Consider the following 44,028-nt stretch of genomic DNA (forward strand, 5'->3'; position numbering starts at 1 on the left):
ATGACGGGTTGGTTTCAGTTCACCAGGTTGTAGAACTTCGCGGCATTCTCACAGGTGATCTTGTGGATCTGGTCCGCGGTCAGGCCGCGGAACTGTTCTTCGATGTATTTGTCTGACTCGGGCCAGATGCCGTCGGTGTGCGGGTAATCGGACCCCCACATCAGCGTATCTTCCGTCATCAGGTTGTTGGTGTTCAGCAGCTTCGGGCCAATCGGATCGAACTGGAACGTGGCCATGCACTGGCGTTGCCAATACTCGGATGGTTTCAGTTTCATCAGGTCGCGGAAGCGGTCCTCGAACTCGAAGTCCATGCGGTCTAGGGCGTACGGAATCCAGCCGATGCCGCTTTCGCCGAACGAGACCTTCAGGCGGGGGTAACGTTCGAACACGCCCGCGCCCATCATGGCTGCCAGGATATGGATCAATCCCATCTGGAACGATGATACGCCGGTGAACATGGCGGCTCGGCGCACCTGGCCGGAGGTCATTTCCCTCGCGCGAGGGGGTGTGGTGGGGAAGGTGTGGAAGTGGAGGGGCAGATTGACGTCGCTGACGGCTTGCCAGAGCGGTTCCCAGCACGGGTGCCACATCGGCTCCATGTCCCAGGAGCAGGACAGTTCCAGGCCGCGCAGGCCCATTTTGGCGGTGCGATAGATTTCCGCCACGGCCCATTCGACATTGCCGTAGGGCAGGCAGGCCAACCCGATGTGACGGTCAGGATAGTAGCTGCAGAAATTCTTCAGCCAATCGTTGTAGATCCTGAACATCTCCATGGCCGCCTCGCTGTCCTGCATCTTCGATGCGGACCCGAGGATGCCGAAGATCACCTCGGCGTCGACGCCGTCGCGGTCCATCTCCTTGGCGCGGAGATGCGGATCGCTGGGGCGCTGGATGCCTTTCTGGCCGTCCTCGAACATGCCGGTCTTGGCCATGATGTCGACACGTCTGTTCTGGCCGGGGACCAGTTTGGCGCCGCCCGGACCAACGCCGTTCAGCAGGCCGAAGTTGGCGCCGCTTTTGGTGACCCACATTTTACCATCGGGACCGTCGGTCACGTATGGCATGCGATCGCGTAGCTCGTTGGACGCCTCGGATGTGAAGAGTTCGGGGGGCATCCAGGGCATATCGAGATGGCAATCGGCGGATATTCGTTTGTACTGCATGAGCTTCCTCGTGATGTTGTTTTTCTCGAAGTCGGCAGGCAGCGCTATCCTATATCCGGGTTGGCTGAGTCTCCAAATCCCGGGGTCGCTTTCGGGTCTGTCATTGCGGTTTTGGTATGATTTCTGCGCGATGACCGTGGGGTTGTTGGCGGTTCTTTTTTTAAGGCGGATTAGCGGGATAAGGGGGGGATGAAGGGGATTGTTGTTGCGATGTGGGGAAGTTGGACTTTGGGTCTGGCTCAGTTGTTTGGTGGGTGTAGGGGATTGTTGGCGCCCTTTATTCATTTCGATGTTGCGGGACTGCTTGTTTACTCGGGGCGGTGACCGTTTTGTGTTCGACCATGTGTTACGTTACGGTGGTGGAGTTGGATAGCCGGGTGCCGCAGAAGAACGGCGCATCTCCTTCATTCATCTGCATCTCGCTTAATCAGCCTTAAATGACATGCCTCGCGCCAGTGACGACACAATTGGCGGGGGCACGAATGTCCTACCCCGCGCGTGCTGATGGAGACGGCTGATCGGGCTTGGGTTGATGGACGTTGGCATAGGCAACTGGTTTACAGAATTTCCGAAGAAGGCGTGGATGCCGATCTGCATCGGCATGACGGGAGGGCGGTAGCTTGGCCCGGGGGGTGTCCGTTACGGCCTTGGAACATAGAGGATGGCCTGGCGGGGCTCCGGCTGCAACAACCACGAATCCCCCTGTATCCATCTGCATCCCGCTTAATCCGCCTTACAGGACCTGCCTCGGCGTCAGTGACGACACATGACGGGGGCACGACCGTCGCTATCCCGCGCATGCTGATGGACGGTGGCATAGGCAACTGGTTTACGGAACTCCCGAAGAACGCGTGGATGCCGATCTGCATCGGCATGACGAGAGGGCGGCGGCGTGACGGAAGGGCGGTGGCGTGACCGGGGCTGCTTTAGCATGATGTTGGGGCGATGCCTGCATCGGCAGTGCCGGGATTGGGCGGCAGTGCCGATGTCGAAGCATTTTTTCGAGAGCTTTAGCTGTTGACCAGAACGTTCTCCGGCCGGGGCGGAATTTCGCCGCGTTCCACGCGCAGGACCTGGCGGGTCAGCATTTCGTGGGTTGGCGCCTTGACGCCAACGCGAGCACCTTCGCTGGCGATGAAGCCGTTCATGAACTCGATTTCCGTGCGGCGGCCTTTTTCCATGTCCTGCGCCATGGACGGGCGCTGGTAGTCGCTGCGTTCGGCCTGGCCGGCACCGCCTTGGGTCATCAGACGCTCGATTTCGGCGTATGATTCGGCGTCGTTTTCCATGGCTTTCGCCAGTATCTCGAACGGCAGCGCACCGACTTTTCCAAGTTTATAGCCCAGCTTTTGGCCAACGCGAACGGATTCGCCACCCAACTGGATGCAAACGCGACGAACCGCGGCGTGGTTGTCGCGGGCATTGCCGCCCATGCCGGTCGCGGCAGACACACCATTGCGCATGCCGTTGACGCAGAGTTTCGTCCAACGCTCGCCCCACAGATTGTCCGTTGCCTTGGAGGCGTCGATGCTGGACATGATCTCGGCGATTTCCTGCGAGCGTTTGGTGATCTTGCCGCTGGGTTCGCCGACATAGAACGATGTGATGTCGGCCCGTTTCGCGTAGCCGCGGCGGATGTGGCCCGGCTGGTAGAGGTCGACGCCGACCCCGCCGGTGACGATGCAGCCAAGAGTACGACCCCAGCCGACGACGCCGGCGACGCGTTCCTCATTGATGCAATTCTGCATCGAAACCACGCAGCCGGAGGCCGACAGGTATTGCCGGATCATCGTCGCGGCCCACACGGTGTCGTATGACTTAACCGAAATAAATGCGATATCGATCGGCTTTTGCTTGGCCAGGTTCTGCACCTCGGTCAGGTGCATGGCGTTGACCTTCACGGTCATCCGTTCCTGCGGCGTCATGCCGAAGATTTCCATGCCGTGTGCCTTCAACTGCTCGACATGTTCCGGCCACGGATCGATCAGCGTGACATCGTGACCCGCCGCGGCCATGTGAGCACCCGCATAGCCGCCGACCGCTCCGGCGCCGATTACCGCGATACGCTTAGACATCGTTTCGTAATCCTCTTTGACTTCAAATCCGCCTTATCGCGGAATGCTCGCGTCCGGCAATCAGACGCGCATCTCTTTGCCGGTTTCCCGCATCAGAATCTTCGCATGGGCGCCGGTCACTGCCGCATGAAACGCGACCGCCCGGTCCGACATGTCGGCATCGGGGCGTTCCTCAGGCTCGAAATGGCCGTAGGTGTCAATGCCGCGCACGAGGGTGGCGTGGTCGTGGGTGCCGGCGATTTGCCGCACCGTCGTCGGAATGTAGCGAATCGCGAAACCGATGCGGCGGTAAGGTGACGGATTGGGATCGGAGCCGTGGATGAGCCGCACGTGGTGCAGCGACATTTCGCCAGCCGAGAGCGGTAGCATCTGCGCCTGGTGCTCATCGACCTCGACCATGACCTCCTGCCCACGGCTGAGCAGGTTTTCCGGACTGAACGTATCGCGATGCGGCACCTGGTCCAGCTTGTGGGAGGCGGGGATGACGCGCATGGCGCCGTTTTCCGGCGTGCTGTCGGACAGTGCGACCCAGGCAGTGACCACATCGGCGGGATCGAGGCCCCAGTAGGTCGAATCCTGGTGCCAGGACACAAAGGCCGGGTTGCGTGGTTCCTTGATGAAGAAGGAACTGCCCCAGCACAGGATGTTGGGGCCGATCACGTCCTCGACCGCGTCCAGGATGCGCGGATGACGGATAAGGTCGTTCAGCCAGGTGAACAACAGGTGCGATTTGTGGCGCAGCTTGCCGGCCATGGCACCGGCGCCGGCCTCGAACGTCTCCAGCTCGCCACGCAGGGCATCGGCCTCCTGGCGTGGCATCACGCGGATCGGGGCGTAATAGCCGTCGTCCTGATATTGGCGGATCGCCGCCTGGGTCAGCACTTTCATGGTTTCCTCCGCTTGGCCGTCGGCGGAGAGCATGGGAAACGGTGGCGATGAAAGTCAACCCATCCGACCCCGAACCGGCCGCGCCTGACGTGGTCATCGTTATCTTCGGCGCGGCGGTGCGGCCGGATGGAGGACCGAGCCAGACGTTACGTGACCGAGTGGATGCCGGTGTTCGGTTTGGCGCTGGGTTTGTTCGGCCGCTGTTCATTCCCACGGGTGCAAAGGGCCGTTACGGCGACGCCGAGGCGACGGTGATGGCTCGGCGGTTGATGGCGGCGGGGTTTCCGGGCGAGGCGATCCATGAGGAAAAGACCGGCACCGATACGCTGTCGTCGGTTCGCGCGGTCGCGCACATGGTTTGTGGCCGGTCGCCGGTTTACGCCTGCACGAACGGGTATCACCTGCCGCGTTGCCTGGTGCTGCTGTGGATTGCGGGTATTCGCGCACGCGCGTGCCCGCCGCCGCCTGTTCCCGAGGGGGCGGACCGCTGGCGGCGGTGGTACTGGCGGCTGCGGGAGGTGCCCGCCCTGCCCTACGACGTCCTGCTGATGATGTGGCTGCGGGTTGTCGGGCGGGTTTGAACGGGGCGTTGGGGGGCCCCGTCTTCGCTCCAACGGATGAAGCGCAGATGGCCGGGACTTTGCCCGGCCATGACGGATAATGCGTCTACACTCGCCATTTATCGATGCCTGCGGATCGCCCGTGACGATGACGCGGCGCCGCGACTACCGCTCGTTTTCGTCGGCGTCGGATTCGACCTCGATATCGCCGCCGATGACGTCGGCGTCGTCCTCCAGGTCGTCGGCCGCCTCCAGGACGTCTTCTTCCTCGACGTCCTCCACGCCTTCGACTTCCACATCCACGTCCTCGGGCGCGGGGGTGGGCTTCTTCGGGCGCTTGTCTTCGACGACGTTGCCGCCGGTGCGCCGCGGACGCGGCTGCTCGATCGGCTGTTCGGTGCCGCATTTGGGGCAGACGGCGGAGGACTTGGTCAGGTCGTAGAATCGCGTGCCACACGCGACGCAGACCCGCTTGGTGCCGAGTTCAGGCTTAGCCATGCGTCTATTAGGCCCTTCGTGACAGTCGCCGATTATGGACTTCGAACAAGAGCGGGCGCCCATGCCATTACGGCGCCGCCCTGTCAAATGGCTTATCGTGTTTCGCGGCGGTATCCGCTTCGCCCGAAAGCCGATATCAAGCGCCGAACACGCCAGCTCCGGACCCTGCCCCATGGATGAAGCCGCCCCTCGCCCGCTGATCTCCGGCAAATCGCCGTCTGCCTTGAACGGGCGGATCGCCGTGCCGGGCGACAAATCGATCAGCCATCGCGCGCTGATGTTCGGCGCGCTGGCGATCGGCGAAACGCGGATTACCGGGCTGCTGACCGGGGAGGACGTGTTGCGCACCGCCGCGGCGATGCGGGCGCTGGGCGCCGAGGTGATCCGCGACGCCGATGGTACGTGGCGGGTCGCGGGACGCGGGATCGGCGGGCTGACGGAGCCGGCCGACGTCCTCGACATGGGCAATTCCGGCACCGCTGCCAGGCTGTTGTGCGGTATCCTGGCCAGCCATCCGTTTTTTTCCGTGATGACTGGGGATGCCAGCCTGCGGGGGCGGCCGATGCGCCGGGTAATCGATCCGTTGACCGCGACGGGGGCTCGTTTTTCGGCGCGCGAGGGCGGCCGTCTGCCGCTGGCGATCGAGGGCGCGCGTGAGGCCTTGCCGTTGGACTACCGTGTGCCGGTGCCCTCGGCGCAGGTGAAGTCGGCGGTGCTGCTGGCCGGGTTGAACGCGCCGGGCATTACGCGGGTCGAGGAACCGGAGGCCACGCGTGACCACAGCGAAAACATGCTGCGCCATTTCGGTGCGACCGTCCGTGTCGAGGTTGCCGGGTCCGGGCGGATCATCGAATTGCAGGGGCAACCTGAACTGCGGGCTGCCGATGTGGTCGTGCCGGGTGATCCGTCCTCGGCGGCCTTCCCGCTGGTCGCGGCGTTGTTGGTGACTGGCAGCAAGGTCACCATTCCGGCGGTCGGGTTAAATCCGCTGCGCACCGGACTTTTGCTGTGCCTGGAGGAAATGGGCGCCGATATCGTGGTGCGGAATCGGCGGCTCGAGGGTGGTGAACCGGTGGGCGACCTGGAGATAACCGGCGGTCCGTTGCGCGCAGTGGATGTGCCGCCTGAACGGGCACCCAGCATGATCGATGAATACCCGGTGCTTGCGGTGGCGGCTGCCTGTGCCTCGGGGACGACGCGGTTGCGCGGGTTGAAGGAACTGCGCGTCAAGGAAAGCGACCGGTTGGCCGCGACGGCGGCGCTGCTGACGGTCAACGGCGCCAAGGTGGAGATCGAGGGCGACGACATGATCATTCACGGCACCGGCACGCCGCCTGCCGGTGGCGGCATGGTCAAGACCCACATGGATCATCGTATCGCCATGTCCGCCATCGTCCTTGGGACGGCCACGACGTCACCGGTCACAGTCGACGATGCCGGATTTATCGATACCAGTTTCCCGGGCTTCGTCGACCTGATGAACGGGCTGGGTGCCGCCATTCGTCCGGTATCGTGATGATGAAGCCCATCATCGCTATCGACGGGCCGGCGGCGGCGGGCAAGGGCACCCTCGCCCGCCGTCTGGCCAGCACACTGGGGCTGCCTTACCTGGACACCGGATTGCTGTATCGCGCGGTGGGGCGGCGCGTGCTGGATACCGGTGGCGATCCCGCCGATCCCGCGACGGCCGAAGACGCCGCCAGGTCATTGCGCCCCGAAGACCTGGATCGTTCCGACCTGCGTGGCCCGCAGGCCGACGCCGCCGCGGCATCGGTCGCCTCCATTCCGAACGTGCGTGCTGCGTTGCTCGCCTTCCAGCGCGATTTCGCCGCCGGGAATGGGGCCGTGCTGGATGGTCGCGATATCGGCACCGTGATCTTTCCCGATGCCTCGGCAAAACTTTTCGTGACCGCGAGCTTGACGGAACGCGCCCGGCGGCGGTGGCTGGAACTGCGTGCCAAGGACGTCGATACCGATATAGCGACAGTCGAGGAGGACATGCGGCAGCGCGATGCGAAGGATGCGGATCGTTCGGCTGCTCCACTGCGGGAAGCGCACGATGCATACCGGCTCGATACAAGTGAAATGGACGCCGAGACCGCGTTCCAGTCGGCACTTGTCTTCGTCCGGAGCCGGATCGGCGGGGTCTGACAGACCAGATTACATCCGCGGCCGATCCAACCAGCGACGTTGGCGCCCCGGTCGTGAGCCCGTCATATGGCTATAGCGCATGGTCGTGTAACGCATTACAAACACGAACTTGGTCCCGAGGGAATGATGGCAGACTCCACAACCCGGCTTCCCGCGCCGCCGTCACCGACAAGTGCACTCGACCACGTCGTCGTCCGGTTGCGGCTGATCGGCCAGATGGAAGCCTGGACCGTGCGCAGCGAAAGCGTGTTGCCGGCCGGGCGCAAAACCCGAGCGCTGCTGGCATGCATCGCGATGGCGGCGCCGCGGCCGGTGCTGCGTGGCAGGTTGGCGGAACAGCTTTGGAGTCGGCGGCCGGAAGAGCAGGCCCGCGCATCGTTGCGGCAGGAGATCCACCGGCTGCTGGACGCGCTGTCGCCGGCGGAAACGGAAATCCTGGTCATTACCCGCGATCACCTGACGTTGCGGCCCGGCGCGGTGTGGATCGACGTCGAGGAGGTGATGCGGGCGACGACAGCAAATCCGACGTCGCTGGCGCTGCTCGATGGGGACCTGCTGGAAGACCTGGACGGGGTCGATCCGAATTTCGATGCCTGGCTGAACACGGAGCGCGAGCGGCTGCGCGACCGGGCACGCGGCATTGCCGAGGCGTTGCTGAAGGAAAACCTGGAACCCGACGCGGCGATCGCGGCGGCGCAGCGGCTGTTGACGATCGATCGGTCGCATGAAGGCGCCTGGCGCTCGCTGATGAAGGCGCATGCCGCTCGGGGTGAACGCGGGCTGGCGGTTCAGGCGTATGACCGATGCCGAGCGGTGCTGGCGGATATGCTGGATGCGGCGCCGTCGGTCGAAACGCAGAAACTGCTGAACGAAATTCGCGGGCCGTCGCACAGCCGTCTGCCGCTCCGGCCGCCACAGGCGGCGGAATCCGCGGCGCCGACGCCGACACCACCTGCTCCGCCACCTGTCGCCGCCGAACCGGAGCCATCCCCGCCCGCAGCCGACGTGCTGCCTGCCCCGCGCAAGCGTGAGGCTTCAACGTCGCGCGGTGGTGCCCATGTCGGCGTCATGCCGTTCCGCCTGATCGGCATACCGGACGAGGACGCCCATTTGGCGCCCGGGCTCGCCGACGAAATCACCAACGCGCTTTCGCGGTTCCGCTGGATGTTCGTTGTTTCGTCCAACTCTTTGGGACGGTTCGCGGCCGAACAGCGGGATGAGGCGGCGATAAGGCGGGAATTCGGACTGGACTTCCTGCTGGATGGATCGGTGCAGCGGGCGGGCAACAAGATCCGCATCAGCCTGCGGCTGTTGGACCTGCGGGCGAACAATCAGATCGTCTGGGCTCGCCGCTTCGACCGCGATGCCAACGACCTGCTGTCGCTGCAGGATGAGGTCGCCGCCGAGGTGGTCGCGCAGATCGATCCGGAAATCCTGCTGATCGAGGCGAAGCGGAGCACAAGCCGCGGACCGGTCGATGCCACGGCGTACGACCTGATGCTGCGCTCGATCCCGCTGATCGGACGGATGGAGCATGAGCCGTTCATGCAGGCGGGGCAGCATTTGGCCGATGCCATCGCGCTGGAGCCGGATTACGCGGCTGCCTACGCCTGGTATGCGTACTGGCACATCTTCCTGGTCGGGCAGGACTGGGCCGACCATCCCAAGGCGATGATGGAAAAGGCCGGCGATCTGGCCGAACGGGCGATCGTGCTGGATCCCTTCGACGCGCGCGGGCTGTCGATCAGCGGGCATGTGCGGGCGTTCCTGCACCGGCGACTGCGCGAGGCGATGGTGCTGCATGAGCGGGCGCTGTCACTGAACCCGAATTTGGCGATGGCGTGGGCGTTGTCGGCGGTCACGCATGCCTATGCCGGGGACCCGGAGGAGGCGGAACGGCGCAACGACCGCTATAAGAAGCTGTCGCCGCTGGACCCACACGCGTTCTTTTTCGATGCGTTCTTCGTGCTGATTCACTTGATGAAGCGCGATTACGAGACCGCGGTGGAGGTTGGGCGGGCGGTCAGCCAGCTCAATCCGTCGTTCAGCGCCACCTACAAGCCCTATCTGGCGGCACTGGGTCACCTGCGGCGGGACCAGGAAGCCACGATCATCCGCCGCCGCCTGTTGGCGCTGGAGCCGGATTTCACCATCGAGCGTTTCCTGGAAACCAACCCGATGGAGCAGGAGAGCGACAAGGTGCACTATGCCGAGGGCCTGCGCCTGGCCGGCATCCGCGAGCGCGATCCTCCGGCGGCCAACGCGCCGATCATTCTTCGGCCGGGGTTGAGTTAGTGTCCTGCCCCAGACGTTCGTCGTCTCTTACGGCGGACTTCTGGGATCGGCAGGCCACAGAAAACAGAGCGCTGGTTGCGTTCGTACAAAATACCCGCGAGGCATTAACCAAAAATTAGGGATCCGGACCGTATCTCTTGTCTGGCCGGAAACCTGGCGCTCTGACTGCAACCCTAAAACAGGGTTTCTTCATCGTGCGACCACTCGCGTGTCTTTTGCTCTGTTTGGCGGCCGTGGCATGCGCACCCGGACACGGTTTGCCAGCGCTTCCGTCAGTCGAACCCGGCGCCTACCGGCTTGGGGTCGGCGACGTGGTTCGGCTGATCACGGTCGGCGACGATACGCTGACCGGCGAATTCCAGGTCGGCGCCAGCGGCAAGATCGCACTGCCTCTGTTGGGCGAAATGCCGGCGTCCGGGCAGACACCGGATGGATTGGCGGCCGAAGTCCGCCAGGCCCTGGTGAAGGGCAATCTTTACAATGCGCCGTCGGTGTCGGTGGAAGTGACCACCTATCGGCCGATATTCGTGCTGGGTGAGGTCAGCAAGCCGGGCCAATATCCGTATCAGCCGGGGATGACGATGGTGACCGCGGCGGCGGTGGCGGGCGGCTTCACATATCGGGCGATCGACGACTATGCTTCGGTGGTGCGGACCCGGGACGGCGTGGCCATCGAGGGGAAAGCGACTCGGCAGGCCTTTATCCAGCCAGGTGACGTCATCACGATCTACGAGCGCAGGTTTTGAATCTTTATCGCGTTGCGGCTTTCCTGGTTATGACGACGGCGGCGGCGATGGCGGGGCAGCCGGGTCCCGCATCTGGCCCGCTGCACATCGTTGGCGGCCCGAATACGGGCGGATGTATTGCCGGTGCCATCAGTCTGCCGCCTGAAGGACCGGGGTTTCAGACGATCCATCTGGATCGGAGCGCCTTCTGGGGCGCGCCTTCGACCATCGCTCACCTGGAACAGTTCGGCACGGAAGCCGCCGCCGCCGGCATGCCGACGCTGCTGGTGGAGGATATCTCTCGGGCGCGCGGGGGGCCGCTACCGGGCGGGCATGTCAGCCATCAGATCGGGCTGGACGCGGATGTCGGGCTGGATATGCGGCCTCGGCCGCCGCTGTCGGACTCGGCGCGCGAAACTATCGAGCTGCACAGCATGGTGCGGCCGGATGGACGCGGTGTCGATCCGTCGGTGTGGTCGCCGCGGGAGATCGCTCTGCTGCGGATGGCCGCCGCGCTGCCGGAGGTGGACCGCATCCTGGTCAATCCGGCGATCAAGCAGCAGTTGTGCGGGGAGGTGACCGGCGACCGGTCGTGGCTGCATCTGATCCGGCCTTGGTATGGCCATGCGGCGCACATGCATATCCGGTTCCGTTGCCCGGCTGGGCAGGCGGATTGCGTGCAGGCAGCGCCTCCGCCGACGGGGGATGGCTGCGACGCGACGCTGCAATGGTGGTTCGATCAGTTGGACGCGCCGGCGAAACCGTCGGCGCCGTACAAGGCTCCGCCGGCACCGGCGGCGTGCAGGGCGATTTTGAGTGAGCGGTGACGTTCAGGCTGCACGGCTTTTATCGCGCTACGGGTTGGCGCGGTTCTGATTCTGTTTCGCGGGTCATGATCGCGGTGGCGGAGATTGGTCGCGGAAAGGCGAAACGCCAAGACGCCAAGAAACGCTGAGGGAGACTGTTCCGGCGACACTGCTACCTCTTGACTTACCATGCCCGGTCGACACCTTGGCGCTGGCGAGTCCACGGGCACGAACAGGAGCCCAGGGTGCGTTTCGCGGCCACTGGGCTACTCCATCACCCAGCCACGGTCGCGCAGCAGAACGGGTGTCCGGGTTTGGATGTCGCGTTCGGCTTCGGGCAGTGCGAGCCACCATTGCAGGCGTTCCAGCACGCGTCTTGTGGGTAGGGCTAGGCCCAATGCCAGGGCCTCGGTCAGGCCGTAGAAGCGCAGGCCTTCCAGTTCGCCGTCGCCGCCGAGTTCGCCGCTGACGTGGCGTGCTTCCACCAGCAGGAAGCGGGCGTTGAAGCGGATGGGCGATCCGGGTGGGGTGACCGCTCGCGCCAGGTAATGCAGCACATCCAGACGCGGGGGATGGCCGAGGGAGAGACCGGTTTCTTCCTGTAGTTCTCGGGCGGCGGCGATGGCCAGGGCATGAGCGAGTTTAGGGTTGGTTTTCTTGCGTAAGGAGCGTTCCGTTGCCTCGGAGAGGGATGTGGCGGAGGGCGCTGTGAGGTCGGGGCGGTCGACGCGGCCGCCGGGGAAAACCAGACGGTTGGGCATGAAACGATGTTTTGCGCCGCGCATGCCCATGAGTATGTGCGGTTCATCGTTCTGACATCGTAAGACGAGCAGGCTGGCGGCGTGTTTGGCTCGGACAGTCCGGCTTTCGATGATCAGGGCGTCGTCAGGCAAGATCGAAACCCTTCGTCTTCAGGTAGGTGGAGAAACCGAAACGTTCCGGGACGGAGAGTTGGCGGGCGACGTTCTCGCTCCAGCCGACGCCGTCGCGGGGTGGGTAGACGTCGTTGTTCTTCAGGCCTGCGGCGGCGACGGGGTCTCGGGCGTTGCGGCGCTGGTCGTAGGCGGCGACTTCGGTTTCAAGGGCGCTGTCGTCGTAACGTTCGCGGTGCACGACGACGGATGGGGGCAGGCGCATCGACACGGGGCGGCGGAACTGCGGCCAGCCTACGCTGAGGCCGGCGACCGGGTAGACTCCGGATGGGAGGCCGAGCAGTGGGGAGACTCGTTCGATGTGGCTGCGGACGTAGCTGATGGGGCATGTGCCCAATCCGATGGCCTCGGCGCCGGCCATGAAGGCACCCATCGCCAGGGTGCAGTCGACGGCGGTGTTCAGGAAGGTGTCCATGTTGTTGTTGGCGTGCGGCATGTCGTGCAGGGCGCACAGGCGTTGGCCTCGACGCATGTCGCCGCACCAGACCAGGAAGACCGGTGCGGTGGCGATCCAGTCCATCGTGCCGATCCAGTCGGCGATCTGTTTGATCCTCGGGCGGTCGCGCATCACCACCACGGAATATTGTTGCAGGTCCGATTTGGCGGGGGCGGATTGGGCGGCGGCCAGCAGGGCGTCGAGCAGCGAATCGGGGACGTCCTGGTCGGTGTAGCGGCGGGCGACTCGCCGGTCGATCAGGGGGGCGACGGCGTCCGGGACCTCGGTTCCTGGTAGGTCTATACCGAACCTTGCCCCGAGCAGAGCTTGGCTGTCGGCCATGATGTTTCCCTCCGCATTGCTGGTCGTCGTCCGCCACCCTTGCCGGAACCCCGCGGACGCGCAAGGTTGGGATTGATATGTTCTTTCGCGTGATTCACGCCTTCTGGCCTTCGGCCTCAGGCGATCACGCTCCAACGCTAACCTCCGGAGGGGAATTTCATGCCCGCGACTTATGACAACCATCGTGCCCAGCTTAAGGCCATCCTGATCGGGTGGGGGATGCCGGAGGATAATGCGGAGACGACCTCGGAAATCCTATCGTGGGCGGACCTGCACGGGGTGGACAGTCATGGGATTTCGATGATCCCCGGGTATGACGGGCTGCGCCGTTCGGGGCGGGCGAAGATGGATGTGCGGCCGAAGATCATCAAGGAAACGCCGGTGTCCGCTGTTGTCGATGGCGGGGGTGGGCTGGGGCATGTGCCGGCGCATTTCGCCATGGCGGCAGCGATCGCGAAGGCGAAGAGCGTGGGTGTCGGGATCGCCGTGGTGAAGCACTCGGCGCATTTTGGTGCGGCGGGGTTCTATTCGCTGATGGCGGCGAAGGAGGGGCTGGTGGGGATGTCCTGCACGTCCGCGTCCGGCATCCAGGTGGCGCCGACGTTCGGCAAGCAGGCGCGTTTGGGGACCGATCCGTGGTCGTTCGCGGCGCCGAGCGGAGATGGGGTGCCGTTTTTGCTGGATATGGCGACGACGACGGTGGCGGCGGGGCGGATCCGCAACAAGGCGAATGAGGGGCTGCCGACGCCGGATGGGTGGGTTTTGGACTCTGAGGGCAACGCGTCGAACGATCCGCTGGTGGCGAAGGAGAAAGGTGGATTCCTGACGTCTCTGGGCGGGTCGCCGGAGAATTCCAGCTACAAAGGGTATGGGCTGGCGGTGATGGTGAATATTTTGGCGTCATGCCTGTCGGGGGCGACGCTGATCACCGATCCGATGCATACGAAGAAGCCGGTGGGGATGGATATCGGGCACTTCTTCATGGCGATCGATCCGGGGTTGTTCCGGGAGTCGGATGATTTCCAGACGGATGTGGCCAGCTTCATGGGGGCGTTGCGAGCGACGACTCCGGTCGATCCGGCTCGGCCGGTGATGGTGGCGGGCGATCCGCAGTGGAAGTATGCCGAGACGCGGATGGCGAACGGGATTCCGGTGGGGCCGGGGTTGATGGGGCAGGTGCGGCAGATTGCTCAGGCGGCAGCAGCGCCTTGGTTGCTGGACTGACGGGTTGGGGTTTGGCCCTCGGTTTGGTTGTGATTGCCGAGGGCTGAATTGGCGTTCCGGTCGTATTTTGAGGACTTTTCGGTCGGTTGAGCGAAAACGCGTGTTGGGGCAGGCATCCGAGCATTGTTGGAGGGTATTTCGGTTATACGTTTTGGAAATCGCAACCCATTGAAATTATTGGGTCTAACGTAGTTCTCGAAAGTCTTGAGTATCGCGAAGCAGCCCGGGCAGCGTTGCGGTATCGTCTCCTTCTCCATGGTCGGCTTTTGGCCTATCGTGCTACTATCACACGAAACGGGCGTGCAGGGTTGGTCATACGAATCGCTGTCGAACGATGATGAAGTTTATGCGACGCTATGGATGGTATATTTTTCTCATCCCGGCCGTAATCTTTATACTAGATGACTACGAAACCAACTGGCACGACCATGGGCACGAAAAGATAATATACGTAATTTTAGAGAATGTAGCTGAGGATACTGCGGCTTTTTTGTTATACTTGACTGCCCAATGGTGGCAAGATCGCGCAATTTCCCATATTCACGCTGAATGTCCGAAGTGCCATTTTAAATTTCTTATGCATCCCAAGCAGAAGATACCTTTTTGCCCTCGTTGTGGTGCGTCGGAGCCGCCGTAGGGAGGACGTGGTTCCACCACGTTTGCCGCGACTTGGTTACGGTCGTGCCTTCGGCGAAACCTGATATTCTTGAGTCAAGCACAGGATGGTTCGATTGCAGACAATCTGCGCGATTTCCACGATTCGACGATTGTAGGGGCAATCATGAAACATGAAACTGAGAATGCCGGTTATGAGGACCGTATCCGAGCGAGTTTCGCCAAGCAGGGGCTCATGGCCACACTGGGGGCTGCACTCATCAAGGTCGCTCCCGGCCTTGTTGAGATTGCGATCCACCCTGCCCCAGCGATCTCACAGCAGCACGGCTTTGTTCACGGGGGCGCCGTCAGCGCCATAGCTGATTCGGCCGCCGGGTATGCCGCTCTCAGCCTGATGCCCCCGGATAGAGGTGTGTTGACGACAGAGTTCAAAATCAACCTTGTCGCGCCCGCCGCTGGAGATCGTATCATCGCCCGCGGCAGAGTGATCAAGGCAGGCCGTACGTTGACGCTCGCTCAGACAGAGGTATTCGCTGAGAGCGGAGGACAGGAGAAGTTGATCGCTCTGCTAACCGCAACGATGATGGCGGTCGAAGGCCGGGACGGCGTCAGCGATTGATCGGCTGGTCTTCATGCTTCCGCGCCCTGCAGGATGCGGTGCACGTTTCCTGGTAGATGCATTTGCGCGCCAGCGAATTGGCCATGCAGAATGCTGCTCGGTATTGGCTCCCTGCAAAGCATTACGACCGGGAATGGGAGAATGAGTGATATGAAGCGCACGTGGACGATCATCGGCGTGGCTGACGTGGCTCAGAGTTTTAAGTGGTACCAGTCGTTGCTTGGTCTGCCGGAAACGGCTCCCGCCCACGACTACTTTGGGCAAATCCTCGATGTGGATGGAACGGTTCTGCTCTGTCTCCATGCGTGGGGTGCTCACGGGCATCCTTCGTTGACAAATCCGCACGCGGCCAAGCCTGGCAACGGGCTTTTGTTGTTCTTCCGGGTCGATAATTTTGACATTGCCTTGTCGATGGGGCGGAAACTGGTCGACCGACTGGAAGAGGAGCCGCATGTGAATCCCAGCACCGGAACGCTGGAGTTTTCACTGCGTGATCCTGACGGATATTACGTCAGCATCAGCGCGCTTGATGCGACGTTTGGTTGAATGCATAGTTTGATACCTCCACCAGCAGCGGGAATTCGGATGTCACGCATTGCCCCATGGGCCTTTGTGCTCGCCGTTCCGGACTTCAACCGAAGCGCAACCTACTTCCGCGATGTTCTGGGGTTTCGTGTTTTGTGGGAAGAAGCGACGGATTGGCGGCTGGTCGAGCGGGACGGTGTGCGGATCATGCTGGGAAACTGTCCGAATGCCCTGCCGCCTTCCGGACTGGGGTCTCACAATTGGTTCGGCTATCTGAGTGTCGATGATGTCGATGCACTGCATGGCGAGCTGACAGCCCGAGGGGCTGCGTGCTCACCGCCGACCGACACGGCATATGGGATGAGGGAAATCGTCGTCACGACGCCTGACGGGCATCGGATCGTGTTCGGGCAGGATACGCCTCGGTAGCTGGTTGGTTCAGATTTGGTCTGGGACGATACTTGCCAGGTCTGTCCCTTCGTGGAACCCACGAGGCGATTGCCGGTCCGGTGGCGTGGATCATGGCCGCCTAATCGGCCGAACGTTGCCACCGCTCCCGCTTCCTGTCAGACCGCTCCGCCCGAGGCCGGGTCGTGTCGGCCGGAGCTGGCAGAAGGAGGCATCCGATGTCGAAACAGGTCGTGTCCCGCCGGGTCACCGTGCCCGACATCCTCGCGCTGAAGGGGCGGCAGAAGATCGTCAGCCTGACGGCCTATACCGCGCCGGTGGCGGCGTTGCTCGATCCGCATGTGGATTTTCTGCTGGTCGGTGATTCCGTCGGGATGGTGGTGCATGGGCTGCCGACGCCCACCGCGGTGACGCTGGAGATGATGATCCTGCATGGGCAGGCGGTGGTGCGGGGGTCGTCGCATGCTCTCGTTGTGGTCGATCTGCCGTTTGGGTCGTTTGAGGGGTCGCCCGAACAGGCATACGCGGCGGCGGTGCGGGTGATGAAGGAGACCGGCTGCCAGGCGGTGAAGATCGAGGCGGGGGAGGCGCTCGCCGGCACCGTCGCTTTCCTGGTGCAGCGTGGTGTGCCGGTGATGGGGCATGTCGGGCTGCGGCCTCAGGCGGTTCACGTCGATGGGGGGTTCAAGGCTAAGGGGCGCAATGACGACGAACGCGCTCGGGTTATCGCCGAGGCGCGTGCGGTGGATGAGGCCGGGTGTTTTGCGATTGTGCTGGAGGGTGTGTCGGAGGCGTTGGCCGCCGAGATTACCGGGTCGGTTCGGGCGCCGACGATCGGGATTGGGGCTTCGCCGAAGTGCGACGGGCAGATTCTGGTGACCGACGACATGTTGGGGGTGTTCGAGTGGACGCCGAAGTTTGTGCGGCGGTATGCGGACCTCCGCGGGTCGATTACCGATGCGGTGTCTCGGTATGCGGCGGATGTTCGGGCGGTGGCGTTTCCGGGTGATGCGGAGGTCTACCGGTTCAAGGCGAAGGAGTGACGTTTGCTTCGTTCAGACCGGGATCGGATGGGTAGGTCATGAGTAAACCGCTGACGGTTTTGTATTTTGCGTGGCTGCGGGAGCGGGTTGGTTCCGGGCAGGAGGAACTGTGCGTTCCCGATGGCGTCGATACTGTCGGGGAGTTGGTGGATTATCTGGTGACGTTGGGGCCGCGGTATGCGAACGCGTTCGCGAACCGGCGGACCGTGCGGTGTGCGGTTAACCAGGAGTTCGCCGGTCCTGATGCGGTGATCCGAGCGGGGGATGAGGTGGCGTTCTTTCCGCCGGTTACGGGGGGGTGAGGCGGGATCTGATCTGCGTTATGTGTTTGTTTTTATGTGGATAAGCAGGCGTGGATGCCGACCTTCGTCGGCATGACGGAGAGAGCGTTAGACGGGCGGTGGCGTTGCTGGGTGGGCCAGAGCGTTCCTGTGGCCCCTGCCCTTCCGGTTTTAGGACGTCCAGTGGGCGGGTTGCCAGGTCCAGCCAGCGTCGGTGCGGGACCACCAGCCTTGTGTCCATAGGTTGCCGTGGCCGGCGGCGGGGACGTACTCGCCCCTCGCCCAGACATAGCCGCCGCCACTCCAGTCCCAGTGGCCGGGCTGCCATAACAGTTGCTCGCCGGTGACGGGCGGTTTGGGGATGACTTCCGCGACCGGCGCCGGCACCGGCGGAAAGGGGTTGCCGTCGTAGGGCGGCTGCGTGGTGGTGCAGCCGGCGATCAGGGTGATGGCCAGCAGGGTGGCGGGGGCGGTGAATGTCCTCATGGGTTCGCGGTCTCCGGCGAGGGGGGAAGACAGTCTGGGACGAGGATGGAGACCACGGCCTGGGCGGCGATGCCCTCGCCGCGGCCGGTGAAGCCCAGGCGTTCCGTGGTCGTAGCCTTGACCGAGATACGGGCGGGGTCGACGCCGAGGAGGCTGGCCAGGCGTTGGATCATCGCCGGGGCGTGCGGGGTGATCTTGGGGCGCTCGCAGATCAGGGTGACGTCGGCGTTGACCAGGCGGCCGCCTCTGATGGCGATGCGTTCGGCGGCGTGGGTCAGGAAGCGGGCGCTGTCGGCGTCTTTCCAGGTGGCCTCGCTGGGGGGGAAGTGGCGGCCGATGTCGCCCTCGGCCAGGGCGCCGTAGATAGCGTCGCACAGGGCGTGGATGCCGACATCGGCGTCGGAGTGGCCGGCGAGGCCTTTGTCGTGCGGCACCTGAATGCCGCACAGGAACAGCGGCCGGCCGGCCTCCAGGACGTGGACGTCGAAGCCGGTGCCGACGCGCGGCGTTAACAGGGCACCCATGATGCGCTCCAGCCGGATCAGATCGTCCGGATAGGTCAGTTTGATGTTGTCGTCCGATCCGGGGACGACTTCCACGGTTTCTCCGGCGGCTTCCAGTAACGAAGCGTCGTCGGTGGCGCCTGTCAGGCCGGCGCGATGCGCGGCCAGCAATATCGCGAACCGGAACGCCTGCGGGGTTTGGGCTCGGAACAGGCCGCTGCGGGGCACGGTTTCGGTGATCACGCCGCGCACGACCCGCTTGAGGGTGTCGGCGACGGGGGCGGCTGGGATGGCGCCGGGGGATTCTTTTAGCGCGGCCAGGAGGGCGGGGATGGTGCCGTCCGGGATGAATGGGCGGGCGGCGTCGTGGACCAGGACGACGTCGGGGGCGTGCGGGGCGAGCGCTTCCAGGCCGGCTCGGACGCTGTCCTGGCGGGTTGCGCCGCCGGGTGCCGCGGGCAGGCAGCCGGTGATGCCGTGCAGGATCGGGTCGATGGAGGTCGGGTCGCCGACGGGTTGCAGCAGGGTCACGTGGGCGGCCAGGGCGTCCGCGGCGTGGCGGATGACCGGTTTGTTGGCGATGGTGAGGAACTGTTTGGGGGTCTCGGCACCGAAGCGGGTGCCGGAGCCGGCGGCGACGAGGATGGCGGCGATACGCATGGCGGGGAGCAATGCCGCTGGCCGGGGCGGTCGTCAATGCGTGGTCCGTTGTTGGGGCTGATGGTCGGGATGGCGATGTTTATTATCCGGGTTATATTTGCGGTGTGAGTTTTGACCGGTTGGTGCTGGTGCCGGCGTGGGTGGGTGGCTTTGAGTTGCGGCTTTTGTGCGGAGAAAGGCGTGGATTCCGACCTACGTCGGCATGACGGTGGGGCGAGGGCCGGCGGGGTGATGTAGCGACGACCTGGGAGATTGACGGACTTTTATTATACGGGTATAAATAGATTTGTCCTTGGGATTACCTGCCGTGAACGAGACATTCATAAAACCTTGCACCGCTTTCGTGGGGAGCCGCCTGCTTTCGGCTGGTCCGTTGGTTGAGGTTGCGCTTGCGGTCAGGAATGCCAGCGGCGGTTCTGGGACCGAGGCCATTCTTACCTTCGACGATGCGACGGGGCGGGTTGTCGATCTGGATCTGCGTGGCACGAAGGCCGACCTGATTGCTCGGTTGGCGGACTCCCCTGCCCCGGTCGCTGTGCAACCCAAGGTGCCTGAGATGGCGGGATCCGGGTCGGCTGCCGTGCCGCCGGCGCGGGGCCGGCCGAAACTCGGGGTGGTGGCGCGGGAGGTTACGCTGTTGCCGCGCCATTGGGAGTGGCTCAGCGCGCAGCCCGGGGGGGCGTCGGTGGCGTTGCGCCGATTGGTGGAGGAGGCTCGGCGTGTTGGCGGCTCGCGACAGGATAGGCGCGCCGCGCAGGAGGCCGCCTACCACGTCATGTCGGCGCTGGCGGGCGATCTGCCGGGTTATGAAGAGGCGATACGCGCGCTGTTCGCCGACCACCGGGTTCGGTTTGAGGACCACACCGCCGGGTGGCCCGGCGATGTGCGGGATTATGCGGTTCGGCTTGGTTTCGTGCAGGCTCCGTGACGGGTCGCGGCAGCGTTCAACGGTCCTGGGTTGCTGGGATTTTGGCGTTCGGACGCTCCGCGGTTCGCAGGCGGCGCATTTCGACGAACTGCCAGATGAGGAGGATCGGCACGCCGATCACGATATCTCGAGCACGGCGCACCAGGGAGACGGCTAGCGACAATTCGGGGGGGACGCCGAAGATCGCGCCTAGGCCGGCATACCCTGCCTCCTGCACGCCGGCGTTGACTGGGACCAGGAAGGCGAGCGCGGCGGCGGCGCTCAGCAGGGCCTCGATTGCCAGTGCGTCGTCGAAGTCGATCGGCACGCCGAGCGCCCGGTAGGTGATCCAGCCGGCCACCCCGGTGCTGAGCCAGCCGATCAGGTGCACGAAACAGCCCAGCGCCAGCTTGCCGGTGTGGCCGTAGATCAGGACGAGTTGGGCCTGCAGCAGGTCGAAGCGTTCCTCGGCGTTGGAGAACCGGTTGCGGGCGATGCGGCGGCCGATGCGGGCGAACACCGGCGCGGCGCCCTTCTGCACCCAGACAAAGCCGAAGCAGGCGAGGACGGCCGCGCCGATGCCGATCTCGGCGGGCATGGCGAGGCGCGAACCGGGCTGCCGCACCAGCAGGATACCCAGGCCGATGCAGGCGAAGGCGATCTGCGCCAGGAACTCGGCGGTGACGTCCACTACGGTGGAAGCCGTGGCTGTGTGCCACTCGACGCCGTGCAGGGTGACCGCTCGGGCGCCGAAGACGAAGCCGCCGACCTGGGAGAACGGCAGGCAGTTGGCCGAGGCGTCGCGGACCATGCGGCCCCAGATCAGCACCCAGGGCCGGCGTGTGGCGCGCGAAGGTGTGATCAGATCCCAGGCCAACCCAAGGATCACGAACAGCACGAATTGCCATCCGACGATCAGGCCGAACTTCGGCCAGCCGATCCGGCCGACCGCGGAGATGATGTTGCCGAAGCCATAGTACGACACCAGCAGCAGCGCGGTGAGCGCCCCCAGCAGGGCCAGAACGAGGGATAAGCGTCTCATGGTGGGCGGCTTCTGCCTTCACGAAGGCGCCGGAGCAAGGCCGGTGCTGTTCGTGTCCTGTCCAACCACTTAAATTCATGGGATCAAAGGGGCCGTCGGTCCCTTTGCGGGTCCGGGCAGAGCCCGGCCTGCTTTGGGCATGAGAAAGGCTTTGCATGACGACCCTGGTCACGGGTGCTACCGGTTTCGTAGGCTCCGCCGTCGCGCGGGTGCTGGCGGCCCGCGGCCACTCGCTGCGGCTGCTGACGCGTCCCACCAGCGACCGGCGCAACCTGGCCGGTGTCGATGCCGAGATCGTGACCGGCGACCTGACCGATCCTGAGTCGTTGATCCGGGCCGCTGCCGGGTGCCGATACGTCCTGCATGTGGCGGCGGATTACCGGTTCTGGGTGCCCGATCCCGACGCCATGTTGCGCGCCAACGTGGATGGTGCGCTGGCGATGGTGCGGGCCGCGGCGAAGGCCGGGGCCGAACGGATCGTTCATTGCAGTTCCGTCGCCACGCTGGGCCAGATTGGCGACGGCACGCCGGCCGATGAGAAAACTCCGACGCATGAGGCGGATTTTGTCGGGATCTATAAGCGTTCGAAGTACCTGGCAGAGCGGGCCGTGCTGGAACTAGCCGAACGGGAGGGGCTGCCGGTGGTGGTGGTCAACCCTGCCGCGCCGGTAGGACCGCGCGATATCAAGCCGACTCCGACCGGGAAGATGATCCGGGATGCGGCGGCCGGACGGGTGCCTGCGTATATCGATACCGGGCTGAACATCGTCCATGTCGACGACGTCGCGGAGGGCCATGTGCTGGCGCTGGAAAAGGGCCGGATCGGGCAGCGCTATGTGCTCGGCGGCGAGAACATGCTGCTGAAGGACATCTTGGGGCTGGTCGCCGATGTAGTGCATCGCCGGCCGCCATCCATCCAGTTGCCGGAGGCGCTGGTCTGGCCGGCGGCGCTGGTAATGGAGAAGCTGGCGAAGTTCACGGGTATCGAACCGATGATGACTCGTGACCACCTGAAGATGGCGCGCAAGAAGATGTTCTATTCCTCGGCCAAGGCGGCGACGGAGCTGGGTTATCAGCCTCGTCCGGTGCGCCTGGCGGTGGAAGACGCGGTCGCGTGGTTCCGGGCGAATGGTATGCTGGCCGGATGACGACGCTCGCGATTCTGGCCTTGCTGATCTGGATCTACCTGGTGTTCGCACATGGCATGTTCTGGCAGGCGGGGCCGGTGCTGCCGGTGGCATATCCGGCCACCGCGCCATCCGTGGCGATCGTCGTGCCGGCACGTGATGAGGCGCCGGTGATCGAGGCGACGATGCGGTCGTTGCTGGCGCAGGATTATGCCGGCTCGTTCCGGGTGATCCTGACGGATGACAACAGCACCGACGGAACGGGTGACATCGTTCGGGGGATCGGCGATCCTCGGGTGACCGTGATCGCCGGGGCGCCTCGACCGGCGGGGTGGAGCGGCAAGCTGTGGGCGGTCTCGCAGGGGGTGGTGGAAGCCGATGATGCGGAGCTGATTCTGCTGACCGATGCCGATATCGTCCACGAGCCGGCGCATCTGTCCTGCCTCGTTGCTCTGATAGAGCAGCATGGTCTTGATCTGGTGTCGGAAATGGTGAAACTGGCGTGCGAAAGCCGAGCGGAACGGGGGTTGGTGCCGGCTTTTGTTTATTTCTTTCAGTTGCTTTATCCGTTCGCCTGGGTGAACGACGGCCTGAAAGGGACCGCCGCCGCGGCCGGCGGGACGATTTTGATCCGGCAGCGGGCGTTGCGGCGGATCGGTGGGGTGGAAAGCGTGAGGGGGGCGTTGATCGACGATGTTGCCTTGGCGACCGCGGTGAAGAAGGGCGGGCGGATCTGGCTGGGCCATGCGGACCTCGCCCGGTCGGTGCGGCCGTATCCGGCGGTCATTGATATCTGGCGCATGATCACGCGGACCGCTTTCGTGCAACTGCGTTATTCGCTGCTGCTGCTGATCGCGACGACGCTGGGAATGGCGCTGGTGTGGCTGGTGCCGCCGGTGGCCGCGCTGTTTGGCCATGGGCGGGCGTTCTGGTGTGGCGTGGCGGCGTGGATGCTGCTGTCGGCGTCGTATCTTCCGACCTTGACGCGGTTCGGCCGATCGCCGCTGTGGGCGCCGTTTCTGCCGCTAGTCGCCTGCTTCTACATGGCAGCGACTATCGGTTCCGCGGTGAACCATTTCCGTGGCGCCGGCGTGGCGTGGAAGGGTCGTGCGTATCCGGGGACAACGGGATGAGCGGCGCGGGCGGTCTCGACGTCGAGAACTGGTCGGGCAAGGACCGGGGGGATGAGAATTTCCCTGTCGGGTCGGTGCTGATCGCTCGGCGGTATCGCGATCCGATCCATCGGTTCTATCGGTTCGCGCGCAACGCCGACGATATCGCCGATTCGCCGGTGCTGTCGCCGCAGGACAAGCTGGTCCGACTTGATGTCATGGAGGACGTGCTGCTGGGGCGGCGGGAGATTGGATCGCCCAGCGCGCTGGCGTTGCGGGCCAGCCTGGCGGAGACCGGGCTTTCGACTCAGCATGCGACCGACCTGTTGATCGCGTTCCGCCAGGATGCGACGAAGTCGCGTTATGCGACGATCGATGAGCTGTATAACTACTGCCACTACTCGGCGGTGCCGGTGGGGCGCTATGTGCTGGACCTGCATGGCGAGAATCATGAGTGCTACTCGCCATCGGATGCGCTGTGCATGTCGTTGCAGATATTGAACCATATGCAGGATTGCGGGAAGGACCTGGCGGAGCTGGACCGCTGCTATCTGCCGCAGGCGCTGCTGGATCATTTCGGTGCGACCGTGGCCGATCTGAAGTTGCCGGCCGAGACGCCGGCGCTGCGCCGGGTGTTCATCACGTTGCTGGACCGGGTGGATCGGATGAACCATGCGGCGTCGGAATTGCCGGAGATCGTGCGCAATCGGCGCCTGCGGATCGAGACCGGTATTATCCATGGGTTGGCGAAACGACTGGCTCGCCGGCTGGTGCATAACGATCCACTGGCGGGCCGGGTGAAGCTGCGCAAAACCGATGCCGTGTTCAGCAGCCTGGCCGCCGTGTTCTATCTGGTATGACGGACCGTACCACGCCGCTGGGTGCGGCCAAGGAAGATCTGGACGCGGTGGAGGCGATCGTGCGTGCCGCCGGCACGTCGTTTTATCACGGCATGCGTGTACTGCCGCCGGATCGGCGCCATGCGATGTACGCGATCTATGCGTTCTGCCGGATCGTTGACGATATCGCCGACGAGGCAGGATCGATGGAGGACAAGCGGCGTGAGCTGGCGGTGTGGCGGGACAATATCGCCGGGTTGTATGAGGGCCGAAGCGACGGGCCGGTGACGCGTGTGCTGGCGTTGGCGGTGCCTCGGTTCCAGTTGCGGGCTGAGGATTTCATCGCGGTGATCGACGGGATGCAGACCGACGCGGAAACGGTTGTGGTGGCGCCGGATATGGCTGAGCTGGATCTTTATTGCGATCGCGTTGCGTCGGCTGTCGGACGTTTGTCTGTCCGGACGTTTGGCGATGCATCACCGGCGGCGGACCAGGTGGCGTATGCGCTGGGCCGAGCGTTACAGTTGACAAATATTTTGCGGGATATCGAGGAAGATGCGGAACGGGGGCGGATCTATCTGCCTCGGGAATATCTGCGGGATGCCGGGGTGCCGGCCGATCCGGTGGCGATCCTGACCGCCCCGGGCCTACCGGAGGTTTGCGACCGGCTGGCGACGCTGGCGCACGGGTATTTCCGTGAGGCGCGGCAGGCGATGACGCTGTGCGACCGGCGGGCGATGAAGCCGGCTCGTTTGATGGCGGCGACGTATGACGCGATTCTGACGGTGGTGGAGAAGCGGGGGTGGACGCGGCTGGACCTGCGGGTGGGGCTGTCGAAGCGGCAGAAACTGTGGCTCGCGTGCCGCTATGGGTTGTTTTAATGCCACATACTCACTTTTGCGTGGTTGATTCCTATTGCGTTCGCGCGGATGGGCGTTGCATAATGATCTCAGTCGATTAGGGCGAGAAGTTCGCCTCGACTGTTAGCCCGACTGCGCGCCCCTTCAACCTCTCCGGAGCAACTGCTCGTGAATACCTCGTTCAAACGTCTGATCGCCGCGACGGCTTTCATCCTGCCTGTGGTCGCCCTTGCCGGGTCGCCGGCGATGGCCGCGACCAAGACCAAGACGGTGGTGCACCACACGACGGCGGTCCACAAGACCAGCGTCGTACACAAGACGACGACCCATGCGAAGAAGGTCGTCAAGCCGACCGCCAGCTAGGGTTTGTGGTATGGGCCTCTCCCGTTCGCGGGAGGGGTCGTTTTTGTTGTGGGATCGGCTGGTCGGGGGCTGTGACAAGTCTGTGTTGGTTTCGGGCCGCGAATGTCCTATCTCGCACGGGTCGTCAGGGCGGCTTGTGGTCGCTGCTTCTTTTTGAAGGCGGATGTAGCGGGATCGAGGGGGATGAAGGGGATTTTCTTCTCGCTCAGGACTGCGCGGCGATGCGGCGGACTTCGGTTTTGGATCGGCCGATAAGGCATAGGCTATGATCTGTTTTGGGCCCGGCTTCGACGGCTGCGCATCTCCTTTATCCCTCTACATCCCGCTTATCCGCCTTAAAATTTGACTAGTGTCCACGACGACAGTTGGCCAAGCGCGACGGTCCTGCCCGGCGCTTGTCGGCGAAGTCGGCCTCGCCTGGCTCAGGGTGGCGGACATTGGCATATACATTTTGCTTTACGGGGCTTCCGCAAAGGCGTGGATGCCGATCTGCATCGGCATGACGAGAGGACGGTGTTTGCGTTGGCACGACAACGGGGCGAGGTCTGCGTCGGCGTGACGAGAGGATGGCGTTTGCGTTGGCACGACGAAGGGGCGGGGTCTGCATCGGCATGACGAGAGGACGGCGTTTGCGTTGGCATGACGACGGGGCGGGGTCTGCGTTGGCGTGACGACGGAGCGGCCTTTGCATCGGCATGACGACGGGGTGGGGTCTGCATTGGCGTGACGAAGGGGTGGCGGGTTATTACTTGGCGTTTGCTTCCAGCAGGGCTCTTAGACCGGCCAGGATGCGGGCGGGGGGTGGGGGGCAGCCGCCGATGGTCAGGTCGACGGGGACGGCGAGGCCGGTGCCGCCCAGGACGGCGTAGCTGCCTTTGAAGACGCCGCCGTCTACGGCGCAGTCGCCGACGGCGACGACCCATTTCGGGTCCGGTGTGGCGTCCCAGGCTTGCTCCAGCGCGGTGCGCAGATTGCGGGTCAGTGGGCCGGTTACCAGCAGGACGTCGGCGTGGCGGGGGCTTTCCACGAAGCGCAGGCCGAAGCGTTCCAGGTCGTACAGGACGTTGTTCAGCGCGCGCAGTTCCAGCTCGCAGCCGTTGCAGCTTCCTGTATTGACGTGGCGTATCGCCAGGCCGCGGCCCAGGCGGGCTTGCGCGGCGGCCTCCAGGCGGGCGGCCAGGGATGCCGTGGTTTCGGGGTCCGCGGGGCCGACGGGGTCGGGGTGCGGGGTTCGAAGTATCATAAATCCATTCCGGAAGCGGGCAGTGCGAGAGAAGCACGAATCAGGCTGGCATCGTCGGCGTCGGCTCCTTCCAGCACGCGTTCGGCCAGCGGCCACAGGGCCCAGCCGGGATCGCGCGGGAAAACCGAAGCGATCTGGCCGTGATCCAGCCGCAGCCAGTGCCAGATGTCGCCGCGGATCGACTCGGCACAGCCTATTCCCTCGCCGCTAGCCTGCGGCAGGGCGACGGTCAGCGGACCGTCCGGCAGGGCGTCGAGCGCGGCGCCGATGAGGCGAAGGCTTTCCGAGATCTCGAACAGCCGCAGGTGCTGCCGAACAGCGGCGTCGCCTTCGGCGCGGGTGGCGATGCGAGGGGCGAGCGCGGCGTATCCTGGCGAAAGCATGGTGCGCACGTCGAACGCACGTCCGGATGAACGACCGACGACGCCGCCGACGCCCAGGGCGGCGACCAGTTGTTTGTCGGTCCGTCCCAGGCCGGCGAGCCGCAGGGCCAGGGCGGGACCGTCATGCAGGCGGCGAATGGAGTCCAACTGCGAGGCGATGTCGCCCAGTGCGCGCAGGATGACTTGCGGGCCGCCTTCGGCGATGTCGGTCGCCACGCCGCCGGGGACGACGCAATCCATCATCAGGCGGTGGCCGAACGCGGCGGCGGTGGCGCGCAACAGGGTCTCGCGCAGCAGGCCGCAGCGGGTTCGCACCGATTGGGAGTCGGCCAGGCGGCCGATTTCGGTGAGGTTGTCCAGGTGGCCGGCGATGCGCTCGACTTCCAGCATGACGATCCGCAGCGCGACGGCGCGGGTGGGGGCGGCGACGTCGAGGGCGGCCTCAGTGGCTTCGGCGAAGGCGATCGAGTGGGCGACGGTGGCGTCGGCGGACAGACGGGCGGCGAAGCGGGCAGCGGCTCGGGGCGATTTGCCGCGCATCAGCGTCAGGGTGCCCTTGTGGGTGAATCCCAGCACGGCCTCCGCATGCTGAACGGTGGAACCGTTCAGGGTCAGGCGCAGATGCGCGGCTTCGTCCAGGCGGCCCCAGACTGGTCCCAGGGGCAGCATCATGGCCCCTTCCCTGTCGGGATCGGCCAGCAGCAGCGGTTCGATGGCGGTTCTCGGCTCCGGCCGCGTGGCCATGGGGCGCATCTGCGGCCAGGTGCCGTGATCCAGCCAGGGCCGAGCGTCAATGCCGTCTTGCGCCACGTGGCCCCACAGATCGTGGATCATCCGCTCGTACCAGGCGGCACCCGGCAGAACCGGGGACAAAGCGGGATAGTGGCCGGCTTCGATCGGGGTTGAGACCGGTATGATCGTCAGTGCCCGGGGATCGAGGAACAGGGCGTGGGCCTGGACGGTGTCGGCCCAGTGGGCGAGCAGTGTCCATGGTTCGGTGACCGACGCATGGGTCAGGGCGGCCCAATCGGCGTGGGACAGGATATACCGCGGCCAGGGGCGGCAGATTTCAGCTTCCGCTGTCCGGATGATGTCGTTCGCGGTGGTCATGGGGGGCCGGCCACCAGTACGTGTAGCCAGAGGACGACAGTGTCAGGGGCGAAGTAGCCCACCAGGGCGGCCAGCGCCAAGGGCAACCAGGCGATCGAGGGGACCTCCGGTCGCGGGGTAAAATCGGGAAGGTGCCGGGGAAAGCCGGCCAGCACCATCGGCACCAGGGCGATGCCCAGGGGGAGCAGCAGCCAAGGATCGTGGGCACTCAGCGCCAGCACCACCAGGACGAGGCCCGGAAACATGCCCGCCGGCGGTACGCCGCCCAGGCCAACGATTGCCAGCGTGGCGGCCAGTCCGTCCGTGATCCTGGTGGCGGCGCGGGACAGAATCAGCAGGATCAGCAGGATCAGCGCGGCGAAGCGTCCGTCGGCCTGGCCGATGCTGATGGCCAGCAAGACGATGCTGGAATGGCCGAGGAACAGCAGGGCCGCACGGTGCGACCGGGTGGGACTGGTCAGCAGGAACGCGCAGGCCAGCAGGGTGAGCACGGCTGTGCCGATACCGAGAGCGGCGATGTCCGGCGGCCAGGCGGCCTGAGTGGCGAGGCGCAGGATCAGGACGATAAAGACCGCGGCGAGATCGGGCACGATCGCCGCCATGGTGACGGAGCCGGCGAACAGGCTGAACCAGCCCAGGAGCGGCGGCGCGGCGGACAGCAATTGCATCCCGAACAGCGCCAGGCCGGCGGCGAGGCTGGCCAGGACCGCGCCATTCCAACGGCGGGACAACGCCGGCAGCAAGGCCGTCGCCAGCGCGGCCAGCACCGCCAGCCACGCTGTGGTCAAATCGGGTGCGCATACCACCAGGACGGTGAAACCGGTTTGCGCCAGGGCGGCGCCTCGGCGGGCCAGGGTCAGGGCGAAGCGGGTGCGCCGCATGTAGGACCGCATCACGCCGTCCAGGGCGAGCAACGGAGCGAACACCGAAGCCAGCGGCCCGAGTGGGACGATCAGCGTCGCGGCGGTCATTGCCAGCGCCAGGCCCAGATCGATCCATCCAAGCCATGGGGCGGCGTAGGCAAAGCGCGGCGGGCCGCGATCCCGCCGGGATGCGATGGCCGGGATCAACATCCCGGCCGCGACCGGCAGCGGCAAAGCCAGGCAGGCGAGCGGGAACAAGAAGGCGGCGAGACCCATTGCCGGCGGGGCGATCAGGCTGCCGGCCAGCGTCAGCCCGTTTTGCAGCGCGACCAGCGCCATCACCTGCATCAACGGCTGGGACCGGGTCGCGGCGAGCAGGATCGACAACAGGACGATCGTCGTCGGCAGCGCGAGAATGCCCAGCGACTGGCACAGAATGGCCAGAACCGCGCCGACGGCGATGCCGAGTTTGGCGCCTCCGGCCGGGGTTGTGCGGAAATCGGACGTCTCATGCCGCGCCAGTGCTATCCCGGTGGTAAGGACCAAAGGCGGGATCGCCATCAGTGGCTGGTGCAGGACCACAGCCGTCACGGCGACCGCGGCGGATTGAACGACCAGCATGATCGCCGCGGCGGTCACCTGCCCCGTCACCAGCAAGGCGAATCCCATCACCAGGGCCAGCCCGGCACTGCCTTGCGCCAGGGCGGTCATGCCGTCCCCGCGCTGGCCAGGACCATGATGGTGGCGAGCAGTGCCAACAGAGCCGCGACGCCGATCAGGTCGGGCAGGCGGCGGTGCGGGACTCGGCCCAGCGTCGTCTGGATGGCGCACAGGCCCAGGATGAAAGCGCCGAGTTTGATCCCCCACACCGCCAACCCGATCAGCCAGGCCTGCGGTGCGCTGCCGATCGCCGCCATCCCGACCGGCAGGAACAGGCCGCCGATCAGGTCGATCCAGACCAGGCGCCGCAACCAAGCGGTCATTCGGACAATCGCCAGATCGATGCCACTGGCCATCTCATCGAGGCCATCAGCCGGGACGCTGGCCTCGGCGAAGACCAGGGCCAGCATGGCGGTCATGACGACGGCCGAGGCAGCCGCCGGCAGCAGCAAACCCTCCCGCTGCTGGCCGATGATCTGGTCGAGATTGAGGCTGCCCCCCATCAGCGCCAGCGTCACCACGGCCAGCATCAGGGCCGGTTCGGCCAGGACCGCTCGGGCGCTGGCGGTCTGTGCGGCAAGGCCGGGCGGGGCGGCGCCGGAGTCCAGAGCGGCCAGGCCGCCGGCGAGCCGGGCCACGGTCAGCAGCGATACGATGACCAGCACGTCGGCCAACGGGGACAGAGCCATCCCCAGGGTGAACGACGGCACCAGGGCGGCGGCCGACAGCGTCGCACCCAGACCGAGCGCCGGGGTCAGGCGGGCGACGATCGAGACGCTCTCGATGGTCATGGGGGTTTTTCGGGACAGCCGCAGCAGATCGCGCCAGGGCAGCAGGATCGGCGGTCCGGATCGTCCGCTGAACCTGGCGTCGAGCCAGTCCATCGCCCCCGCCACGGTCGGCGCGGCGGCGATCATCAGGCCGATATGCAGGATTTGTGCGAACAGCGACAGAAACAGGGTCATCCGGCCATCGCCAGTAGCAGGAGCAGTGCGGCGAACGTGACCAGGATCAGCCATGGTCCTGCCTCGGCCGAGGGCGGACGCGGGTGCATGAAGGCCGGAAGCCGCGGGCGCCGGGGCAGCGCGATGCCTGGAAGCGGCGGCAGGAAGCCCTCACCGGTGGATTGGGCGGCAGGTTCGCCGAAGGGTAAGCCGATCGGCGGTGCCATGCCGTCGGTCCAGGGACCGGTGGCTTTGGCTTCCCGGGGCGACCAGCGTGATACCAGCATCACACCGCCTGTCGTCAGTGCCAGCAGCGCGAGCACCGGAAGCGCGAGGTAGCCCTTGACGGCGGTGAAGGGCGACATCCACGCCACCCCTGTATGGGCGTTGGTCAAGGCCCGGATCGCCGGGTCGGCCAGCAGCCACAGGGTCGATCCCGGCAGCAGGCCGGGCAACAGGGATAGACCGGCCAGAGCCAGCAGGATGATCCGGGTGGGCGCTTTGCTCTCGCGCGCACCGGCGCCGCGCGGGGTGCGCGGCCGGCCGAGGATCGCGATGCCGATCAGACGGAGCGAGCCGGCGGTGGTCAGGGCGGCGGAGAGCGCGATCGCGGCGCCAGTCAGGGCGATTGGAAGCTGGAACAGCAGGCCGCCGATGCGGGGCGCGGACAAGACAGACTGAAACAACAGCCACAGGCCGGCGAAGCCGACACCGGGTGGGATCGCGGACAAACCCAGCAAACCCACGGCCAGCGCGATCGCGGTTGCCGGCATCGCGTGAACCAGGCCGCCGAGACGGGACAGGCGGTAAGTGCCGGCGCTGCCGGCGATCGCCCGGGCGGCAAGCGATGCCAGGACGCAAGCGGCACCGCTGCCGATCGCAGCCAGGAAAGTCGAGGCCAGCGCAAACGATGCCGCCCCGGGCAGGTCCGCCGTTCGGGCGATCAGGGCAAGGCCGATGCCTGCCGCGGCAAGGCCGGCCTGACGCCGCGCCAGGCACAGGACCGCACCGTCGATGTCCGGATGGCTGGCCGCGCACCAGCCTTCAACGATCGTGGCCGCCGCGCCGGCCAGCAGCAGGACGAACCCGCACCACACGGGTATCGCCGCGCCAGGCAGTTCGGTGATCAGGCGCAGCAGCAGGTAGGCACCGGACGGGATGATGACGCCGGCGGTCAGGGCGTCTCGGGTCCAGCAGTGTTCGGACGGGCGACTCCAAGTCAGGCCGGCGACAGCGGCAATGGTCAGCGCGGCAGTGACGGCGGCGCGGTTCGGATCGACGGATGCGGCGCGAATGGCATCGAAATTGGGAGCGAAGCCAGCCGGGGCCAGCAGGCAGACCGCGGCCAGCATGAGCAACGGGATCAGCAGCGGGAGGCGGCTTCCCCGGGGCAGCCAGATGGCGCCGCAACTGATGGCAAGACCGATGGCCAGGAGGACTCCATCTGCCGCCAGGACCGACAATGCCGTTCCGGCGAGACAGAACGCCGTTGTCCGGACCAAGGCGACCGGGGTCAGTGGTGTTGTCGTTGCCTGGAACGCCGCGATGGCGGTCGCGGCCAGGAACAGCGTGGCCAGGAAGAACGCGGACAGTGGATCGAGGGCGAGATGCAGCGACAGGTTTGGCGGGCCGATCGGGAGGGAAAGCGTGGTCGCGGCGGTGCCCATCAGCAGCGGTGGCAGGCACAGCAGCATGCCGAGGCCACTCAGCGTGGTGGCCAGGAAGCCGCAGGCAGCGAGCGGCAAGGCGGCCGCACACATGCCCAGCAGCAGCAGGGCAATGACATCGATGGTCAGGAACAGAAGGATCGGGTCGGTCACCCGTGACAGGATATCACCGTCGATCGGAGTCGGGTGCAGTGGTCAGCGATTGGTGAACACGCGGGATGATGTTGACGGATTCGGCCGGTCGGACCGAGACTAGACGTATGTCAATTAGAGCAGCGTTGTTGAGGCTGCCGTTTGGGAGGCCGGGCCATGCCACCGGACGCAGCCGGTTCGCTGAACGCGCCGATCCAGGCGCCGTTGTTCGGAGACGCGGCATGAAGACGTATGAAGGTGAGCGGACGCTGCGCGGGATCAAGGTGACGGTGGATGGGGTGCCGCTGGCGCCTCGGGCGGACTTGCATTGCTTTAACAAGACAGGGTTCGAATGGACCTACGCCGGGCCGGGGCCACGACAATTGGCCCTGGCACTGCTGGCCGACCATTTGCGCGACGACGCGAGGGCGCTGGCATTGAGCGAGACCTTCATGCGCCATGTGGTGGCGTATTTGGATAACGCGTGGTGCCTGACGTCCGTGGATATCGATGAGGCGTTGATGGAGATGGGTTGAAGGAGCGACTCTCGCGGGATGATGGCTTACCGCCGGGCCGCCGCCTCTCGCCCTGGAATGTGTTCGAGCCTCCGGTCGTGGCCAAGGGCCAGGACGATCGATGCGGACATGATCGGGCCCAGTGCGAGGACCATCAGGGCGAAGGTGAAGCTGCCGCCGCTGGCGTCCTTGATCAGGCCGAAGATGTAGGGACCGAAGAAGCCGCCCAGGTTGCCCAGCGCGTTGATCAGGGCGATACCGCCTGCCGCCGCCGTGCCGGACAGCATGGCGGTGGGCAGGCTCCAGAACGTCGGGCCAGTGGAGGATTGGCCCATGGCGGCAATCACCAGCATCGTCATGGTCAGGATTGGATCGGTCATCAGCGCGGTTGCGATCAGGCCGGCCGCGCCGACCGAATAGGCGATGGCGACGTGCTTCGGGCGTTCGCCGGTGTGGTCGGAATGGCGGCCCCACAGGATCATCGCGGCGGCGGCGAAGACGTAGGGGATGGCGTTGATCACGCCGGTCATGCCGTAGCCCGCGGCGAGGCGGTGCACGATCTGCGGCTGGAACAGCACGATGCCGTAGCCGGAGAAAGTGCCGCCGAAATACACCAGGCTGAGCAGCAGCACGCGCTTGTTGGTCAGGGCCTGGGTCAGGCTGTAGTGCCGGATCGACTCGCGCTGGGATTGTTCGGTGTTCAGCCGTGTGGTCAGCCAGTTTCGTTGGTCGACGGTCAGCCAGTGGGCCTCGGACGGCCAGTCGGTCATGGTGAACCAGAACGCCACGCCGAGGATGACCGCGGGGATCGCCTCCAGGATGAACAGCCACTGCCAGCCGGCGAAACCGAACCGGCCGTCGAGGTCGAGCAGGACTCCGGAGACCAGCGAGCCCAGGATGTTGGACAGCGGGATTGCCGCCATGAACATGCCGACGATGCGGGACCGGTAGTAGGATGGGAACCACCAGGTCAGGTACAGGATGATGCCGGGGAAGAAGCCGGCCTCGGCCAGGCCCAGCAGGAAGCGGACCGAGTAGAACGATGTCGGGCCGGAAATGAAGGCGGTGCAGGCGGAGATGATGCCCCAGGTGACCAGGATGCGGGCGATCCAGCGGCGGGCGCCGACTTTGCTGAGCAGGATGTTGCTGGGGACCTCGAAGATGAAGTAGCCGAGGAAGAATATCCCGCCGCCGAAGCCGTAGACCGCCGAGGAGAAGCCCAGCGCCCTGTTCATGGTGAGAGAGGCGAAGCCTACGTTCACCCGGTCGAGGTAGGCGACGAAATAGCAGGCCATCAGCATCGGCAGCAGCCGGCGGGCGACGCGGCGGATGGTCTGGCGTTCGAGGTCGGTGACGTCCTGGGTCAAAGCGGGACCCGATGGCGTGTTCTCCATGGTCGCAATCCCCTGTTCCGGCCGGGAAGTGGGCTTCCCTGGCGATTGGATCTGAGCCTAGTGCGCTTTCAAGCTGACCGTAAACGGTCGGCGCGCTATTGCCATTGCAATTTGATATCGAATCTGACTAGATCGACGGGATTCAATTTTTCCCGACTGGCAGGATGCCGAGCCTGCCTCGGAGGTTGCGGAAAGGACCGTGTGATGCCGGATTGGTTCCGTGCTCAGCCGAAAACGATGCCGCCCCTGCCCCAACTGCCGGATCCAAAGGTGCCGGCCGGCGGAATGCCCGCGCTTCCCGCGACGCCTCCGCCCAAGCCGACGGGCTGGGCGAAAGCGGCCATGCCGACGCAACTGCCTGACAGCCAGCAGGGCATTTCGGCCGCCGTGGTGATGCAGCATTTTGCACGGGGCGAGATACGCTCTCTCAATACCGGTGCCGACGCGCTCTATGCGCGGCTTTTCGCTCGGCTGAAAGCACGCAATGAATTCCGCAAGTTCAAGGACAAGCAGATACGGGAAGTCATAAAGAACGTTACCTTTATGTTGCAGATGGCGGATCTCACGATCAATTTCAAGGCGCAATCGTACTTCACGGTGGAGAATACGTGGAAAACCTACGCCCAGATGTACGATCTGGCTCTGCGCGACGTTACGCAGGCAGACGGCACCACGAAACGTGAGATGCGACTGGCCGACGGCGCCATGAATCCGGCGCTGGCGCGCGATGCCGCGGATACGCGGGTGACATTCGGGAGCAATATCAACAATCCAGGGATGCAGGGTGTTTCCCGGTTCATGCAGACAGGTGGCCTGACCGCGGTCGGTACCAATGCGTCCGGGCAAACCGAATACGCAGCCAACAATGCGCATTTCAATCCCAAGGCACGACAGCAATTCGCTGCGTTAAACTATGGGCGCCGTCCGCATGGGGGTATTCAGGGGTACGGAGGAAGTCATTTTGTCCTGCGCGACTCGCTCAAGGACAACGCGATCTACTATGTCGGCGACACATTCACGGTGGCGGATGCGAATTCGCGAGTAACCTACGGCACGCTGTTCGCCGTTGCAGTCTATGCATCGGACGCTCTCTTGGACGATATTCTCAATTCGTGTTACCGGCAGATGACCTTGTGCGATGTCGACTTTACCGATCTTCTGATCGAAGGCCACATCTTCGAACAGGTCGCGTTCGCCAAGGATATCAAAGAGATGCGGATATCGGAGAAAGATATTATCGGGACCACAGGGAACCTGCTCCTGGCTGGCAGCATAGACCTTGCGGGCCTCACCGCACTGAGGAAAACCATCAAGGACAACGCCCGTAAATTTGCCTCACGCAACGGAATCAAACTGGTGTGGATGGACTAGGCGCGTATCGCGCCTCATAGAAGCGCGATACGATCTGACTGCTATCGGGTCACATATGTGAATATCCGTATCGATCCGTCCGGCTGCTTCTCGCGGTAGACGCCTTGGATTTCGCTTTCGAAGCCGGGGAAAAGGTTGCTGCCGCGTTCGAACACTTTCAGGTAGTCGATCATCGGCTGGGCGCGTTCGTCGAGGCGCTCGCCGGGGACGATGGTGGCGATGCCGGGGGGATAGACCACCCACAGTGTCGTCGCGATGCGGCCGGAGATTTCGTCGATCGGCAAATAATCGACATCGTTCTTCACCAGGCGGCGCACCGCTTCCTGCGGACGCATGGCCAGGGTGGGGAAATGCCGCGAGCGGAACTGGAGGCGCTGCAGGGTGCTGGTATTCTGGTCGCGGTAGAATGCGTGCATCTGGCGGCACAGGTCGCGCAGGCGCATGCCGCCATAGCGGTCCGCGCGTTTGCGGACGAATTCGGGAATGACTTCCTCCAACGGCACGTTGTCGTCGTGCAGGCGTTTGAAGAAGACCAGGGCGCTGAGCAGTGTGCCGGCTTTGCTGGATTCTACGCCGGGCGTCAGCAGGAACAGGATGCTGTTGAGGTCGTTCTTTTCGGCGACGATCCGGTTTTCCCGCAGATACTGCGCCAGCACCGGGGCCGGCACGCCGTATTCGGTGTAGGTCCCGGTTTGCCGGTCGAAGCCTGGAGTCAGAAGGGTCAGTTTGTTGGGATCGGTCATCGCGTAGCCGGGGGCGATGTGGCGGTAGCCGTGCCAGGCGGCGCCGGGCGTCAGTTCCCAGTAGGTTGGGTCGGACGCCAGGTCGTCGGTCGGCAGGTTCTCCCACTTCGTTGTCGTCCCGTTGTATTCGACCGTATCGGGGACGAACGGATCGAAGAACCATGCCCGCTCCGGATCGGTTTCCTTTTCGGCGAATTCGTGGGCGATGGCTCGGAGTTTCTTGCGGAGTTCGATGCCCAGGCGGATCGTGTCGTCCCACAGGACCTCGCCCTGGCGGCCTTTCATCATCTGGGCGCCGACGTCGAGCGAGGCGAACAGCGGATAGAACGGCGAGGTGGAGGCGTGCATCATGAACATCTCATTGAAGCGGCGATGTTCGACGCGGCGGCGCTGGCCGGCGATGTGCGAGTCCTTGATATGGATCTGGCTGGCCTGACTGAGGCTGGCCAGTTGCTTGTGGCTGGACTGGGTGGCGATGATGCCGGGGTGGCCGGCGCCCAGCCCGTCCAATCCCATGGCGAAACGGCCGCGATAGATCGGGTGGAACTTCATGAAGCCGGCCCATGCTTCGTCGAACAGGATATAGTCGCATAGCGGACCGAGTTTCTCGATGATGGTCTGGGCGCTGTAGATGGTGCCGTCGTAGCTGCATTGTTCGATGACGGCGGCGCGGAATGGGCGTTCACGCCGCCATGCGTCGGGGTCGGTGATCAGCGGATGGGTGCGGATCTGCTCGCGGATTTTTTCTTCGTCGAGCGCTTCGTAGTCGATCGGGCCGATCAGACCGTGCGCGTTACGGTCGGTTTCCAGGAAGACCGGGATGCCGCCGCCGAGGTACAGGGCGCCGTGATGGGCCGCTTTGTGGTTGTTGCGGTCGAAAAGAACCAGGTCGTCGTCGGCGATCAGCGATTGCAGCACGACCTTGTTGGACGACGATGTACCGTTCAGCACGAAATAGGTCCGTTCGGCGCCGAAGATCTTTGCGGCCTCTTCCTGGGCGGCAAGCGCGGGGCCTTCGTGGGTCAGCAGGTCGCCCAGGTCCAGCACCGAGTTGTCGAGGTCGTCTCGAAACACGGCTTCGCCGAGGTGCTGGAAGAAGATGCGGCCGATCGGGCTGCGGGCGTAGAACACGCCGCCGTTGTGGCCGGGGCAGGTCCAGAGCTGGTTACCTTCCTCGGCGTAGTCCACCAGGGCGCCGAAGAACGGGGTCTTCAGGGTCTCGGCGTATTGGCGCAGGCGGCTGATCAGGTTCTTGGCGATGAAATCGGGGGTTTCCTCGGCCAGGAAGACGTAGCCGTCAGCTTCGCGGAGGACGTCGACGGGGATGTCCTCCAAGCGGTGGTGGCGGACCAGGATGATGATCGGCATGTCCAGGCCGCGCTTGCGGATTAGCGTGACGAGGCCGGCCATCTTGCCCTGCGGGCCGCGCTTGCCCCAGTCCAGCAGGACGCAGCCGACGGCGGCGTCGGTCTGGATCACCAGTTCGGCGTCATCGACGTTGCGGGCTTTCATCACGGCATAGCCGTCGCGCTCGATTTCCTCGGAGATCGCCTGCAGCCGCTGGCCTTCCAGGTCGGCGGGGTCGAAGGCGGGGGCGCAGATCAGGAATTTGAAATGGCGCGAGTATTCCACGTTGAGGTCTCCGGTGCGGGCGGTCGGCGGCACATAGCATCGGCGGTGGCGGATGGCTTCGGGGTGGCGTGTGAAGGTCCTGTGACGCCGGGGGTGGCTTGAAACATACGACTGATATGTTAGTTTCTGGTCAAAGGAGACGCGCCATGATGTCAGCCCGCCAGGAAGCCTTTCGCGCCGCATATCGTGCCCAGATCGCGCCGGCCTATCATGGGTTGGTGCATGTTGCGCTGATCTACCTGATCGGTGGGGCCACGCTCTGGTATGCCGCGCAGCACATCCATGCGGCCACGTTGGGGGAAATCGCCATCATCCCTGTCGTGGTGATCCTGGCCAATATCTTCGAGTGGTTCCTGCATGCCCAGGTGATGCACCGCCCGCGTCCGGGGCTGATGGGCATCTACAATCGCCATACGCTGGCGCATCATCAGTTCTTCACGCAGGACGCGCCTTTTCACGATACGGTGCGGGACTATCGGATCGTGTTCTTTCCGCCCTATGCGCTGATTGCCTTCCTGGTGATGGCCTCGGTGGGCGGGTTGGTGTTGGCTGCGGTCTGGTCGGCCAATGCCGGTTGGTTCACGGTCTGCACGGCGGCGGGCATGTATATGAACTATGAGTTCTTCCACTGGTGCTGCCATGTCCACGACGACCGGATCGTGCGGCATCTGCCGTTCGTCAACACGATCAGGCGGCATCACATCGCCCACCACAACACGGCGATCATGATGAATCACAACATGAACCTGACCTATCCGTTCGCCGACTGGCTGTTCGGCACCAGCGACCTGAACCGGAGGCTGCTGGGTCATCTGTTCAATGGTTACGATACTCGTTTCATCCGGGACGACTTGCCGAAGGTGCGCCGGCCGGCTGCGATGGCGGGGGAATAGAGGCGTGGCCATTACCATTCGGGGCGCTGAACCGCGTAAGCGCAATATTGCGTCGCTGGTTGGCGGCATCGTCATCGCGGTGGGCTGCTTCGTGTTGTGGGTGCTGGTCGCCAGTAAGTTGACTCGGTTTCCGCCCAGCTTGCCGGTGATCGTGTCCGGACTGGTCGTGGCACTGGCGGTCGGGTTCTGGATCCGGCTGGCCGATTTGTAGACGACATGGACAGCCTGTCGAACGACGATTTCCCGCACAGTGACACGCTGACCGACAAAGCCTATCGGGCGCTCGAGGAAGAGATCGTTACGCTGCGTATTCCGCCTGGGACCGTCGTGTCGGAGGCGATCCTGAGCCGTCGCCTGGGGGTTGGGCGGACCCCTGTGCGGGAGGCGCTGCAACGGCTGGCGCGGGAATGGCTGGTCGTGATCATGCCGCGGCGGGGCATCGTGGTGTCCGACATTGATCCGGTGCGGCAATTGCGGCTGCTGGAGGCTCGGCGGGAGATCGAGCGGCTTTTGGCGCGGTCGGCGGCCAGGCGGGCCTCGGCCGTGCAGCGGGTTCAGTTCCGGGAGATCGCGTCGGGAATGGATCAGGCCGCCGTGCTGAACGACGATATCGCGTTCATGCGGCTGGATCGGGCGTTCAATCTGCTGGTGCTGGATGCGTCGGGTAATGAGTTTGCGGCCTCGGCGATGAGCCAGATGAACGGGCTGTCTCGGCGCTTCTGGTATGTGCATTACAAGCAGGCGGCCGACTTGCCGTTGTCCGCCCGGCTGCATGCGACGATCGCTCGGGCCATTGCGGATGGCGAGCCGGAGGCCGCGGCGTGCGGGTCCGATGCGCTGGTGGATTATATCCAGGCGTTCGCTCGGGCCACCATCGGCTGATCGCGATTCGACTCGGGGAGATGGTCTGCTACGGTGGGCTGTTGGCCAATCAGAAGCCATGACAGGGGAAGCCGAGACGATGACGCGACGCCGCTACTGGGTGTATTTTCTGCTCTTTGTGTTCAATGTGATCTGCTATCTGGACCGCATCAACATGTCGGTCGCGGGCCGTTCGATCGCTCAGGATTTCGGTTTGTCACCGGTCCAACTTGGTTACCTTTTCTCATCGTTTCTCTGGGCCTATGTCGTGATGATGCTGCCCAGCGGGCGGCTGGTGGACGGGCTGGGGGCGCATCGGCTGGCGGCGATCGGGGCCGCGTTCTGGTCCGTGGCGCAGATGCTGACCGGCGCCACGACCGGCTTCGTCACCATGATCATCGCTCGGCTTGGTTTAGGGGCCGGCGAGGCGCCGACATTCCCGGTCAGCTACCGCGCCGTTCGGGATTGGGCGCCTTACACCGAACGCGGGCTGGCGGTCGGGCTGATCCAGGCGGGCACGCTGTTCGGGCCGGCGCTGAGCGCGCCTGTGGTGGCGTGGCTGATCGCCGAGACGTCGTGGCGCTGGTCATTCCTGATCACCGGCGCGGTTGGGTTGCTTTGGGTGGCGGTGTGGATCGCGCTGGTTTCCACGCCGGAGAAGACACGCTGGATCCCGGAGCCGGAGCGGCGGCGCATCCTGGCGGAGCGGCATGAGGGCGAGCCGGCTCGGTCGGGCGGTGGCGTCGGTTATCGGGGTCTGTTGCGGTCGCCATCGATGTGGGGGTTGGCGATCTCCCAGGGTTGTGCGGTGTATTCGGTCTATTTGTATCTGAGCTGGCTGCCGAACTATCTGCAGACCGTGCGTGGGCTGTCGATCGTGAACTCCGGGTTGTTCACCTCAGTGCCGTTCCTTGTGGGCGGGGTGGTGATCATCGTGACGAACTGGATCAGCGATCGGATCCTGACCCCGCAGACCATGCGCAATGGGGCTCGGCGCAACGTGGTGGTGGTGTGCCTGCTGCTGTGTTCGGCCGGTCTGGCGATTCCGTTCGTGGATTCGCTGACGGTGGTGGTGATCCTGACGATCTTCCCGATCAGCTTCGGCGGGACAGCCACGGCGACCAACGCGGCGCTGACCAACGATCTATTGCGGTCTCAGGGGGATAGCGGACGGGCGTTTGCGTTCATGGTGCTGGGCGGGAATGTGTTCGGGCTGCTGGCGCCGATCGTTACGGGTTACATCGTGCAGGCGACGGGCAGTTTTTCCTCGGCGTTCGTGCTGGCGGGGGCGTTGTCGCTGATCGGCGCGGTGGTGTCGTTCGCGCTGACCCGGTACACGCTGGGGGAGGAGACGCCGCTGGCGGTGGGGTTTGCTCGGGGGGCGGGTTAGAGTGTCGACCCACCGTCGGTAGGAAATGTTGCTACCGTCCATTCCCCATGGCATCATACGGGCATGGCCAATGTGGAAAAACTCAGTGTTGCCTTGACTCCCGACATGGCGGCCGAGGTGCGAGCCGCCGTTGAAGGCGGCGACTACGGTAGCGTCAGTGAAGTGGTGCGCGATGCCCTGCGTGATTGGCGTTTGCGCCGCAAGATCGAGGCCTTGGAGACCGAGGAACTGCGCCGCCTGGTGCGAGAGGGTATCGACAGTGGGCCGAGCCTGGAGGCTGACGCTGTGTTTGCCCGACTGCGCGCCCGGTTTGGCCGGCCGCCGGCCGCGTGACAGCGCCGCGCCGGCTGCTTCTCTCGCCACGCGCGGCGATCGATCTGGAGGAGATCGCCGAGTACATTGCACGCGACAACCCGGTCCGGGCTGCTAGTTTTATTGCCGAGCTGGAAGCGACGTGCCGGGCGATTGGTGAGACGCCGGGGCTGTATCCGGCTCGCACCGATCTTGGACCTGGGTTGCGCATGGCGGTGCACGGCCGGTATCTCGTGCTGTATCGCGATCTGCCGGACGAGAACGCCGTGCGCATCGAGCGCTTGGTGCACAGTTCCCGCAATCTGCCGAGGCTGGTCTAACCGCCGTCATGTCTACGTCTCTGATCCGTCACCAGCCGTTCCTGCAGTATCTCCTGGGACGGGGTTTTGCCGAATTTTCGTATCAGATCGCGACCGTGGCGGTGGGGTGGCAGGTTTATGCTCTGACCGGGAGTGCGTTCGATCTGGGCATGGTGGGGTTGGCGCAGTTCGTCCCCACGGTGCTGCTGACGTTCGTCGCCGGACATGTCGCGGATCGGTATGACCGCAGGCGCATCGTGATGGTCTGTCAGATCGTGGACGGTTCGATCGCGGCGTTTCTGGCGTGGGGCAGTTTTGCCGGATGGCTGCAGGTGCATGAGATTTTTGCCGCTGTCGTGATATTCGGCACCACGATCGCGTTTGAGGGGCCGGCGGCGGGGGCTCTGCTGCCTGGGGTTTCGCCGGACGGGATGCTGCAGAAAGCCACCGCGCTGTCGACAGGTGTGATGCAAGCGGCAACGATCAGTGGTCCGGCGCTCGGCGGGGTGGCCTATGCGGTGTCACCCGGCGTGCCCTACGCGGTGATGGCGGTCTTCTCTGTGCTGGCGGGGATGCTGAGCGGGACTATCAAAATCGATCGGCGGATCACGGCGAGTGAGCGGCCGACACTCGGCGCGTTATTCGCCGGCGTGGCGTTCGTGCGGCGTAATCCGGCGATATTGGGGACCATCTCGCTCGATCTGTTCGCCGTGCTGCTGGGTGGGGCGACGGCGCTGATGCCGATCTATGCCAGTGACATCCTGCATACCGGGCCGTGGGGGCTGGGCGTGCTGCGCGGCGCGCCGGCGGTGGGTGCGCTGGTGATGACAGGCGTGCTGGCCCGCTATGCGATCAACCGCCGAGCGGGGATGCGGATGTTCCAGGCGGTGATCGTTTTCGGCGTGGCGACGATCGTGTTCGCGTTGTCGCATTCGTTGTGGCTGTCGATCGGCGCGCTGGCCGTCATGGGGGCGGCCGATACGATCAGTATGGTGATCCGTATTTCCCTGGTTCAGTCGGCTACGCCGGACGAGATGCGCGGGCGGGTCGGCGCGGTGAATTACCTGTTTGTCAACACGTCTTACCAGCTTGGCGAATTCGAGAGTGGTATGACCGCCGCGTTGTTCGGTGCGATGCCGGCGGCAGTGCTGGGTGGCGTGGGGACCATCGCCGTGGCGTTGTTGTGGATGAAACTGTTTCCGACACTGCGGCGGGTGGAGCGGGTGGAGTAGGTGTGGGATGGGCAGACACCTGCTTCGGGCGTCCTGGCCATCCGCGCACCAGCCGATGAAGCGCGGATGGCCGGGACACGCACAGCGCGCGCCCGGCCATGACGGCACCTAAATAGAAACGCTCCATGGGTTGTCCACGCCCGGAGGGGTTCATGGTGCGTTAATACAAGCGGCGTACGACCTTCGCGCGCCCTTCAGGCGTCAGCACGGACGCCAAGGCAGGTTTCTTAAGGCGGATTAGCGGGATGAAGATGGATGAAAGGGATGCGCGACTGTGGGAGCCGGTCACCGAACGGATCATTGGGTGAGCTTTTCGGGTTGCTAATGCGTTCGGTCACGGATTCATTGAAAAGGTCTACGAGAAAACCCTTGCGCATGAGATGCGAAAGTCCGGACTCGGCGTTTTGCAGCAGCGGGGAATCGTAGTCTTTTACGACGACGTGCTTGTCGGCGAATATACCGCCAACCTCGTAGTCGAGGATCAGCTCATCATCGAACTCAAGTTCGTCGGCGCGCTGAGCGACGCGCATGTCCCGCAACGCCGAAACCATCCATGGGCGCCCGGCAAGCTGTTTCGCCTCCCGATCAACTTTGGCCGACCCAAATTCGAAATCCGCCGCATCACCGCCCAAGCCTGATCGCGAGCGCCATCCCCTTCATCCCCTCCTTATCCCGCGTCATCCGCCTTAAAAAGGGAAAAGCCATGGCCATGACTCCCGCGGGCTGGGTTTCATTCATGGCGGGTCGGACTGCCGGTGGAAACTAATACCAGCAGCCGTTGACGTCGACTCTTTGGCAACGGTCGCCCGATAGGGGTCGGGAAGTTTCCTCCCCGCCCTCCGAACCGTGCGTGCGGTTTTCCCGCACACGGCTCTCCAGTCGCTGGTTTCCTCATCGGG

General features: G+C 64.5%; 44 protein-coding genes. 28 read left to right on the forward strand and 16 right to left on the reverse strand.

The features are described from left to right. Positions 1-14: 14 nt before the first annotated feature. From GSQ89_RS02930 to GSQ89_RS02940, 3 genes are all read right to left on the reverse strand, one after another. Positions 15-1,163: an amidohydrolase family protein gene (locus GSQ89_RS02930; RefSeq protein WP_158921831.1), complete on the reverse strand. Its 1,149-nt coding sequence runs from the start codon at positions 1,161-1,163 to the stop codon at positions 15-17. Positions 1,164-2,173: 1,010 nt separating this feature from the next. Next, positions 2,174-3,238 carry a ketopantoate reductase family protein gene (locus tag GSQ89_RS02935; RefSeq protein WP_158921833.1) on the reverse strand — a complete coding sequence of 355 codons (1,065 nt, stop codon included), beginning with the start codon at positions 3,236-3,238 and terminating at the stop codon, positions 2,174-2,176. A 60-nt stretch (positions 3,239-3,298) separates the two neighbouring features. Continuing rightward, positions 3,299-4,126 (reverse strand): phytanoyl-CoA dioxygenase family protein, encoded by an 828-nt coding sequence (locus tag GSQ89_RS02940; RefSeq protein WP_158921835.1) that lies wholly within the window; start codon positions 4,124-4,126, stop codon positions 3,299-3,301. A 47-nt stretch (positions 4,127-4,173) separates the two neighbouring features. On the opposite strand from GSQ89_RS02940, the gene GSQ89_RS02945 reads away from it, so the two are divergent. Further along, positions 4,174-4,707, forward strand: a complete 534-nt coding sequence (locus GSQ89_RS02945; protein ID WP_158921837.1) for a YdcF family protein — start codon at positions 4,174-4,176, stop codon at positions 4,705-4,707. 144 nt (positions 4,708-4,851) lie between these two features. Here the strand turns inward: GSQ89_RS02945 and GSQ89_RS02950 are convergent, their stop codons facing one another. Next, entirely contained in the window at positions 4,852-5,184 is a 333-nt protein-coding gene (locus GSQ89_RS02950; RefSeq protein WP_158921839.1) for a TIGR02300 family protein, read from the reverse strand. A gap of 172 nt (positions 5,185-5,356) precedes the next feature. Between GSQ89_RS02950 and aroA the strand changes: the two genes are divergently transcribed. The 5 genes from aroA to mepA all read left to right on the forward strand — a co-directional run bounded on the left by aroA (position 5,357) and on the right by mepA (position 11,182). Further along, positions 5,357-6,700, forward strand: a complete 1,344-nt coding sequence (gene aroA / locus GSQ89_RS02955; protein ID WP_158921841.1) for a 3-phosphoshikimate 1-carboxyvinyltransferase — start codon at positions 5,357-5,359, stop codon at positions 6,698-6,700. After that, positions 6,700-7,335: a (d)CMP kinase gene (gene cmk / locus GSQ89_RS02960; RefSeq protein ID WP_158921843.1), complete on the forward strand. Its 636-nt coding sequence runs from the start codon at positions 6,700-6,702 to the stop codon at positions 7,333-7,335. Before aroA ends, cmk begins: the two co-directional genes overlap by 1 nt. 126 nt (positions 7,336-7,461) lie before the next feature. Continuing rightward, positions 7,462-9,630, forward strand: coding sequence for a BTAD domain-containing putative transcriptional regulator (locus GSQ89_RS02965; protein WP_158921845.1), 2,169 nt, complete (start codon positions 7,462-7,464; stop codon positions 9,628-9,630). 257 nt (positions 9,631-9,887) lie between these two features. Continuing rightward, positions 9,888-10,376, forward strand: coding sequence for a polysaccharide biosynthesis/export family protein (locus tag GSQ89_RS02970; protein WP_158921847.1), 489 nt, complete (start codon positions 9,888-9,890; stop codon positions 10,374-10,376). Beyond that, positions 10,373-11,182 (forward strand): penicillin-insensitive murein endopeptidase, encoded by an 810-nt coding sequence (mepA, locus tag GSQ89_RS02975; protein WP_158921849.1) that lies wholly within the window; start codon positions 10,373-10,375, stop codon positions 11,180-11,182. The genes GSQ89_RS02970 and mepA overlap by 4 nt, the downstream gene beginning before the upstream one ends. A 245-nt stretch (positions 11,183-11,427) precedes the next feature. Here the strand turns inward: mepA and GSQ89_RS02980 are convergent, their stop codons facing one another. Both GSQ89_RS02980 and GSQ89_RS02985 read right to left on the reverse strand, forming a co-directional pair. After that, positions 11,428-12,054 carry an NUDIX domain-containing protein gene (locus GSQ89_RS02980; RefSeq protein ID WP_158921851.1) on the reverse strand — a complete coding sequence of 209 codons (627 nt, stop codon included), beginning with the start codon at positions 12,052-12,054 and terminating at the stop codon, positions 11,428-11,430. Next, the gene (locus GSQ89_RS02985) at positions 12,047-12,871 is read right to left on the reverse strand and encodes a nitroreductase family protein (RefSeq protein WP_158921853.1); all 825 of its coding nucleotides are present in this window, start codon (positions 12,869-12,871) and stop codon (positions 12,047-12,049) included. Before GSQ89_RS02985 ends, GSQ89_RS02980 begins: the two co-directional genes overlap by 8 nt. A 159-nt stretch (positions 12,872-13,030) precedes the next feature. Here GSQ89_RS02985 and GSQ89_RS02990 point away from each other — a divergent pair, with 159 nt between their 5' ends. The 6 genes from GSQ89_RS02990 to moaD all read left to right on the forward strand — a co-directional run bounded on the left by GSQ89_RS02990 (position 13,031) and on the right by moaD (position 17,607). Then, on the forward strand, positions 13,031-14,095 hold the full coding sequence (locus tag GSQ89_RS02990; protein ID WP_158921855.1) for an Ldh family oxidoreductase: 1,065 nt from the start codon (positions 13,031-13,033) through the stop codon (positions 14,093-14,095). 706 nt (positions 14,096-14,801) lie between these two features. Further along, positions 14,802-15,329 (forward strand): PaaI family thioesterase, encoded by a 528-nt coding sequence (locus GSQ89_RS02995; protein ID WP_254073049.1) that lies wholly within the window; start codon positions 14,802-14,804, stop codon positions 15,327-15,329. 141 nt (positions 15,330-15,470) lie between these two features. Then, complete coding sequence (locus tag GSQ89_RS03000) at positions 15,471-15,875, forward strand: VOC family protein (RefSeq protein WP_216855983.1); 405 nt, start codon at positions 15,471-15,473, stop codon at positions 15,873-15,875. 39 nt (positions 15,876-15,914) lie between these two features. After that, positions 15,915-16,283, forward strand: a complete 369-nt coding sequence (locus GSQ89_RS03005; RefSeq protein ID WP_158921857.1) for a VOC family protein — start codon at positions 15,915-15,917, stop codon at positions 16,281-16,283. Between the two features lie 197 nt (positions 16,284-16,480). Further along, positions 16,481-17,305: a 3-methyl-2-oxobutanoate hydroxymethyltransferase gene (gene panB, locus GSQ89_RS03010; RefSeq protein ID WP_158921859.1), complete on the forward strand. Its 825-nt coding sequence runs from the start codon at positions 16,481-16,483 to the stop codon at positions 17,303-17,305. A 38-nt stretch (positions 17,306-17,343) separates the two neighbouring features. Next, positions 17,344-17,607 (forward strand): molybdopterin converting factor subunit 1, encoded by a 264-nt coding sequence (gene moaD, locus GSQ89_RS03015; RefSeq protein ID WP_254073050.1) that lies wholly within the window; start codon positions 17,344-17,346, stop codon positions 17,605-17,607. Between the two features lie 150 nt (positions 17,608-17,757). On the opposite strand, the gene GSQ89_RS03020 is transcribed toward moaD, so the two are convergent. Further along, the gene (locus tag GSQ89_RS03020; RefSeq protein ID WP_158921861.1) at positions 17,758-18,072 is read right to left on the reverse strand and encodes a YXWGXW repeat-containing protein; all 315 of its coding nucleotides are present in this window, start codon (positions 18,070-18,072) and stop codon (positions 17,758-17,760) included. Next, complete coding sequence (locus GSQ89_RS03025) at positions 18,069-19,235, reverse strand: bifunctional 2-C-methyl-D-erythritol 4-phosphate cytidylyltransferase/2-C-methyl-D-erythritol 2,4-cyclodiphosphate synthase (protein WP_158921863.1); 1,167 nt, start codon at positions 19,233-19,235, stop codon at positions 18,069-18,071. Before GSQ89_RS03025 ends, GSQ89_RS03020 begins: the two co-directional genes overlap by 4 nt. A 307-nt stretch (positions 19,236-19,542) precedes the next feature. On the opposite strand from GSQ89_RS03025, the gene GSQ89_RS03030 reads away from it, so the two are divergent. Next, complete coding sequence (locus GSQ89_RS03030; protein WP_158921865.1) at positions 19,543-20,163, forward strand: DUF2239 family protein; 621 nt, start codon at positions 19,543-19,545, stop codon at positions 20,161-20,163. A 16-nt stretch (positions 20,164-20,179) separates the two neighbouring features. Here the strand turns inward: GSQ89_RS03030 and GSQ89_RS03035 are convergent, their stop codons facing one another. After that, on the reverse strand, positions 20,180-21,184 hold the full coding sequence (locus GSQ89_RS03035; RefSeq protein ID WP_158921867.1) for a flippase-like domain-containing protein: 1,005 nt from the start codon (positions 21,182-21,184) through the stop codon (positions 20,180-20,182). A gap of 155 nt (positions 21,185-21,339) precedes the next feature. Between GSQ89_RS03035 and hpnA the strand changes: the two genes are divergently transcribed. From hpnA to GSQ89_RS03060, 5 genes are all read left to right on the forward strand, one after another. After that, complete coding sequence (gene hpnA, locus GSQ89_RS03040; protein WP_158921869.1) at positions 21,340-22,332, forward strand: hopanoid-associated sugar epimerase; 993 nt, start codon at positions 21,340-21,342, stop codon at positions 22,330-22,332. Further along, entirely contained in the window at positions 22,329-23,444 is a 1,116-nt protein-coding gene (locus GSQ89_RS03045; protein WP_158921871.1) for a glycosyltransferase, read from the forward strand. Before hpnA ends, GSQ89_RS03045 begins: the two co-directional genes overlap by 4 nt. Continuing rightward, a complete protein-coding gene (gene hpnC, locus GSQ89_RS03050; RefSeq protein ID WP_158921874.1) occupies positions 23,441-24,283 on the forward strand; it encodes a squalene synthase HpnC in 843 nt (280 codons plus the stop codon). Before GSQ89_RS03045 ends, hpnC begins: the two co-directional genes overlap by 4 nt. Further along, a complete protein-coding gene (gene hpnD / locus GSQ89_RS03055) occupies positions 24,280-25,143 on the forward strand; it encodes a presqualene diphosphate synthase HpnD (protein ID WP_158921876.1) in 864 nt (287 codons plus the stop codon). The genes hpnC and hpnD overlap by 4 nt, the downstream gene beginning before the upstream one ends. Positions 25,144-25,290: 147 nt before the next feature. Continuing rightward, entirely contained in the window at positions 25,291-25,485 is a 195-nt protein-coding gene (locus tag GSQ89_RS03060; RefSeq protein ID WP_158921878.1) for a hypothetical protein, read from the forward strand. Between the two features lie 745 nt (positions 25,486-26,230). Here the strand turns inward: GSQ89_RS03060 and GSQ89_RS03065 are convergent. The 5 genes from GSQ89_RS03065 to GSQ89_RS03085 are packed head-to-tail and all read right to left on the reverse strand — an operon-like array spanning position 26,231 to position 32,508. Next, positions 26,231-26,728: an NADH-quinone oxidoreductase subunit B family protein gene (locus GSQ89_RS03065; RefSeq protein WP_158921880.1), complete on the reverse strand. Its 498-nt coding sequence runs from the start codon at positions 26,726-26,728 to the stop codon at positions 26,231-26,233. After that, positions 26,725-28,221, reverse strand: a complete 1,497-nt coding sequence (locus tag GSQ89_RS03070) for an NADH-quinone oxidoreductase subunit C (RefSeq protein ID WP_158921882.1) — start codon at positions 28,219-28,221, stop codon at positions 26,725-26,727. Before GSQ89_RS03070 ends, GSQ89_RS03065 begins: the two co-directional genes overlap by 4 nt. Then, positions 28,218-29,795: a hypothetical protein gene (locus GSQ89_RS03075; RefSeq protein ID WP_158921884.1), complete on the reverse strand. Its 1,578-nt coding sequence runs from the start codon at positions 29,793-29,795 to the stop codon at positions 28,218-28,220. The genes GSQ89_RS03070 and GSQ89_RS03075 overlap by 4 nt, the downstream gene beginning before the upstream one ends. Further along, positions 29,792-30,709, reverse strand: coding sequence for an NADH-quinone oxidoreductase subunit H (locus GSQ89_RS03080; RefSeq protein ID WP_158921886.1), 918 nt, complete (start codon positions 30,707-30,709; stop codon positions 29,792-29,794). Before GSQ89_RS03080 ends, GSQ89_RS03075 begins: the two co-directional genes overlap by 4 nt. Beyond that, positions 30,706-32,508 carry a hypothetical protein gene (locus GSQ89_RS03085; RefSeq protein ID WP_158921888.1) on the reverse strand — a complete coding sequence of 601 codons (1,803 nt, stop codon included), beginning with the start codon at positions 32,506-32,508 and terminating at the stop codon, positions 30,706-30,708. The genes GSQ89_RS03080 and GSQ89_RS03085 overlap by 4 nt, the downstream gene beginning before the upstream one ends. Positions 32,509-32,729: 221 nt before the next feature. Here GSQ89_RS03085 and GSQ89_RS03090 point away from each other — a divergent pair, with 221 nt between their 5' ends. Continuing rightward, positions 32,730-33,023, forward strand: coding sequence for a DUF6166 domain-containing protein (locus GSQ89_RS03090; protein ID WP_158921890.1), 294 nt, complete (start codon positions 32,730-32,732; stop codon positions 33,021-33,023). Positions 33,024-33,049: 26 nt separating this feature from the next. On the opposite strand, the gene GSQ89_RS03095 is transcribed toward GSQ89_RS03090, so the two are convergent. After that, the gene (locus GSQ89_RS03095; protein WP_158921892.1) at positions 33,050-34,396 is read right to left on the reverse strand and encodes an MFS transporter; all 1,347 of its coding nucleotides are present in this window, start codon (positions 34,394-34,396) and stop codon (positions 33,050-33,052) included. Positions 34,397-34,600: 204 nt separating this feature from the next. Here GSQ89_RS03095 and GSQ89_RS03100 point away from each other — a divergent pair, with 204 nt between their 5' ends. Then, the gene (locus GSQ89_RS03100; RefSeq protein ID WP_158921894.1) at positions 34,601-35,767 is read left to right on the forward strand and encodes a hypothetical protein; all 1,167 of its coding nucleotides are present in this window, start codon (positions 34,601-34,603) and stop codon (positions 35,765-35,767) included. A gap of 41 nt (positions 35,768-35,808) precedes the next feature. On the opposite strand, the gene GSQ89_RS03105 is transcribed toward GSQ89_RS03100, so the two are convergent. Next, on the reverse strand, positions 35,809-38,142 hold the full coding sequence (locus GSQ89_RS03105) for an Orn/Lys/Arg decarboxylase N-terminal domain-containing protein (protein WP_158921896.1): 2,334 nt from the start codon (positions 38,140-38,142) through the stop codon (positions 35,809-35,811). 146 nt (positions 38,143-38,288) lie between these two features. On the opposite strand from GSQ89_RS03105, the gene GSQ89_RS03110 reads away from it, so the two are divergent. The 8 genes from GSQ89_RS03110 (at position 38,289) to GSQ89_RS39995 (ending at position 43,767) form a co-directional block, all read left to right on the forward strand. After that, on the forward strand, positions 38,289-39,035 hold the full coding sequence (locus GSQ89_RS03110; protein ID WP_174254821.1) for a fatty acid hydroxylase family protein: 747 nt from the start codon (positions 38,289-38,291) through the stop codon (positions 39,033-39,035). A gap of 4 nt (positions 39,036-39,039) precedes the next feature. Beyond that, positions 39,040-39,246: a hypothetical protein gene (locus GSQ89_RS03115; RefSeq protein WP_158921900.1), complete on the forward strand. Its 207-nt coding sequence runs from the start codon at positions 39,040-39,042 to the stop codon at positions 39,244-39,246. Positions 39,247-39,251: 5 nt separating this feature from the next. Next, positions 39,252-39,917, forward strand: a complete 666-nt coding sequence (locus tag GSQ89_RS03120) for a GntR family transcriptional regulator (protein ID WP_158921902.1) — start codon at positions 39,252-39,254, stop codon at positions 39,915-39,917. Positions 39,918-39,996: 79 nt separating this feature from the next. Beyond that, the gene (locus GSQ89_RS03125) at positions 39,997-41,286 is read left to right on the forward strand and encodes an MFS transporter (RefSeq protein ID WP_158921904.1); all 1,290 of its coding nucleotides are present in this window, start codon (positions 39,997-39,999) and stop codon (positions 41,284-41,286) included. A gap of 63 nt (positions 41,287-41,349) precedes the next feature. After that, the gene (locus tag GSQ89_RS03130; RefSeq protein ID WP_158921906.1) at positions 41,350-41,619 is read left to right on the forward strand and encodes a type II toxin-antitoxin system ParD family antitoxin; all 270 of its coding nucleotides are present in this window, start codon (positions 41,350-41,352) and stop codon (positions 41,617-41,619) included. Then, positions 41,616-41,918, forward strand: a complete 303-nt coding sequence (locus tag GSQ89_RS03135) for a type II toxin-antitoxin system RelE/ParE family toxin (RefSeq protein WP_158921908.1) — start codon at positions 41,616-41,618, stop codon at positions 41,916-41,918. The genes GSQ89_RS03130 and GSQ89_RS03135 overlap by 4 nt, the downstream gene beginning before the upstream one ends. Before the next feature lie 8 nt (positions 41,919-41,926). Continuing rightward, positions 41,927-43,129, forward strand: coding sequence for an MFS transporter (locus GSQ89_RS03140; protein ID WP_158921910.1), 1,203 nt, complete (start codon positions 41,927-41,929; stop codon positions 43,127-43,129). A 344-nt stretch (positions 43,130-43,473) separates the two neighbouring features. After that, positions 43,474-43,767: a GxxExxY protein gene (locus GSQ89_RS39995; protein ID WP_216855987.1), complete on the forward strand. Its 294-nt coding sequence runs from the start codon at positions 43,474-43,476 to the stop codon at positions 43,765-43,767. Positions 43,768-44,028 lie beyond the last annotated feature (261 nt).

The sequence above is a fragment of the Acidisphaera sp. S103 genome (assembly GCF_009765975.1).
Classification (GTDB): domain Bacteria; phylum Pseudomonadota; class Alphaproteobacteria; order Acetobacterales; family Acetobacteraceae; genus Rhodopila.

What these genes read in the sequence shown, in the direction of transcription:
- GSQ89_RS02930 (WP_158921831.1), bottom strand. Translation starts at nt 1,163, where the DNA reads ATGCAGTACAAACGAATATCCGCCGATTGCCATCTCGATATGCCCTGG.
- GSQ89_RS02935 (WP_158921833.1), bottom strand. Translation starts at nt 3,238, where the DNA reads ATGTCTAAGCGTATCGCGGTAATCGGCGCCGGAGCGGTCGGCGGCTAT.
- GSQ89_RS02940 (WP_158921835.1), bottom strand. Translation starts at nt 4,126, where the DNA reads ATGAAAGTGCTGACCCAGGCGGCGATCCGCCAATATCAGGACGACGGC.
- GSQ89_RS02945 (WP_158921837.1), top strand. Translation starts at nt 4,174, where the DNA reads ATGAAAGTCAACCCATCCGACCCCGAACCGGCCGCGCCTGACGTGGTC.
- GSQ89_RS02950 (WP_158921839.1), bottom strand. Translation starts at nt 5,184, where the DNA reads ATGGCTAAGCCTGAACTCGGCACCAAGCGGGTCTGCGTCGCGTGTGGC.
- aroA (WP_158921841.1), top strand. Translation starts at nt 5,357, where the DNA reads ATGGATGAAGCCGCCCCTCGCCCGCTGATCTCCGGCAAATCGCCGTCT.
- cmk (WP_158921843.1), top strand. Translation starts at nt 6,700, where the DNA reads ATGATGAAGCCCATCATCGCTATCGACGGGCCGGCGGCGGCGGGCAAG.
- GSQ89_RS02965 (WP_158921845.1), top strand. Translation starts at nt 7,462, where the DNA reads ATGGCAGACTCCACAACCCGGCTTCCCGCGCCGCCGTCACCGACAAGT.
- GSQ89_RS02985 (WP_158921853.1), bottom strand. Translation starts at nt 12,871, where the DNA reads ATGGCCGACAGCCAAGCTCTGCTCGGGGCAAGGTTCGGTATAGACCTA.
- GSQ89_RS02990 (WP_158921855.1), top strand. Translation starts at nt 13,031, where the DNA reads ATGCCCGCGACTTATGACAACCATCGTGCCCAGCTTAAGGCCATCCTG.
- GSQ89_RS03000 (WP_216855983.1), top strand. Translation starts at nt 15,471, where the DNA reads ATGAGTGATATGAAGCGCACGTGGACGATCATCGGCGTGGCTGACGTG.
- GSQ89_RS03005 (WP_158921857.1), top strand. Translation starts at nt 15,915, where the DNA reads ATGTCACGCATTGCCCCATGGGCCTTTGTGCTCGCCGTTCCGGACTTC.
- panB (WP_158921859.1), top strand. Translation starts at nt 16,481, where the DNA reads ATGTCGAAACAGGTCGTGTCCCGCCGGGTCACCGTGCCCGACATCCTC.
- moaD (WP_254073050.1), top strand. Translation starts at nt 17,344, where the DNA reads ATGAGTAAACCGCTGACGGTTTTGTATTTTGCGTGGCTGCGGGAGCGG.
- GSQ89_RS03020 (WP_158921861.1), bottom strand. Translation starts at nt 18,072, where the DNA reads ATGAGGACATTCACCGCCCCCGCCACCCTGCTGGCCATCACCCTGATC.
- GSQ89_RS03025 (WP_158921863.1), bottom strand. Translation starts at nt 19,235, where the DNA reads ATGCGTATCGCCGCCATCCTCGTCGCCGCCGGCTCCGGCACCCGCTTC.
- GSQ89_RS03035 (WP_158921867.1), bottom strand. Translation starts at nt 21,184, where the DNA reads ATGAGACGCTTATCCCTCGTTCTGGCCCTGCTGGGGGCGCTCACCGCG.
- hpnA (WP_158921869.1), top strand. Translation starts at nt 21,340, where the DNA reads ATGACGACCCTGGTCACGGGTGCTACCGGTTTCGTAGGCTCCGCCGTC.
- GSQ89_RS03045 (WP_158921871.1), top strand. Translation starts at nt 22,329, where the DNA reads ATGACGACGCTCGCGATTCTGGCCTTGCTGATCTGGATCTACCTGGTG.
- hpnC (WP_158921874.1), top strand. Translation starts at nt 23,441, where the DNA reads ATGAGCGGCGCGGGCGGTCTCGACGTCGAGAACTGGTCGGGCAAGGAC.
- hpnD (WP_158921876.1), top strand. Translation starts at nt 24,280, where the DNA reads ATGACGGACCGTACCACGCCGCTGGGTGCGGCCAAGGAAGATCTGGAC.
- GSQ89_RS03065 (WP_158921880.1), bottom strand. Translation starts at nt 26,728, where the DNA reads ATGATACTTCGAACCCCGCACCCCGACCCCGTCGGCCCCGCGGACCCC.
- GSQ89_RS03070 (WP_158921882.1), bottom strand. Translation starts at nt 28,221, where the DNA reads ATGACCACCGCGAACGACATCATCCGGACAGCGGAAGCTGAAATCTGC.
- GSQ89_RS03075 (WP_158921884.1), bottom strand. Translation starts at nt 29,795, where the DNA reads ATGACCGCCCTGGCGCAAGGCAGTGCCGGGCTGGCCCTGGTGATGGGA.
- GSQ89_RS03080 (WP_158921886.1), bottom strand. Translation starts at nt 30,709, where the DNA reads ATGACCCTGTTTCTGTCGCTGTTCGCACAAATCCTGCATATCGGCCTG.
- GSQ89_RS03090 (WP_158921890.1), top strand. Translation starts at nt 32,730, where the DNA reads ATGAAGACGTATGAAGGTGAGCGGACGCTGCGCGGGATCAAGGTGACG.
- GSQ89_RS03095 (WP_158921892.1), bottom strand. Translation starts at nt 34,396, where the DNA reads ATGGAGAACACGCCATCGGGTCCCGCTTTGACCCAGGACGTCACCGAC.
- GSQ89_RS03100 (WP_158921894.1), top strand. Translation starts at nt 34,601, where the DNA reads ATGCCGGATTGGTTCCGTGCTCAGCCGAAAACGATGCCGCCCCTGCCC.
- GSQ89_RS03110 (WP_174254821.1), top strand. Translation starts at nt 38,289, where the DNA reads ATGATGTCAGCCCGCCAGGAAGCCTTTCGCGCCGCATATCGTGCCCAG.
- GSQ89_RS03120 (WP_158921902.1), top strand. Translation starts at nt 39,252, where the DNA reads ATGGACAGCCTGTCGAACGACGATTTCCCGCACAGTGACACGCTGACC.
- GSQ89_RS03125 (WP_158921904.1), top strand. Translation starts at nt 39,997, where the DNA reads ATGACGCGACGCCGCTACTGGGTGTATTTTCTGCTCTTTGTGTTCAAT.
- GSQ89_RS03130 (WP_158921906.1), top strand. Translation starts at nt 41,350, where the DNA reads ATGGCCAATGTGGAAAAACTCAGTGTTGCCTTGACTCCCGACATGGCG.
- GSQ89_RS03140 (WP_158921910.1), top strand. Translation starts at nt 41,927, where the DNA reads ATGTCTACGTCTCTGATCCGTCACCAGCCGTTCCTGCAGTATCTCCTG.